Here is a 55,203-nt window from a genome sequence, read left to right as displayed (position 1 = left end):
TTGCGAGTAGATAGATCCTGGATCGGGTGCGTCGCCGGGGTTCCGAAATCGTCTTGCGGCTCCTTTCGGGACTGCCACTCACCGACCTCTCTGCTCGTCGGGTTCTGCCGCGAATCCGAATAGGCTCCCACATGTGGGCCGCTGTGAATGGTGACAGTCAAAACACGATCAAGCATCTTGACGTTTACAGCGTTGGCTACATGGTTTGGTTGTCGTCAAAAGATACAATCGCCTGCGAAAGACTTCGAGATCACGGAAATTTCATTGATTAGAATTTCGCCAATGTTTTCAGGATCATCAGATTTTCTCGGCATGTTGATCGGTTTCGTGTTCGACTGGCCACAAAAAATCCAGAACATTCAATGTTCTGGGCCCGTTGATGCAATCGAGTGGGAATAGTTCGCGGCGTTTCGAAGTCTTCTCGACCGGCACACCGGGTATCGGCCGCTGAGGGCTGACTAGATCCGTTTCAGGATCCCGTTGACCGCGCTTGTCGAGTTGACCCCGAAGAAATCCGTGTAGCGCGAGTCGATGACATAGGGCCGATGCCGCAAGGCCCGCGCCATGGCGGCCTGTTTGGGAATGGCGTCCTCGATCACGAGATAATCCCCGGGACGAAGGAGGTCGTCGAGCGCCCCGAGCGTTTCCTCCAGATCACCATGAAAATCCTCGATGACCAGCAGAGGGACCCCGACGAGTTTTCGGTCTCGGCGCCGCTCCTGAAGCCATTCGATGCAATCCCCGCGGTAGGTGATTATTCCGGGCTGCGTCCGATCGTCCGTGTTCAGATCGATCGCGTGAACAGTGGCGTCCACATTCAGGGCCATGCACATATCCCGGAACCATGCCGCTGACCCTCCGGCGCCGGCCCCGAGTTCCACAATGTTTTGCGGCCGGACCTCGGCCAGCATCAAAGGGTAGAGCGCGATCTCATAGACGGTTTTGAAACAGGCTTGCCCTCGCCACTCATAGGGCGCGCTCGTGCCCTGGCTATAGAGCATGCCCCGGTAGTCGACCTCCGTGTAGAACCCGAAAGCCTGCAACTGCGATTGCCGCTCCTCCCAGCTCAGGAACCGGGGTTCGGAGCCGATCAGCCTTGCGCAATAGAGCTTCAGCATGTCCGCTTCGCCGCGGTTCGACGTCCCCCGGCTCAGGACGCCGAGCATGTGGTTGTCCAGATAGGTGGGAATCCCCCCTCGCTCGCCCAACACGTCGCAAATCCGCGATCTGGCGACGGATTCGTCGGGAAATCCCACGTGCGCCAGCGCGGCCCGGACCTCACGGAACTTGTCCTCGGGCGTTTCCATGCCGTTGCGTTAAACGGCAGCCGGTCAGAGCGCAGCCTGTGAGGTATACCGGTACACCAACATCGCATCACGACCCCTGGCGATCTCTGCGTCACGGGAGGCCTTCGACAGCGCTCTCCAGGCTCCCGTCAGTCGCAGCCCGGCGCGACGGTCTCGAACCGCTCATCCCACCAGCCCTGCCAGAGACTCTGCAGATCGGCGAAAGCGGTTTCGCTGAGGCCGTAGGTTGTCAGGGTGATCATGGTCGTGCCGCGCGGGCGCTTCTCGCTCGGCGGCTGGTCCAGGACGACCAGCAGGCCGTCGCCCCAGGCGTCCACGGTGACTCCGGTCTGATGGCGCGCAGTGAACCAGATTTGACCGGAAGCCGTCGTATGCGGCCCCAGCGGTCCGGACCATGGCTCGCCCGCCGCCGGAGCGGCGTCGAGGCCGAGCAGCGAACGGGCCAGCCGGTCCTCGCGGGGCAGGCCAGAGAAGAACAGGGTGCGGCGCGCCTCGCCCTCGTGCCGGGCGAAGGCGAAGGCCAACTGCCAGGTGAAGGAAATCCAGCCCTCGATCATGCCGTCGAAGACGTCGGACCACTCTCCGGCGGGCGCGGAGCGAACAACGCGGACGACGCTGGTCGCATCACCGGTCGCCTCGACCTCGTAGCGGTCGTTGACGCCGACGAATGTGACCACCCGCTTCTCATCATCGGCGCTGGCGTGGGTGATGAAGATGAAGTCGATCTCATCCTTCAGGCTGTCGGCGTCCCAGCCGAACCAGTTTTTGATCTTCTGCGGGTCGCGCAAGGCGGCCCAGACCGCGTCGGCGGGAGCGGGAACGGTGACCTCGACGAGGACGTGGTCTTCCATGGGCTGGGCGGCTTCGGTCATGGGTCAGTTCCTGACGGGAGTGGTTTTGGCGACGGCGGGATGGGCGACGGCAGTGAGTCGATAGCGCCGGCCGGTCGGCGCGGCGTATTTGCGGGCGAGGGCAGCCACGGCGGCGCTGACCTCTTCGGTGAAGGCGTCGAAGTCAGCAGGCGCGGCGAAGGTCACGTCGGCCTCGACGGTCAGGGTCAGCAGGCGCGAGCCTTCGGCGGCCGCGTCCTGACGCATGCGGGCGACATCGCGGACCATGGTCGACGCGGTCTTGATCAGGTGATCGGCGGCGTGGCGGTCCTGGGCCTCGACCGCGTCCGGGTCCGGCGGGGCCTGCATCAGGCCGGGATCGAAGACATAGTTCCGCGCCGCGACAAACAGGCGTTCGGTGAAGCCGCGCTTGCGGCGTTCTCCCGCCAGCTGGACAAGCCCGGCGGCCTCGAGCGCATTGAGATGATAGCCGATGTTCTGACGCGGCAGTCCCAGCTGTTCGGCCAGTCCGGCGGCCGAGGCCGGCTCGGTGAGGGCCATCAGGATGCGGCGACGAATGGGCGCCAGCGCCAGCAGCGCGGTGTCCAAATCGTCGAGCAGGGCGGAAGGTCGGGCCGTCATGACCTCAACCTGCATTAGACAAAATAGTTTGTCAAATGACCGTCAGACGGAGGTGCGGACATCCCTTGAGGCGCGCTCCAGCACAGTGGCGGGGGATTCGCCTGCCGTTACCTCGGCCACGCCGACCTCGAACTCGACCACGAAGGGCGACCGATCAGGACCGGCGTCGAAGGCGGTGCAACCGATGACGGCGGCGATCCGGTCGGCGGCGATCCGCCCGGCCGGTCCCTGCGTCGCCGGCAGGGCCAGGGCGAAGACGTCGGGCGACAGGCGGGCGGCGGTGTCCTCTGTGCGGATCAGGCGCGAGACCATGGCCCCGATCTGGGGCAGGGCGCGGTCCAGCCAGCCGCCCTTGCGGGCCTCGACCACGGACTCGGTCTCAGAGACGCGCAGCACCGCGACCGACAGCGGGCGGCGCCGCAGACGGGCCCCCTCGGCTACGCGGGCCAGATGGCTGGCGAACAGTTCGGGGGTGAACAGGCCGGTTGTGGGATCGGTCAGGCCCGAGCCGCGCGCGCTCTCCAGCGCCTTGCGGATGGCGACATGGCGGCGATGGGCGCGGGCGAGGGCGGTGATCCGCTCAGCCGTCTCGTCTTCGGGCGTGTCGGCGGCGGCGACGTCGGCGAAGCCGCGGTTGTAGAGTTCCGACAGATTGATCTCGCCGGAGCCGCGCAGATAGAGCACCGCCGGGATGTGATAGAGCCGGGTGTTCCGCTTCATGCCCGAGGCGATGGACAGGGCCGGCGTATGGTCCTCGGCCCCCCACAGGACGGCGGCGTCAAACGGCCGCTCATGCAGATAGTCGAAAGCGGTATAGGGCGTCGGCGCCGCCACCACGTCACAGCCGCGCGCCGTCAGGGCGTTGGACAGGGCGAGAAAATGCCGGTCGGGCTTGCCTGCGGCCAGCACGCGCAACGGGCTCGAGTCGACATCGGCGATCGGCAGCGGCTGGCCTCGCGCGGCGAAGGTGGCCTCGCGCAACGACACCTCTTCCTCGGCGATGGCGGACCGGACCAGGTTTTCGAGCCGCAGGGCTGCCTGGGCTGCGTGAGGCGGTCCGGACATGACGATATCGGCCAGTCCCGGGTCCCAGTCCGCAGCTTCCGCGCCAATCGCCAGAATTGGGAGGCGGCGAGGGGAGACGGTCTGTCGCAGGGCGCCGATGCCCTCGACGGCGTCCGGGAGGCGGGCATCGAGAATCACTGTTTCCAGCGGCCAGTCGATCAGCACCTGAATGGCGCCGGCGAGCGAACGGGCGGTCACGGTGCGCCAGCCAAGGGCGTCCAGGCCCTGACACAGCGGGCCGATCAGGTCATCGTCGGGGGCGACGACCAGTATGCGCGGATCGGAACCCAAGGTCGAAATCTCCAGCCGTCCCCAGCCCCGGGGGCGGTCTCATGGCCGCGGACCATAGCGAGGGCGGGCGCCCCTAAGCAACGGGTTGATCGTCGCTTTCGACGGCGGGTTTCCCGCAGACCGAATTACGGTAGTAGTGCGAGCTTGGAGGGTTTGGGGACCGGATTGCAGGCAAAATCGGACATTCAAACAGCGGCGCGCTGGGCCACGCCCATGCTGTGGGGTCGCCTGTCGGTCAAGGCGTTCTCGCGCAGCTGGGGCCGCGACGTGATGCTCTACACCGGCGGCGTGTCGTTCTTCGCCCTGCTGGCCGTCTTCCCGGCCATCGCCATCCTGATCGGTTTCTACAAGGCGGTGCTGTCCATTGGCCAGGTCAGCGAACAGGCGGCGGCCCTCGCAGACGTCATGCCGACCGCGGCGCGCGCCATCTTCCGCCTCGAGATCGAGCGGCTGGCCAATGCCTCGGCGCGGACCGTCTCGGCCCAGAGCTTCTTCGCCGTGGTCATCGGCGGCTACGCCGCGCACCGGGGGTTCAAGGCCCTGCTGGCCGGACTGAACCTGATCCATGACGAGAAGGAGCCGCATGGCTTCTTCAAATTCAATCTGCTGGCCTTCTTCGTCGCTCTGGCGGCCTTCCTGCTGTTCACGGTCGTGTCCGGGGCGGTGGTGACCTCGCGACTGCTTGAGCACGCCGGTCCGGGCGAAACCGCGGCGACAGGCGGTGGCCTGCCGCTGGAGGGGCTATGGCCGGCGCTCGGGCTCGCGATCGGCCTGACCATGCTGTACCGCTACGCCATGTCCCACCGCACGCCGGTGGCCTGGGCGCCGGCGATCGCGGGCGGGGTGGTGGCGACGGTGATGTCGACCATCTCGTCGTGGCTTTGCGCCATCTACGTCGAACAGATCGCGCCGCTGGGGGCGACCTATGGCTCCGTCGGCGCGGTGGTGGTGCTGCTGATCTGGCTGTCGTGGAACGTCAACGCCATCTTCTACGGCGGCGCCTTCGCTACCGAGATGGAGATTGCCGCCCGGTCGATGGGCGCGCCCGAAATCGAGCCTGACGAGCCCCTGCCGGAATCGGTGGTCAGCCTTTCGGAGCGGCGGGCGTCGCGACCACGATAGTCAGGACGCCATCCGCCTCGTCGATCGAGACGGTTTCCCCGCCCAGTCCGGCCATCAGATGCGGAACGTCGATCCGCGCCATGGGGTCGGTCGCCAGCAGGGTCAGCCGCGCGCCGGGCGCGGCCTCGCGCATCGCCTTCTGAAGTTTCAGGCTGGGGGTCGGGCAGCGGTGGCCGCGCGCGTCAATGATCATGCGCTGATCCGGTCCAGCAGCAGGCCGAGGGCCACGCGGACGCTGGCCAGCCGGACCTCTTCGCGTCCGATATCGCCGAAGCGGTGTTCGGAATGGATGGCCCCGCCCGGTCCAACCGCTCCGAAATGCACCAGCCCCACAGGCTTGTCCGCTGAGCCGCCTCCCGGTCCGGCGACGCCCGTCACCGAGACGCAGACCCGGGCCGGAGAGCGGGTCAATGCGCCGTCCGCCATCGCGCTGGCGACTTGCTCCGAGACGGCGCCCTCGGCTTTGATCAGCTCTGCAGGCACCCCCAGAAGCTCGGTCTTGGCGGCGTTGCTGTAGGTGACGAAACCGCGCTCGACGACGGCCGACGAACCCGCGATCGCCGTCAGGGCCCCCGCGACCAGTCCGCCGGTGCAGCTCTCGGCCGTGGCGATGGTCAGGCCTCGAGCGACGGCCGTCTCGATCACGTGACGGGCCAGGGTCTGGATGTCGTCGGGAAACATGCGTTCGAGGCCTTCCGAAAGGGCGGCGAGTCGGTTCAGGGTGGCGGAACGCGCCCGGGGACGGCGCCAGCATACGGGGCGGGCATGAGCGACACCACCGGGGACTCGAGCGTCGAAACGGGCATCGCCCCGGACCGCTTGACACCGATCCTGTTCGCCGTGGCGATCTTCACATCGGCCGCCCTGGTCTTCGTGGTCCAGCCGATGGTGACCAAACTGGTCCTGCCCATGCTGGGCGGATCGCCCGCGGTGTGGAACACCGCCATGGTCTTCTTCCAGACGGCCCTGCTGGCCGGCTACGGCTATGCCCACCTGTTGCAGAAGGTCGGGTCGATCAAGACCCAGGTTGGGATCCATCTCGCCCTGCTGCTGGTCGCGGCCCTGTTCCTGCCCTTGAGCGTCAACGGCCTGCTGGGCGATCCCGACCCGTCGGCGCCGATCATGTGGCTGCTGGCAACCCTGACCCTGTCGGTGGGCGCGCCGTTCGCCGTGCTGTCGGCGACGGCGCCGTTGCTGCAGGCCTGGTACGCCCGGGTTCGCGCCGGTCATGCGGACGGCCAGAACCCCTATGTTCTGTACGCCGCCTCCAACCTCGGCAGTTTTCTGGCCCTGCTGTCCTATCCGATCCTGATCGAGCCGCTGGCGACCCTGTCCGGACAGCGCGGCTGGTTCGGCTGGAGCGGCGGCTATGCCGTGTTCGTGCTGATGGTGGTGGCTCTGGCCCTCACCGTATGGCGTCGGCGGCTGGACCAGACATCCGAGCCCGCGCAGCTCCAGACCAGCGCGCCGATGTCATGGCGTGAGAGAGGCATACTGGTGCTGTTGGCTGCGGCGCCGTCCAGCCTGATGCTGGGCGTGACGTCTCACCTTTCGACGGACGTCGCCTCGGCGCCGTTCCTGTGGGTGCTGCCGCTGGCGCTCTATCTGCTGACCTTCGTCATCGCCTTCCAGAACCGGCCATGGATCCCGCTGAATGTCACCCTGATCATCCAGGGGGCGACCGGCGCGATCGTGGTGCTGATCGTGGCCTTCCGCTCGGCCAACTGGTCGATGGCGTTTGGCCTGCATCTGATCGCCTTCTTCTTCGCCGCACTGATGTGCCACCAGCTGCTCGCGTCACGGCGACCGCAGCCGGACCGGCTGACGGAATTCTATCTGCTGATGTCGCTGGGCGGCGTCGTCGGCGGCGCCTTCACGGCCCTGCTGGCGCCGGTGATCTTCAACATGGTGTGGGAGTATCCGCTGGTGCTGGTGCTCGTCGGTCTGGCCCGACCGTGGGGCAAGCGCGGGCTGACCGGTACGCACACCGGAACCCTGATCGCCGCCGCGGCTGTTGCGGCGTCGCCGGTGCTGTTGTCGATCTGGTTGAACGCCAACGACGGCGCGCGCGGCTGGTTCTACGCCAATTTCCCGCTCGGCATGGACCAGCTGGCCATGGTCATGCTGATGCCCGCGGCCATCTGCGCCTTCCTGCTGCGGGACCGGGCGCTGTTGTTCACGGCCATCCTGCTGATGATCACCCTGTCGTCCCAGTGGATCGCGCGCGGCTATGACTGGAGCTACTCCGAGCGCAGCTTCTTCGGTGTGATGCGGGTGGCGAATTCGCCCGATCCCCGGCTCGGCGGCGATGTCCATGTGATGATGCACGGCACCACCCTGCACGGAGCCCAGGCCCGCAACGATCGCTTCGACTGCGTGCCGACCCTCTACTATGCGGCGACCACCCCGATCGGCCAAGCGGCGACCATGGTCGGGCGGCGCGGTCCGGCGAGGATCGGCGTGGTCGGTCAGGGCACCGGCGCCATGGCCACCTACAAGCGCACCGAAGACTCGATGACCTTCTTCGAGATCGACCCCATGGTCGACCGGCTGTCCCGCGATCCGCAGTGGTTCAGCTACATCTCCGATTGCGCTTCGGGCCCGATCAACACGGTCCTGGGAGATGCGCGACTGACCCTGGCGAAGGAGACCCCGGGTTCCTACGACCTGCTGATCATCGACGCCTTCTCGTCCGATGCCGTGCCGACCCATCTGCTGACGGTTGAGGCGATCGACGGCTATCTGGCGCTGCTGAAGCCGAACGGCGTGGTCCTGCTGCACCTGTCGAACCGAAACCTCGATATCACCCTGCCGGCCGTCGCCGCGGCCCAGGCGCTCGGTCGGCCGAGCCTTCACCAGCTCTACTATGAGCGGGACGACACGCCACAGATGGCCGAGGCCTCGACCGAGGCCCTGATCCTGTCGCCGACGCCGGAGGGCCTCAGGGACTTCATGGCCGACGACCGCTGGAATACGCCGGCCCGGACCGCGGTGCGACCGTGGACCGACGACTACGTCAATCTGTTCGGGTCGCTCCAGCGCAGCATGTTCGACACGCCCGAGCTTCAGGCGCTCAGGAGCCAGTAAGCTCGATCGTCGCGATGGCCTGGGCAGCCAGCCCTTCGCCGCGGCCGGTGAAACCCATGGCCTCGGTCGTGGTCGCCTTGACGCTGACCGCGTCCAGCGGAAGCGACAGCAGGTCGGCCAGCCGCTCGCGCATGGCCTGACGGTGCGGCTTCACCTTGGGCCGTTCGCAGATCAGGGTGACGTCGACATTGACCAGCCGCCCGCCGCGCGCGGTCAGGCGCTCGACGGCGTGGATCAGGAAGCGGTCGGACGCGGCGCCCTTCCACTGCGGATCGGTGGGCGGGAAATGGTCGCCGATATCGCCGTCGCCCATGGCCCCCAGGATGGCGTCGGTCAGGGCGTGCAGACCGGCGTCGGCGTCCGAATGGCCGATCAGCGTCTGGTCGTGCGGAATCTCGACACCACACAGCCAGACCGAGGTTCCCGGTCCCCAGCGATGGGCGTCAAAGCCCTGACCGACGCGCGTCTGGCGGGGGATGAGCGCTTCGGCCATGGCGAAATCCTCAGGGTAGGTCAGTTTCATCAGGCGGGCGTCGCCGGCCACCATGGCGACGACGCCTCCGGCGGCACGGACGACTTCGACGTCGTCCGTCGGAGGTGACCTGTCCGGCCAGGCGGCGTAGGCGCGGCGGATGGCGTCCAGTCGGAAGCCCTGGGGTGTCTGGGCCCGCCAGAGGTCGGCCCGATCAACGGACGCGCCCATGATCCCGTCCGCGCCCCGACGCAGACTGTCGGCCACCGGAAGGACGGGGAGGGCGGCTTCATGGTCGTCGAGCGACCTGAGCACCCGGTGGATGGTCGCGGCATCGAGGAAGGGCCGCGCCGCGTCATGGATCAGAACCCGGGCGTCGGCTCCCGCGGCCAGAGCGCCAAGACCGGCCTGGACCGAGGCCGCGCGCGTGTCGCCGCCCTCGACTGTGAACCAGCCTTCCAGCCCCGCCAGCGCCTCCCCGGCCAGGGCTTCGGCGCCGGGGGCGACGACCACCGCCAGCTCAGACGCCCCGGCGGCCAGAAGGGCCTCTGCGGACCAGCGCAGCACCGGCCGGCCACCCAGTTTGCGCCACTGCTTGGCTTCGCCTGCCCGGGAACCCGTTCCGGCGGCGACGATGATGGCGGAGAAACTCATGGCGCCGCTTCTACTCACCCGACGCGGCGCTGACGAGGGCTCCATGCGTTGAGTCCATCCTGTTTGACAACGGACTGCGGCGAGGACAGCCTGTTCATGGGAGGACTTGGCATGACTCATTCGATCCTGCAGCCCGTCATCGCCCTGGTGCTCTGGTCGATGGTGATGTGGGCCTGGCTCTACGCCACGCGCCTGCCCGCCATGATCCGGGCACGGACGAAGCTGGACCCGACCCAGCCGCGCGACGTCATGCTCGGCGGCCTGCCGCCGCGGGTGCGATGGAAGGCCGACAACTACAACCACCTGATGGAGCAGCCGACGCTGTTCTACGCCACGGCCCTGACGCTGGCCCTGATCGGACAGGGCGAAGGCCTGAACCTCTGGCTGGCCTGGGCCTATGTGGCGTTGCGGGTGATCCACAGCCTGATTCAGGTGCTGATCAATGTGATCGTCGTCCGGTTCGCCGTCTTCATGATCGCGAGCGGCGTTCTGGTCTTTCTGGCCGCGCGGGCCGCGATGGCCGTCTTCCAGGCCTGAGTCCGGGTTGGACCCGGGGCGGGAAACCCCCTATCTGCCCGCCCATGCACAGCGGCCTGCAAATCGGCGACGTCTGGGTGCCCGGCCGGGTGCTGACCGCCCCCATGACCGGCATCACCGACCTGCCGTTCCGGCGGCTCGCCTCGCGGCTGGGCGCGGCCTATGTCGCGACCGAGATGGTTGCGGCTGCCGAACTGGCGCGGGCGCGTCCCGACGTCGTGCGCCGGGCAGCGGTGGGCGAGGGCCTGCCGTTGACCGTCATCCAGCTGGTCGGTCGGGATCCCGCCGCCATGGCCGAGGGCGCGCGCATGGCGGAACAGGCCGGCGCCGACATCGTGGATCTGAATTTCGGCTGTCCGGCCAAGGAGGTCACCGGTTCCGCCTGCGGCTCGGCCCTGATGCGGACGCCCGACCTGGCCTGCCGGCTGATGCAGGCGGCGGTCGAGGCCACCTCGCGGCCCGTGACAGTCAAGATGCGGCTGGGCTGGGACGACGCTCATCGCAATGCGCCCCTGCTGGCGAAGCGGGCCGAGGAGATCGGCGTCCGGGCCGTCACGGTGCATGGACGGACCCGGCAGCAGTTCTACACCGGCGTGGCCGACTGGACCGCGGTCGGCGAGGTCAAGGCGGCGGTCGGCATTCCGGTCATCGTCAACGGCGACATCCTGACCGCCGACGATGCGCGCGAGGCCCTGAGGCAGTCGGGCGCCGATGCCCTGATGCTTGGCCGCGGCGTCTACGGCCGACCCTGGCTGGCGGCGCATATGGAGCGGGCGCTGGCTGACGGGACGGTGCTACTGGAGCCCGACCGGGACGAGCGGCTGGGCATCGTCATCGAACACCTGCGCGCTTCCGTCGCTTTCTACGGCTTGCCGCTGGGGCTGAAGATGTTCCGCAAACATCTGGGCTGGTACGTCGAACAGGCGCCCTGGCCCGATGATCCACTGGAGCGCAGGGCGGCCAAGGCGCGGCTGTGCCGGCTGGACACCCCTGAAGCCGTCGAACAGGCCCTGACCGCGCTCTGGCTGGAAGTGACGCATTCCGGCAACCCGGGTGTTGATATTCCGCCACAGGTGGTCAAGACTGCTGTGGCATGACGGATACGCCCGCCGCCGAGACTGAGCCCGCTCCGCCCGCCGATCGACGCGGCGCGGTGCGCTGGTTCTCCGGTTGGTCCGAGGAACGTCGCCGCAATAGCTTCCTTATCGTCTACGCCGTCGCCTTCCTGGTCACCGCCGCCGCCATCTGGCTGGTGGCGGTTGCGCCGGGGGCCAGCGGCGAGGGCGCGCGGGCAGCGGCCAGCCAGGCCGTTCTGGCCATCCTCGCTGTCAATCTGCTGCTGATCGGCGGACTGGCCGCCGTGGTTGGCCGCCGGGCCCTGATGCTGTTCCGACGGCGCACCGACGCCGGCGCCCGGCTGCACCTCCGGTTTGTGACCCTGTTCTCGATGGTGGCCCTGATCCCGGCGGTGCTGATCGCGCTTGTCTTCGGGGTGCTGGTCAATCGCGGCGTGGATCAGTGGTTCAGCGACAATGTGGAGTCGGCTGTCAAGAACAGCGCCCTGATCGGCGACGCCTATCTGGATGACGTCTCGAACGAGATGGACGGCGACCTTGCCGTGATCGCGGAGCAGTTGGGCTCGGTTCGGCCCCTGTTTGCGAACCGGATCCAGTTTTCGGATGCCCTTACCCAGATTGCCGAACTTTTCGGCTATCCCGCCATCTACATTCTCGGACCGGACGGCGCGGTGCTGGCCAGTGGCGAAATGCCCGACGCTCCGCCCTATCTGGCGCCGCCGCGTGCGGTTCTGGAGGCTGCGGCCGAGGGTGGGGAGCCGCCCCAGCACGTGTCGGAGAACCCTGATGCCGTGCGGTCGCTGATGGCCCTGCCGGTCTATGGTGAGGCCTACCTCTATCTGGTGCGTCCGCTCAAGCCGGGCCTCATCGCCCAGATGCGGAACGGCGAGGAATCCATCGTGGCTTTCCGCGAGGCCAAGCAGAGCCGCTCCCGTATCCAGGCCGCCTTCGCCCTTGGCTATTTCGAGACCGCGCTTCTGGTGCTCGTCGGGGCTATCTGGCTGGGCATGGGGGCGGCGAGCGCTATCTCCGCGCCCATTGGACGTCTCGTCGAAGCGGCCGACAAGGTCGCGGGGGGCGACCTGACCGCGCGTGTCGATGACGCGGACGGACCGGGCGAAATCAAGACTCTCTCCGCCGCCTTCAATCGGATGACCGGCGACCTGGAGGCGCAGCAGGCCGCGCTCAGGGCCGCCAGCGAGGAGGCCACGGGTCGCAGCCGGTTCATCGAGACCGTGCTGTCGGGCGTCTCGGCCGGCGTCATCGGCCTCGACCGGCGCCGCCGCGTCTCAGCGATCAACGACAGCGCGGTCGAGCTTCTGGCCATTCGCGACCCGGCCATCATCGGCCGGCCCCTGGGCGAGGTTTCGCCCGAACTCAGCGAACTGGCCGCCCGCGCCGAGGCCCATATCGAGGAAGAGATCGACGTCAGCCTCGAGGGCGAAACCCGCCGCCTGCGCGTGCGCATCGAGGGCGGCGTCGGCGGCGAGATGGTCCTGACCTTCGACGACATCACCCGGCTGGTCACGGCCCAGCGCAACGCCGCCTGGCGCGACGTCGCGCGGCGCATCGCCCACGAGATCAAGAACCCCCTGACCCCCATCCAGCTTTCGGCCGAACGACTGCGGCGGCGCTATCGCAGCCAGGTCGGGGACGACGTCGAGGTGTTCGACCGCTGCACCGAGACCATCATCCGGCAGGTCGGCGACATCGGCCGGATGGTGGATGAGTTCTCGTCCTTCGCCCGGATGCCTGCTCCGCGGTTCACCGCCTGTGATCCGGCCGAGCTGCTGCGCGAGGCAGTGTTCGCCCAGCGGGTGGCGGCGGCCGCGGTCGGTGTCGAGCTGATCGACCCTCTGCCCAGTGTGGTGCTGCACGCCGACCGGCCAATGGTCGGCCAGGCCCTGACCAACATCCTCAAGAACGCCGGCGAGGCCGTGGCCGCGCGGCGCGCCATCGCCCCGCGCGACGGCGACGGCGACCGGCCGGGAATTTCGGCGCGGCTGCTGGTCGAGGACGAGTCCGTGGTCTTCATCATCGAGGACGACGGCATGGGCCTGCCCGCCAAGGACCGTGACCGGCTGACCGAGCCCTATGTGACCACGCGCGAGAAGGGCACGGGCCTCGGCCTGGCCATCGTCAAACGCATCTGCGAGGAGCACGGCGGCGAGCTGAAGCTGGCCGACGCAGAGACCCTGGCCGGCGCTCGCGTCTGCCTGATCTTCCCCCTGAAATCCCAACCGAAACCGACCGGCGCCGCCGGGACGAAGGATGCGAAAGCCTCCCGGTCCCGCACGGCTCCGGCCGCCGAATAGCGAGGCGATATGCGATCCACGGGAGCCGATATTCTGGTCGTCGACGATGAGGCCGACATCCGCGAGCTGGTCTCCGGCCTGCTCGAGGACGAGGGCCACGCCGTGCGCGTGGCGGCCAACTCCGACGAGGCCCTGGCCGCGATCCGCGCCCGGCGGCCGTCGTTGGCCCTGCTCGACATCTGGATGCAGGGCGGTGGGCTTGACGGCCTGGAACTGCTGGACGTGATCAAGGAACTGGATCCCGACCTGCCGGTGGTGATGATCTCGGGCCACGGCAATATCGAAACGGCGGTGACGGCGCTCCAGCGCGGGGCATACGACTTCATTGAAAAGCCGTTCAAGTCCGACCGGTTGGTCGTTGTTGTTCAGCGAGCACTCGAAGCGTCGTCGCTGAAGCGCGAGAACAAGCGGCTTCGGGCCCAGGTCGCGGCGCCCAGCGGCTTCATCGGCCGTTCCGCCGCCGCCCAGGCCCTGCGCAGCACGGTCGCCAAGGTGGCGCCGGCCAATAGCCGCGTCCTGATCTCAGGCCCGCCCGGCTCGGGCAAGGAGCTGGTGGCGCGTCAAATCCACGAGGCCAGCGCCCGGTCGAAGGGCGAATTCGTCGCCATCGCCGCAGCCGGCATGACGCCCGAGCGTCTGGACATCGAACTGTTCGGTGAGGAGGGCCACGACGGTCGCCCGCGCAAGATCGGCGTCTTCGAACGCGCCCATAACGGCACCCTCTATCTCGACGATGTCGGCGACATGCCGCGCGAGAGCCAGAGCCGGGTGCTGCGGGTGCTGGTTGAGCAGCGCTTCCGCCGCGTGGGCGGCGAGCAGGACGTCCAGGTCGACATCCGCGTGGTCACCTCGACCTCGCGAGACCTGAAGGTCGAGATCGCCGAGGGCCGCTTCCGCGAGGACCTGTTCCATCGGCTCAACGTCGTGCCGATCCGCGTGCCGGCCCTGTCGGAGCGGCGCGAGGACATCCAGGAGCTGATCGACTATTTCATCGACACCCTGTCCGCCTCGCAGGGCTTGCCGAAGCGACGGCTCGGCGACGATGCTATCGCCGTGCTTCAGGTCCATCCCTGGCCGGGCAATGTCCGTCAGCTGCGCAACAACGTTGAGCGGCTGCTGATCCTGGCCACGGGCGATCCGTCCGAGCCGATCAGCGCCGACATGCTGCCGCAGGAGGCGACCAACGCCAATTCCACCGGCACCCTTGGCGGCGAGCGCATCATCGCCCTGCCGCTGCGTGAAGCCCGGGAGGTGTTCGAACGGGAGTATCTGGCGGCGCAGATCATGCGTTTCGGCGGCAATATCTCGCGAACCGCGGCCTTCATCGGCATGGAGCGGTCGGCCCTGCACCGCAAGCTCAAGTCGCTGGGCGTTTCGCCGTCTCGTGGCGGCGAGGATGAGATCGAAGAGGCGGTCGAGGCATGAGCCGCGTCGCCTATGTAAACGGCCAGTACCAGCCTCACGGTCAGGCCGTGATCCATGTCGAGGATCGGGGCTTCCAGTTCGCCGACGGCGTCTATGAAGTCTGGTCCGTATTCGACGGCCGGCTGGCCGATTTCGACGGCCACATGACCCGGCTGCATCGCAGTCTGAACGAGCTGCGCATCGACATCCCCATGACGCGCGAGGCCCTGGGCCGGGTGCTGAACGAGACGGTGCGGCGCAACCGGGTGCGCGAGGGGCTGGTCTATATCCAGGTGACCCGCGGCACGGCCCGTCGCGACCATCCGTTCCCGCCCGAAGGCACGCCGCCCAGCGTCGTGATCACGGCCCGTTCGCTGCCGCGGTCGAAAGGCAATGCGGCGGCGAAGAAGGGCGTCGCGGTCGTCACCCATCCGGACATCCGTTGGGGGCGCTGCGACATCAAGACGGTCGGTCTGCTGGCCAATGTCCTCGCCAAACAGGCGGCCAAGGAGCGCGGCGCCGCCGAGGCCTGGCTGGTCGACGAGATGGGTCTGGTCACCGAGGGCTCTTCCACCAACGCCTGGATCGTGGACGAGAACGGCAAGCTGAGGACGCGGGACACCCAGGCCAATATCCTGCAGGGCATCACCCGCGCCGCCGTCATAGCGCTCATCGCCGATGAGGGACTTGAGCTGGAAGAGCGGGCCTTCAGCGTAGACGAGGCCAAGCGTGCGAAGGAGGCCTTCTACACCTCGGCAAGCGGCTTCGTGATGCCGGCGACCTCCATCGACGGGGTGAAGATCGGCAACGGCAAGCCCGGCCCGATCGCGACCCGGTTGCGCGCCCTGTACCTTGATCAGGCGAACCGCGACGCCATCTAGGCGTTGCGGCCCTGTGCGGGCGGTGGCTAAGGTGAGGGGCCGGACATCCGATCCAGCCCCGCGCCGCTCCCTCGGCCGGAGAACAAGCAAGAACAGGCTGAACCTGCCATGTCGCAAGACAAGTCCAAGAACCTTCAGGACACCTTCCTCAACAGCGTCCGCAAGACCAAGACGCCGCTGACCATCTTCCTGGTCAACGGGGTCAAGCTGCAGGGCATCGTGACCTGGTTCGACAACTTCTGTGTGTTGCTGCGCCGCGATGGCCAGTCGCAGCTGGTCTACAAACACGCCATCTCGACCATCATGCCGTCCGCGCCGGTGCAGCTTTATGAGCCAGACGCCGACGAGGACTGAGCGGTCCGACCCTTCGGCCGTCCCCCTCGGGCTTGACCCGAGGGCCAGACGTGGTGCGGCTTTGCGTCAGGGATGGCCCAACGGCCGTCGACTTCCTATCTGTCGATCAGCACCACAACATCCGATCCTCGGGTCAAGCCCGAGGATGACGGCGTAAAGAAAGCCCGAGACCTGACCACCAAGCATATTGACCACGCCGTCCCCCTGATCCGGGCCGTCGTCATCCATCCCGAACGGTCCGACGCGGGCGCCAGCGAGAGCTCGCGCCAGTCGCTCGAGCGGCTGGAAGAGGCTGTCGGCCTCGCCCGCGCGCTCGACCTCGACGTCCGCGGCGAGGAGATCGTGCGCATCCGCAAGGTCACGCCCGCGACCCTGTTCGGCTCGGGCAAGGTCGAGGAGCTGGCCGCCCTGGTGCGCGCCGCCGAGGCCGAGGCCGTGGTTATCGATGACGCCCTGTCGCCGGTGCAGCAGCGCAATCTGGAAAAGGCCTGGGACTGCAAGGTCATCGACCGCACCGGCCTGATCCTGGAAATCTTCGGCCGTCGCGCGCGGACCAAGGAAGGCCGGCTGCAGGTCGAGCTGGCGCGGCTCGACTATGAGAAGTCGCGGCTGGTGCGCACCTGGACCCACCTCGAGCGGCAACGCGGCGGCACCGGCTCGACCGGCGGCCCCGGCGAGACCCAGATCGAACTCGACCGACGCCTGATCGCCGACCGCATCGTCAAGCTGAAGGTCGAACTGGACGAGGTGCGCCGCACCCGCGGCCTGCATCGCAAGCAACGCCAGAAGGTCCCGTTTCCGACCATCGCCCTGGTCGGCTACACCAACGCCGGCAAGTCGACCCTGTTCAACCGGCTGACCGGTTCGGACGTGGTGGCCAAGGATCTGCTGTTCGCTACCCTCGACACCACCCAGCGCACCATCCGTCTGCCGCAGGGCCGGCCGGCCATTGTCGCCGACACCGTCGGCTTCATCTCCGACCTGCCGCACGAACTGGTCGAGAGCTTCCGCGCCACGCTGGAGGAGGTGGGCGAGGCCGACCTGATCCTGCACGTCCGCGACATCGCGTCACCCGACAGCGAGGCACAGTCGAAGGATGTCGAGGCGGTGCTGAAACAGATCGAGACGCCCGAGGGAAAGACGCGCCGGGTGCTGGAGGTCTGGAACAAGATCGACCTGCTGGACGAAGACGCCCGCGAGGCCGTGCTGGGCCAGGCCGAACGCCTGTCCCGCGACGGCAAGGCGGTCGCTGTCTCGGCCTGGACCGGGGAGGGGATCGAACCCCTGCGCGAGACCATCGCCGGCCTGATCGACGACGACCCCGAGACCGAACTGGTGCTGGCCCCGTCGCAGGGCGAGGCGCTGGCTTGGCTGTACGAGAACGGACGGGTCACCGGACGCGAGACGGACGACGAGGGCCGGACGCATGTGACGGTGCGCCTGCACCCGGCGGCGCTGGGGCGGTTCGAGCGGCAGTTTTCCGCGGCCGGATAAGAGCCGGCGCGTTTGCCCGTCCCCATGTGCTAGGTTCGTGCGTTCACGAATGGTCGCGTGTTTTCGCGAGACCGGGTTGAGCGTGGACCAACAGAAATGTCTGAGACGAAAGCCGGGACATCCCATTGGGAGGTCGGCGACCTGCGGCGGGGGCTCGAGGCCGCCGGGGTCGCCCTGTGGTCGTGGAATGTCGACGACGACAGCTTCTCCATGGACGAGGCTGCGTTCGGGCTTTGGGGCATCCCCGTTCTGCCGTGCGTCACCTTCGAGGACCTCTCCTGCCATATTCACCCGGCGGACCGCGACCGGGTGCGGGCCGCCTTCGCTGCCACTCGCGCAGTGGTGGGCCCCTATGAGATCGACTTCCGCATTCTTGTCGACGGCGACGTTCGCTGGATTTCCGCCCGGGGCCAGGGCGACGACCTCGGTATGGTCAGCCGCAAGATGTTCGGCATCTTCATTGACGTCACTGGCCGCAAACAGGCCGAGGAAGGCCACGAATTGCTCGCCGGCGAGATGAGCCACCGGGTCAAGAACCTGCTGGCCGTCGCCTCGGGCCTGACCGCCATCACCTCGCGCTCGGTCGAGACCACGACAGACATGGCGCGCGAGCTGACCCAGCGTCTGACGGCCCTCGGCCGCGCCCACGATCTGGTCCGCCCCCTGCCGGGCGAGGAAGGCAAGGCCGCCCTGCTCGGCGACCTGCTGTCGGTCCTGCTCGCGCCCTATGATGATCTCGGCGCGTTCAGCGGCCGCATCCGGGTATCGGTGCCGCGTATGGGTGTAGGCGAGCAGGCGGCGAATGCCCTCGCCCTGATCGTCCATGAACTGGCGACCAATTCGCTCAAGTACGGCGCGCTCTCTGCCGAAAGCGGAACGCTCGACGTCTCCTGTTCGGCGCATGAATCCGAGCTCGTGATTGCCTGGACCGAACAGGGTGGGCCGCCGGTGAAACCGCCCGAGGGGCCAGGCGGCTATGGCAGCCGGATGGTGGAGCGCGCCATGGCCCGTCAGCTGGACGGCGACATCGAAAAGGACTGGGCGGAGCAGGGTCTGGTGGTGCGGCTGCGGATGAACCGGGACAAGGTGGCGCAATAGGGGGCGTCAGGCGCGCTCCGCCGTTTTCGCCGCATTCCACAGCCCGTCCATTTCGGCCAGATCGGACTGCTCCGGCCCCCGTCCGTCCCTCGCTAATTCCGCCTCGATAAACCCGAACCGCCGCACGAATTTGGCATTCGCGCCTCGCAGGGCGTCTTCCGGCTCGACACCCAGTTTCCGCGCCAGATTGGCGACCACGAACAGCAGGTCGCCGACCTCGTCGCGCGCCTTGTCGAGGTCGCCGGCGGCGATCTCGACGCGCAGTTCGGCGACCTCCTCGTCCAGCTTGTCGAACACCTCGTCGGTCGAGGGCCAGTCGAAGCCGACGCGGGCGGCGCGTTTGGTCAGCTTGGCGGCGCGGGCGAGGGCGGGCAAACCGACGGGGACGTCGTCGAGCACGCCGTGCAGGGCCTTCGCGGCACGTTCGGCGGCCTTGATGTCCTCCCAGCGGGCTTTCTGGGCGGTTCCGTCCGGCCGCGCCGCCTCGTCGCCGAAGACGTGCGGATGGCGGCGCTCCAGCTTGTCGGCGATGGCGTTCGCCACGTCGTCGAAGGCGAACAGCCCCTGTTCCTCGGCCATGCGGGCGTGGAAGACGGTCTGGAACAGCAGGTCGCCGAGTTCGGACTTCAGCTCGTCCATGTCGCCGCGCTCGATAGCGTCGGCGACCTCATAGGCCTCCTCCAGCGTATAGGGGGCGATGGTGGCGAAGGTCTGCTCCACGTCCCACGGACAGCCGCTGACCGGGTCGCGCAGCCGGGCCATGATGCCGATCAGGCGGTCGATGGGGCGTTGTGGGGCGTTGCTCATGATTGCCCTTGAGGCGTCGTTCCGCGCGCTTCCAGCTCGGCGCGGATTTCGGCGTGGCGCGCCTGGTCCAGCGGATATCGGTGCAGGGCCACGGCCGCGAGCAGCAGGCACAGGGCCGGCAGGCCGGCGAACATGATCTGCAGCCACATCAGCGCCGGGCCGGAGTTTTCAACGCCCAGCCCCGGATCGAACCCGGCCATCTGCAGGCCGGCGAAGGTCAGGACCGAGACGGCGTAGCCGAGCTTGCTGGTGGCGGTCAGGATCGAGAACAGCAGGCCGGTTCGGTCGGCGCCGTCATCCAGCCGCACCTGATCGCTGACGTCGGCCATCATGGCTCGCAAGAGCAGGTCGCCGGATGCAAAGGCGAGCCCGACCAGCGCCACCATCGCCCCGGCCATCAGCAGGTCGGCGTACGGCGCCGGCTTGCCGGTCATGGCCTCCAGCCCGGCCTGCGCCGGCCCGACCAGCGCAGGGGCCAGGAAGGCGGCGAACATCAGGGTTACGGCGAAATAGACGCAGGCCCAGATCAGCGCCCGGTGCTTGCCCAGCCGCACCGCCAACCAGCTCCACGCCGGGGCCCCGAACAGGCCGAAGACGAAATAGACCAGCAGGAGGATCGAGGTCTCGGCGCGCTCGAACCCGCGCGCAGCCTCGAAGAAGTAGAAGAACAGGGCCCCGACCACGCCGCGCGCGACGCCCAGCGCCAGATCGGCGCCCAGCAGGCGCTGGATCACCGGTCGCTTGAACAGGGCCAGATAGCCGAACCGGGTCTCGGCGGCGGTCGCGGGTCCGGGCGGCGGTTCCGGCGTGAAGGCGAAGGTCACGGCCAGCGAGAGGGGCAGGGCGATGATGATGAACCACCCCTGCCACTGCACCGCCCGGGCGTAGTCGCCCCAGCCCATGTTCTGCACCAGGACGGGCACCATCAGCACCGCCAGCACGCCGATGATGTTGGCGGTCTGCCACCAGCCGTAGATGCGCGAACGCTGGTTGTAGTCGGAGGACAGGGCCGAGGCCCAGCTGATCTGGGACAGCAGGCTGACCGAGAAGCCGAGCGACAGCACCACCAGCCAGACGGTCAGATACGCGGCTCCGGCGCCCGGTTGGGCCATGAACAGCATGCCGACCGCCAGCATCAGCACTGGCGCCGCCAGTCCCATCCACAGACGGTAGCGGCCGAAACGGCTGTTGGTCCGGTCGATGACCATGCCCAGCGCCGGGTCGATGACAATGTCGGCCATGCGGATGACCAGGAAGATCAGCCCGACCACGGCCAGGTCGACGCCGACGTGGCTGGCGTAGAATTCCGGCAGGGTCACATAGACCGGCAGGCCGAGCGCGGCATAGGGCAGGCAGGCGGCCGAAAAGGCGGCCAGCACGCCGTTGCTGCGGCGCGGGGCGGGCGTCGCGGTCGGAGCTTGGGTGGCGTCGGTCATGGGTGCGTCCGGCGGTCCGGCCCTGAGTCGGCCGTCTCCAACCATGCCGCCTTTGCGCGCGCCGCGCGAGCCGTCGCAGGGCTGGTTCAGGCACGGCGTGAAGGGCCTTGCGGTGGACACAGAGACAGGCTCAGCTTCCACCATGTGGTTGCGCCTGCTCCTGCTGCTGATCAGCGCCTTCGCGACCTTGCTGGTCGCGGGGCCGGCGCGGGCGCAGGCCGAGTTCTGCGATCGCCAGATCGAGGACTGGGGCGGGCCAGCCCTGGCCAATGGCATCTCGCTGCAATCGCTGGAATGGGCGCCGTTCGGTTCGGCCGAATGGGGCTGGGAGACCTATGTCCCGCTGATCCAGCAGGAGCTTGGTACGTCCTGTGCCGCCAACTCGCCGGTGTTCGCCCGCCGGCTGGCCGACTTTCAGACCGCCCATCAGTTGCCGTCCACCGGTATCTTCGATCCGGCCACCTTCCAGACCTTCCGCGGCGTATGGCAGGAGCGGCGGCCCTTCATCATGGCCCGGGTCCGCGAGGAGCCCTGTCCGGACCCGCCGCCGCTGTACCAGCTGGGCTATCTGGTTGAGTCCGAGGAACACGCCGACCGCCTGACCCGCCTGCTGCGCCGCGACGTGCTGGAGGCCTATCGCCGGATGGTCGCCGCCGCCCGTGCCGAGGTTCCCGAGATCGCCGCCGACCCGGAACTTCTGCAGATATTCTCCGGCTTCCGTGACCCGGAAGCCGATGCCGCCCGGTGCGCGGCCTCCGGCAACTGCGACGGCGTGCGGCGCGCTGTCTGTTCGCCCCACCGGACCGGAACGGCCATCGATCTCTACGTCGGCCAGGTCGTCGGCCTCGGCGTCGACAACACCTCGGCGTCCAGCCGCCTGCACATGAGCCGGGGCGCGACCTATCGCTGGCTGGTCCGGAACGCCGGCCGGTTCGGCTTCGTCCCCTACGCCTTCGAGCCCTGGCATTGGGAGTGGGTCCCCCCGCCCGGCGGCTATGCCGGGCCGCCGCCGCCGACGTGATCCGGTCGCTGACCGAAGGAGAGCGCGCGCTGGCCGCCGAGGCCTTCGGCGACGCCCTGGCTCTCGACCCCGTTCGCTTCCTGCCCGCGTCGTGGCCGTTCAACCGGGCCTTCGTGCCGGGCCGCTGGTTCGGGCGCGACTGGATCGTCTGGCCGAAGCAGACATTGCCGCCGGACATCGCCCTCGCGCCGCTCCGGCTTCAGACTCTTCTGATCCATGAGCTGACCCACGTCTGGCAGGCGCAGCAGGGGGTCAATCTGCTGACCGGCAAGATCCGCGCGGGCGACAGGCCCTCGTCCTATGAATACCCCGTCGGCATGGACTGCCACTGGGGCGGGCTGAACATCGAACAGCAGGCCATGGTGGTCGAACACCGCTTCCGCCTGACGCGGGGACTGCCGGCGCCGGCGGACCCCGCCTTCTATGATCGTGTCTGCCCGATCGGGCCACGGATCGGCGCCTGAGCGTCCCGACCTGCCGCTGCTCTACGTCGCCGCCCGGCGAGGGCCGGGCGACGCCATGAGCGTCTTCAACGACGTCATCGAGGGCGGCTCAATCTCGATGACGGGTGTCCGGATCGGCTACGATTTTTGCTTCAGGACGTGGTCCACGGCCCAGGCGCCGGGACCCGCGAAGGCCAGATACAGGAAGACCCAGCAGTACAGTGCGGCAAGCTCGCCCTGATTGACCATCGGGAAGACCCCGCCGGAGAGGGCGTGGAACTGGAAATAGGCGACAGCCATCATGCCCGACATGACGAAGGCCACGGGCCGGGTGAACAGTCCCAGCACGATCATCGCGCCGCCGACCAGTTCCAGAACCCCGCCGACGCCCATCTGGCTGAAGAGCTCGAACGGTCCACGCGCCGGGGCCGGGAAACCGAAGATCTTCTGCGTCCCGTGCTGCATGAACATCAGGCCGGAGACGATGCGCAGGCCCGCCAGCGCCTTGTCCGCGTGGGGGTCGAGTTTGGAAAACAGGCTCATGGTCAGTTCCTTCCGTCACCGGCCCGGCTCGGACCGCTCGTCATATTGAAACTGTTACTGTTGCAGTCAAGAGTCCGCCGTCAGGCGGCCTTTTCCAGTTCGGCCATCTGCTGGATGCGGACATAGTCGGTCTTGCCGGTGCCCAGCACGGGCACCTCGGCGACGCGCATGATCTTCTTGGGCACCGCCAGCTCGGGCGCGCCGTGGCTGCGGGCCCATTCCGCCAGACGGGCCACGTCCGCGTCCCGGCGATCGGTGACCAGCACCAGCTTCTCGCCCTTGCGGGCGTCGGGGATTGAGACGACGGCGTGCCGCGCGTCAGGCCAGACCGCGCTGGCCAGACCCTCGACAGCGGTCAGGGACACCATCTCGCCGCCGATCTTGGCGAACCGCTTGATCCGCCCCAGGATCGAGACATAGCCGTCCTTGTCGATATCGACGATGTCGCCCGTGTCATGCCAGCCCCCGGGCAGCGGATCGACGCTCTCGGGGTCGTCGGCCGACAGATAGCCGCGCATGACATTGGGCCCGCGCAGGAACAGCCGTCCGCCGTCCGGAATCCCGTCGACCGGGTCGATGCGCCATTCCATGCCGGGCATCATCTGGCCGACCGTGCCTGGGCGGTTGTGGTCGGGGTGGTTCACCGCCACCACGGGCGCCGCCTCGGTCGCGCCATAGCCCTCCAGCAGCTTCAGGCCGTGGAAGCGGGTGTTGAACAGGTGATGGGTCTCCGGCCGCACCCGCTCGGCGCCGGCGACGACGAACTGCAGGGTGGCGAAATCGTCGGGCGCGGCGACGCGGGCGTACTGGTTCAGGAAGGTGTCGGTCGCGAACAGGATCGAGGCCTTCACGTCCGGCAGCAATTCGACGATCTGCTTGGCGTGCAGCGGCGACGGATACTGGAACGCCTTCATCCCGTGCAGGATCGGCAGCAGGACCCCGCCCGTCAGGCCGAAGCAGTGGAAGGTCGGCAGCGGGTTGAACATCACCCATTCGGGCTTCAGGTCGATGTGCTGGGCCACCTGACGGCAGTTGGCGACGAGGTTCCACTGGCTGAGCACCACGCCCTTGGGCGCGCCGAAACTGCCGGAGGTGAACAGGACCACGCCCGGCGAGGCCGGGTCGGTCTTCACCCGGAACTGTTTGGGCATCATCCCGGCCATCAGACCGTAGAGCTTGTCGGGCAGGCCGATGGTCTTGCGGACGTCGTCCAGCCAGACGATTTCGGCGACCTTGGCCAGGTCCTCCAGCAGATCCTCGAGCTTGGCCTGATTCACGAACCGCTTGGCGCACAGCACCTTCTTCACCCCGGCGGCCTTGATCGCCGCCTTGATGTTGTTCTGGCCCGAGGTGAAGTTGAGCATCACCGGGACGCGGCCGTGGGCGTGAAGGCCGTAGTAAGTCACCACGACGCCCGCGCTGGACGGCAGCAGGATGCCGACCCGTTCCGCCGGCTCCGTCATTGCCGCGATCTTGCGCCCCAGTACAAAGGCGGCGCGGATCAGGCCGGTGTAGGTGAGCGGCTTGCGATCGAGGTCCTCGAGGATTTCCTTGTCGCCGAACTTGTCGCGCGCGGCGATCAGCCCGTCGAAAATCGTCTGTTCGCCGTCCTTGGTATCGAGGGCTACGCGCAAGTCCATCCTCCGTGCGGATGCGGTTGTCCCGCGCCCTTTTCTCTCCGGTTATCAGACTAGGGCGGACGCCCGACGTTGAAAAGGTGCGTTACGTTGCGTGAACCGGACGGCGCTGTTCGTCCGGCTGATCGAATCTGACCCCGGCCGCCCGACCTCTGGAATTCGGCCCCTGTTCTCTCTACGCCTGTACCCCGGAGAGGGCAGGGGAATCGCGTGACGGAGGAGAAGCCGCCGCCGAAGGTCGGGAAGACGCCGCCGCCGATGGTGACGGAACTTCCGGCTGCCTATGCGGCCGGGCCGGCGCCCGGCCTGCCGCCCTGGTTCCTGAAATCCATTGCCTGGACCGGCGCCCTGGGGGTGTTGACGGCCAACCTGTCAGTCCTGCTGCCGCACATCGCCGCCCTGCGGACCGCCCTGCAGGAAACGTTCGGCCTCATCGCCTTCGAGAGCTTCAGCACCTTCGCCGGAGCCCTGATGGTTCTCGGTCTCGGCGCCGGTTATTTCTGCGGCTGCGCCCTGCTGTATTTTCTCTGGCTGCGGAAACGGCCGCGGTTCAAGCTGCCGTTCCTGATCGGCGCCGGCGTGCTCGCGCCCTTCGTTCTGTTCATCAGTCTCAGCCTGCGCCCCGCCAGCGACCTGGGCCCCATGCAGTCCGAACGGCTCGCTGAACTGCTCGCCATGGTCGATCAGAACTACGTCAGTGCCGGAGCCAACTACGGCGGCTACTGGTTCGCCACGGACAATGCCTCCATGGGGCCGCAGGGCTGGACCACGGCCCAGGTGCTGTCCGGCGTGCTGCAGGCCCCGTCCAGCGCCGAAGGCCGGCCCCAGACCGTCGAGCGGGTCCGGCGGAGCCTCGCCTATATCGAATCCATCCGGCAGCCGAACGGCTGGGGTTACCAGGACGGGGCGAAGACCACGGTCACAGAGATCATCGGCTGGGTTGCGACGGCCGAGGCCCTGGCCCTGCATCCGGACCCGCACCAGCCGGTCTGGACGCCGGCCGAGGAGGGCCCGGCCCGCGATCGGCTGTTCAAGGATCTGGCCGAACTGGCCGGCCGGCAGCATGCGGACGGCGGCTGGGGCCCCCTGTCGCCGACCGCCGAGCGGGAACACCAGCGCACCTATTCCACCGTCGTCAGCATGATGGCCTTCCTCGCCGCGCGGGACGCCGACCTGGTTCGGGGCGACGCCCGCTGGACCTATGACAACGACATCCGTCGCGGCGCCCGCTGGCTCATGCTGAACGCCACCGAGGGCCAGGAGGGCGCCAAGGGCTGGTGGCCCAACCCCTATGTGCGGCGGACGGACGGCGACTGCCTCGGCCTGACGTCCCAGGTCATGTACGTCCTGGCGCACGTCGACCGGTCGCTGGGTCTGCGGCCCTATGACGCCGCCTTCGCCGAGCTTCGCACCGGCTATCTGGGACGACTGCGCGAGGGCGACGGCCAGTTCGCCTCCATCCAGAAGCGACCGCTGGATATGAATTGCCAGCTTCAGGACAGCGAATCCTACCTGTTCGGCCAGCCCGACTTCACCCTCGAGCGGTCGACCTTCCTCTGGTACCCGTGGACCGTGACGGCGGTCAGCGAACTGTCGCGCTCGACCAAGCTCTCGGCCGACGAGCGCCGCCGGCTCGATGTTCTCGACGACATCCTGACCCGTCGCCTGCCCGAGATGACCCAGAAGGACCTCGAGAACACCGTCCTCTATCCGACGGCCGAGACCCTGTTCGGCCTCGGCGTGCGGATGCGCAACGACGCGGTGTTGAATCCCTGAGCCGCGCCTCGCCACCTTGCCTTTGACGGCCGAAAGACCGACATAGCCGCTCTGGCAAGGAGCCCTGTTCCCCGGCGATGGTCACGCTGATCAACACCCTGACAAAGACGCCGGCCGAGTTGCGTCACCCCGAGAAGCAGAACCGCCCCGAGACGGCGGTGCTGAAGAAGCCCGACTGGCTGCGCGTCAAGGCGCCCGGATCGGGCCAGTACAACGCCACCAAAGCCATCGTGAAGGACAAGGGCCTCGTCACCGTCTGCGAGGAGGCGGCCTGCCCGAACATCGGTGAGTGCTGGAGCCAGAAGCACGCCACCCTGATGATCATGGGCGACACCTGCACGCGGGCCTGCGCCTTCTGCAACGTCAAGACCGGCCTGCCCCAGCCGCTGGACCCTGAAGAACCGGCCAAGGTCGGACTGGCCGTGGCCCAGCTGGGCCTGAACCACGTGGTCATCACCAGCGTGGACCGGGACGACGTCTCCGACGGCGGCGCCGCCCATTTCGCCGAGGTGGTGCGCCAGATCCGCCTGCACGCGCCGAACACCACCATCGAGATCCTGACGCCCGACTTCCTGCGCAAGGACGGGGCGGCCGAGGTCATGATCGACGCGACGCCGGACGTCTTCAACCACAACCTCGAGACCGTGCCGCGGCTGTATCTGAAGATCCGGCCCGGAGCCCGCTACTTCCACAGCCTGCGCCTGCTGCAGATGGTCAAGGAGCGCGACCCCAACCAGTTCACCAAGTCCGGCATCATGGTCGGCCTGGGCGAGACCCGCGAAGAGGTCATGCAGGTGATGGACGACATGCGTTCCGCCGGCGTCGATTTCATCACCATCGGCCAGTACCTTCAGCCGACCCGCAAGCACGCCGCCATCGACCGTTTCGTCACGCCGGACGAGTTCAAGGCCTATGAGGCCATCGCCCGGGCCAAGGGCTTCCTGATGGTCTCGTCCTCGCCCCTGACCCGCAGCTCGCACCACGCCGGCGACGATTTCGCGCGTCTGAGGGCAGCGCGTTTGGCGCAGTCCGGACGCTGAGCCGCGCTTGGCCGTCCACCGCGTCACCAAAATCCTGCCGTACACGCCGGACCAACTCGCCGAGCTGGTCGCTGATGTCCGCGCCTACCCCGAGTTCGTGCCGTGGGTGACCGCCATGCGGACCTGGAGCCCGCGCGAGGAGGCCCCCGGCGTCAGCCTGGTCGACGCCGAGGCGGCCGTCGGCTTCTCCTTCCTCAGGGAGCGGTTCTCGACCTGGGTCCGGCATGACCGGAACCGCGACATGGTCGAGGTCGGCCTGATCCGCGGCCCCTTCCGGCATCTGAAGAACCGCTGGGAATTCTTCCCCGATCCGGCCGGGACGCGGGTCGAGTTCATGATCGACTTCGCCTTCAGGTCCCGGCTGCTGGACGGCATGCTGCACGCCAATTTCGACCGCGCGGTCAGCAAGCTGATGAGCTGTTTCGAGGCCCGGGCGGCGGCGCTATACGGCCCGAAAACATGAGCTTCGACTTCGACGCGACGGTGGTCGGCGCCGGCGCGGTCGGTCTCGCCTGCGGCCGGGCGCTGGCGAAGCGGGGCCTGTCGGTCCTGGTCCTGGAGAAGGAACCGCACATCGGTCAGGGCGTGTCCTCGCGCAATTCCGAGGTCATCCACGGCGGCCTCTACTATCCGACCGGCTCGCTGAAGGCCCAGTTCTGCGTCGAGGGGCGGCGGGCGCTCTACGCCTTCCTCGACAGCCACAAGGTCGACCACCGCAAATGCGGCAAGCTGGTCGTGGCCACGGACGAGGCCGAGGTGGAGCGGATCGAGGGCATCTTCCAGCAGGCGACGGCCAACGGCGTCGAGGGGCTCGAACATCTGACCGGCGCCCAGGCCCGTGCGCTGGAGCCCGGTCTGAACGCCCACGCCGCCATCCTGTCGCCCGAGAGCGGCGTCTTTGACAGCCACGGCTATATGCTGGCTCTCGAGGGCGAGATCGGCGAGGCGGGCGGCTCTGTGGTCGTCTCCACCCCGTTCGAACGGGCCGAGCCGCTGCCCGGCGGGGGTTTCAGGATTACCGCGGGCGGGGAGGGCGGGGCGACCCTGACCACCCGGCTGCTGGTCACGGCGCCCGGGCTTGGGGCCCAGGTCGTGGCGGCGCGCATCGACGGCTATCCCGCCGACCGCATCCCGGCCGGCCATTTCGGCAAGGGCGTCTATTTCCGGCTGACCGGCAAGGCGCCGTTCGAGCGGCTGATCTATCCGCCGCCCATCCCCGGCGCGCTGGGCACCCACTACCGCAAGGACCTCGGCGGTCAGGCCGTGTTCGGCCCCGACCTCGTCTATGTCGAAACCGAGGACTATGCGGTCGACGCCGCCAAGGCCGCGGAATTCGAGGGCTACATCCGCCGTTTCTGGCCCGGCCTGCCCGAGGGCGCCCTGACCCCCGACTACGCCGGCATCCGGCCCAAGCTGCACGGCCCGGGTGAGCCGCAGCCGGATTTCCAGCTGCACGGAAGCGACGTCCACGGCCTCGACGGTCTGGTCGCCCTGTTCGGCATCGAAAGCCCCGGCCTTACCAGCTCCCTTGCGATCGGCGAGGCGGTCAGCGAAATGCTGGCCCATGAATGAGATCACGATCCGCGACGCCGGGACGGCCGACATTCCGGCCCTGCACGGGCTGATCGAGAGCGCCTATCGCGGCGAGGCCTCGCGCGCGGGCTGGACCACGGAGGCGGACCTGCTGGATGGCCAGCGCACGGACCCCGACGACCTCGCGGACATCCTCGCCGATCCGAAACAGGACCTGCTGACCGCATGGCGCGGCGATGATCTGGTCGGCTGCGTCCTGATCGCCGACCGGGGCGAGGGGACCGGCTATTTCGGCATGCTGTCCATCAGCCCGACTCTGCAGGGCGGCGGCCTCGGCCGTCGGCTGGTCGATGCCGCCCATCGGGCGATGGCCGAGCGCTACGGCGCGACGCGGGTGCGCATCTCGGTCTTTCCGCAGCGCGAGACCCTGATCGCCTGGTATCAGCGTCTCGGCTATCGGCTGACGGGCGACACCCTGCCGTTCCCCTATGGCAATCCGCGCTTCGGCCTGCCGAAGCGGGACGACCTGTATTTCGTCGTCATGGAACGCGAGCTGGACTGAGACCGTGGAGATCCTCACCCCTCGCCTGATCCTGCGCTCGGCCCGGCCGGACGATCTGGAGGCCATGCACGCCGTCCTGTCGGACCCACGCGCCACCCGATGGTGGTCGACGCCGCCGCACGAGACCCTGGAGCAGACCCGTCTCTGGATGGACGCCATGATCGCCAACGGTCCCGACCATCCGGACTTCGTGATCGAGCTGGACGGCCGGGTCATCGGCAAGGCCGGCTTCTACGTCATGCCCGAGATTGGCTACATCCTGCACCCGGACACCTGGGGCCGTGGGTTTGGGGCGGAGGCGGCGGCGGCGGCCATTGACCATGTCTTCGCCGCCCATGATATCGAAGCGCTCACGGCCGATGTCGATCCGGAAAACGCCGCCTCGATTCGCTTGCTGGAGCGGCTGGGCTTTGTGTTGACCGGCTCGGGCAACAACACCTGGAACGTCGGCGGCGAGTGGAAGGACAGCCTGTTCTACGCCCTGTCGCGGGCGGATCGGGCGTCGAAGGTCGCGGGACAAGCTCCCGCTTGAACTCCGGGCCGGGTTGAGGCATAAGCCCGCCCTCGCAGGCGGCTCTTTCGGGCCGCCGCTGTTGTTTTCGCGCCTCCGCCGGCGCCACCCTTGAGAAGATTGAGACGGACATGGCCGTTCCGAAGCGCAAAGTATCGCCCTCGCGTCGCAACATGCGCCGCTCGCACGACTCGCTGGGCTCCAACCCGCACGTCGAGGACAAGGACACGGGCGAGCTGCGCCGCTCGCACCACATCGACCTGAAGACCGGCACCTATCGCGGCCGCCAGGTCCTGACGCCCAAGGAAGACTAGGTCTTTCCAGGCCCGTTCGATGATTGAATGACGGCGCGCGGTTCACCGCGCGCCGTTTTCGTGCGTTGTAGCTCCCACCGAATGGAGCTGCGTCATGATCCGCCGTCTGTTGCTGACAACCGCCGTCCTCGCGCTCGCTGCCTGCGGCGCGCCTGACCCCGAGCCGGCCCCGGCCCCCGAGCCCGCGCCGCCGGTCGAGGCTCCGCCCGCCGCCGACGTCCTGACAGCCCAGGGCTTCGGACCGCTGCGCATCGGCATGACCCGGGCGGAGGTTGAGGCTGCCCTCGGGCCTGATTCCAATCCCGGCGCGGTCGGCGGCCCGGAGCCGGAAGCCTGCGACACCTTCCATCCCGCCCGCGCCCCGGAAGGCCTGACCGTGATGGTCGAGCAGGGCGTCCTGACCAGCATCTGGCTGCAGCGCGGATCCACGCTCAAGACCGATCGCGGCTTCGGCGTCGGCGACACGGCCACGGCGATCAAGGCCGCCTACGGGCCGCTGGCCTATGTCTCGCCGCACAAATACGCCGCCGCCCCGGCTGAATACATCACCACCTGGAACGTCGGCGGCGCCGCCGGCTATGTCCAGAACCCCGCGGCCCGGGGCATCGCCTACCACATCGGTACGGACGGGACGGCGGAGCACGTGGCCGCGGGCGGACCGAGTATCCAGTATGTTGAGGGTTGTCTCTGAGGCGGAGCCGCCTTTGACCGATCGGGTCGACGGCTTCCCATAACAGTGTTTCCCAAAGTGACAGGGCGTGCTTTCATTGTCTTCCGCTGAAGAGGAAGCGACCAATGACCCGTTCCATTGTGGTGAGCTCAGTCCTGATGTTCGCGCTTGCAGCCTGTCAGGCGCCGAGCGACGCCGCGGCGCCCGCTGACGGAGGCGGTGAGCCGGCAGCGGCGGCGCTCGCTCCCGGCGACACCCTTACTGCTGAGGGCATCGGACCGCTGCGTGTCGGCGTGTATGCGGCGTCCGTCTGGGGAGGTCCGCGTACGCCGGCGTCGGTTGAAGCCACCTGCGAGGTGGTCGAGTTCGCCAACGGCCCCCCGGGTGTGAAGGCCATGGTCAACAGCGGAATGGTGGCGCAGGTCATTCTGGAAGCGCCCTCGGCCGCAAAAACCGACCGCGGCTTCGGCCCCGGAGACGACGGCGCCGCCGTCAAGGCGGCCTATGGCGCTTCCGCGATCGTCGCTCCGGCCATGTCCGCCCCGCCCCCGGCCGAGGACATCACCGTCTGGACCGACGGCGAAGTCAACGACGGTTTCCGCAATGATCTGGCCCTTCGGGGCTTGAGATACAGCATCGGGGCCGACGGAAAGGTTCTCCGCGTCAGGGCCGGTGGGCCGGCGATACAGCTCGAGAACTGCGGCTAGGGCGAAATCGGGCGCATTGGCCGCGCCCAACACGGCGCAGATTTCGCTGCGGAATGGTCGAGGCCAGTCGGTGTTGGCGATTCGGCAGGGGCTGCGCTAAACCGCGCCGACCTCTCCAAGCCATCGGACCACGCCATGACTGACATCGCCGACATCGTCGCCCGCCAGATCCTCGACAGCCGGGGAAATCCGACGATCGAGGTCGATGTGATCCTCGATGACGGCAGCTTCGGCCGCGCGGCCGTGCCTTCGGGCGCCTCGACCGGCGCGCATGAGGCGGTCGAACTGCGCGACGGCGACAAGGATCTGTGGGGCGGCAAGGGCGTCGGCAAGGCCGTGGACAACGTCAACGGCGAGATCTTCGATGCCCTCAGTGGCATGGACGCCGAGGACCAGCGCCGCATCGACGAGGCCCTGATCGCCCTCGACGGCACCGAGAACAAGGGCCGGCTGGGCGCCAACGCCATACTCGGCGTATCCCTGGCCTGCGCCAAGGCCAGCGCCATCTCCTCCGGCCTGCCGCTGCACCGCTATCTGGGCGGCGTCTCGGCCCGCATCCTGCCGACGCCGATGATGAACATCATCAACGGCGGGGCCCATGCCGACAATCCGATCGACATCCAGGAGTTCATGATCCTGCCGACCGGCGCCGACAGCTTCTCGGAGGCCCTGCGCATGGGTTCGGAAATCTTCCATGCCCTGCGCAAGCAGCTGAAGGACGCCGGTCACAACACCAACGTCGGCGACGAGGGCGGTTTCGCCCCCAACCTGGCCTCGGCCGAGGAGGCGCTGAGCTTCATCACCCGCGCCGGACAGGCGGCCGGCTATCTGGCCGGGGAGGATTTCCACCTCGGCCTCGACGTTGCGGCCACGGAATTCTTCAAGGACGGCAAGTACGTCATGGCCGGGGAGGGCAAGACGCTCGAGGCCGAGGCCATGGTCAACTACCTCGCCGACCTGTGCGAACGCTTCCCGATCGTCTCGATAGAGGACGGCTGCGCCGAGGATGATTTCGATGGATGGCGTCTTCTCACCGAGCGTCTGGGCGACCGGTGCCAGATCGTCGGCGACGATCTGTTCGTGACCAACCCGGCCCGTCTCGCCGCCGGCATCGGCGAGGGGCTGGCCAACTCCATTCTGGTGAAAGTGAACCAGATCGGCACGTTGTCGGAAACTCTTGATGCCGTGGATATGGCTCACCGCGCCGGCTACACTGCTGTGATGAGCCACCGGTCGGGCGAGACCGAGGATTCGACCATCGCCGACCTCGCCGTCGCCACCAACTGCGGACAGATCAAGACCGGCTCGCTGGCCCGCTCGGACCGCACGGCCAAGTACAACCAGCTCCTCCGTATCGAGGAGATGCTGGGCGATCAGGGGGCCTATTTCGGCGACGGCATGTTGCTGAACCGGTAGCGCAGAAAAAAGTCGGCGCCCGGCGCCAAGGGTTACGGTCAAGCTACGGTTCGTTAGGCATTTTCGGTCAGGATTCATTGATTGTGAGTCCACGCTCAGAAGGAGCGTCCCCAGTGCCCGAACGCATGAAGCCGTATTTCCCTTCCGCCATCCTCCTGTTGCTGGTCGTCTACCTGGGCGTCCAGGCCCTGACGGGCCAGCGTGGCCTGCTGAGCGGCCACGAGCGGGACTCCCTGATGGTCCGGCGAGAGGCGCAACTGGCCGGTATTCTGGAGCAGCGGCGTGACCTTGAGGTCCGGGTCCGCTATCTGCGCACCGACAGCCTTTCACGGGATCTGCTGGAAGAGCGCGCCCGCGCCGTCCTCGGCTTCGCCGACCCGCGCGACTATGTCATCCGGGTCTCCACGCCGGTCGCCCCCAGCGCCTCTACGCCGGCGGCGTGAACTTTCGTTACATCGGCTGAGCCGGCTTTGCCTTTCGGGAACGAAGGCTGCTAAACCCCCTTTCCGTAACGACAAGAGGCTCTGAAACCGGAGCCCAGCCGGGAGATGACGGATGGCGAAAGCCCCCGCCGCAAAAACTGCGTCGAAGAAGATTCCCAATACGCCCGGAGCGTCCAAAGAGGACCTGCTGCGCTTCTATCGCGAGATGGTTTTGATCCGCCGATTCGAGGAGCGCGCCGGCCAGCTTTACGGCATGGGCCTGATCGGCGGCTTCTGCCACCTGTACATCGGCCAGGAGGCCGTGGCCGTGGGCGTTCAGGAGAGCGTCAAACAGGGTCACGACAAGATCATCACCGGCTACCGCGACCACGGCCATATGCTGTGCGCGGGCATGGACCCGAAAGAGGTCATGGCCGAACTGACCGGCCGTATTGGCGGTTCGTCCAAGGGCAAGGGCGGGTCGATGCATATGTTCGACACGGCCACCGGCTTCTACGGCGGCCACGGCATCGTGGGGGCCCAGGTCGCCCTCGGCACGGGCCTGGCCTTTGCGGGACGCTATCGCGGCGACGACAGCGTGGCCTTCATCTATTTCGGCGACGGCGCGGCCAACCAGGGCCAGGTTTATGAGAGCTTCAACATGGCCCAGCTGTGGAAGCTGCCGGCCATCTACATCATCGAGAACAACCAATACGCCATGGGCACGAGCATCGAACGCTCCTCGTCCACGACGCAACTGAGCGAGCGGGGCTCCAGCTTCGGCATTCCGGGCGAACAGGTCGACGGCATGGACGTGCTGGCGGTGCGCGAGGCGACGGCCCGCGCCGTCAAGCGCGCCCGTGAAGGCGGCGGGCCCTACATCCTCGAGATGAAGACCTATCGCTACCGCGGCCACTCGATGTCGGATCCGGCCAAATACCGGGCCAAGGAAGAGGTCGATGAGGTCAAGAAGACCCGCGACCCGATCGACCATGTGAAGATGCTGCTCGACCAGGCCGGCGCGACCGAGGACGACCTCAAGGCCATCGATGCCGAGATCAAGACCATCGTCGCCGAGGCCGTCCAGTTCGCCCAGGAAAGCCCGGAGCCGGACCCGTCCGAGCTCTATACCGACGTCTATGTGGAGGCCTCAGCGTGACCGACATTCTCATGCCGGCGCTGTCGCCCACTATGGAAGAGGGCACGCTGACCAAATGGCACATCAAGGCGGGTGACAAGGTCTCCGCCGGCGAAGTCATAGCCGAGATCGAAACGGACAAGGCGACCATGGAGGTCGAGGCCGTCGATGAGGGCGAGGTGCTGGAAATTCTCGTGGCCGAAGGTTCCGAGAACGTGAAGGTCAACACGCCGATCGCCCGTCTGGCCGGCGAGGCCGGCGCCGCCGCCCCCGCGCCGAAGGCTGACGCTCCCGAGGCCGTCGCCGAACCGGAAGCGGCCGCTCCGCCTGCCGCGGCGGCGGCCCCGAAGGCTGAACTGCGCGATCCCGAAATCCCCGCCGACGCCAAACTGGTCAAGACGACCATCCGCGACGCCCTGCGCGACGCCATGGCCGAAGAGATGCGCCGCGACGAGAAGGTCTTCCTGATCGGCGAGGAAGTCGCCCAGTACCAGGGCGCCTACAAGGTCAGCCGCGAACTACTGCAGGAGTTCGGCGACAAGCGCGTCGTCGACACCCCGATCACCGAGCACGGCTTCGCCGGCCTGGGCGTCGGCGCCGCCATGGCGGGTCTGAAGCCGATCGTCGAGTTCATGACCTTCAACTTCGCCATGCAGGCCATCGACCACATCATCAACTCGGCGGCCAAGACGCTTTACATGTCGGGCGGCCAGATCCGCGCCAGCATCGTCTTCCGCGGTCCCAACGGCGCCGCGAGCCGCGTCGGCGCCCAGCACAGCCAGGACTATTCGGCCTGGTACGCCAACGTGCCCGGCCTCAAGGTCATTGCGCCCTATGACGCCGCCGACGCCAAGGGCCTGATGAAGGCCGCCATCCGCGACCCCAACCCCGTCGTCTTCCTCGAGCATGAGATGATGTACGGGCTGGAGTTTGATGTGCCCGAAGGCGACTACGTCCTGCCCATCGGCAAGGCCAAGGTCCGCCGCGAGGGCACGGACGTCACCATCACCGCCCACAGCCGCATGGTCGGCTTTGCGCTTCAGGCCGCCGAACAGCTGGCCGGGGAGGGCATCTCCTGCGAGGTCGTCGACCTGCGCACCCTGCGGCCGTTGGACCACGAGACCATCGTTGAGAGCGTCAAGAAGACCAGCCGTCTGGTCTCGGCGGAGGAAGGCTGGGGTCCGATGGGCGTCGGCGCCGAGGTCGTGGCCCGGGTGATCGAACACGCCTTCGACTACCTCGACGCGCCGCCGATGCGGGTGCACCAGGAAGACGTGCCGCTGCCCTACGCCGCCAATCTCGAAGTCCTGTCGCTTCCGGGCGTGGACAAGATCGTCAAGGCCGTTCGGGCGGTGATGGCATGAGCGAGGCCTCCGAGTTCCAGTTGAAGACCCCCGCCAGCGTCGCCGCCGACGCCGAGGCGGTCGAGATCCTGCGCATCTGGTGGTCGAAGGGCGAGCCGGTCATGGCCATCAAGCCGGCCTTCAACGACCCGCGCCAGTTCGGTCAGGTGCTGGCCATGGCCGCCAAACACATGGCCCACGGCTACAACGTCCGGCACGGCCATGACGAGAAGCAGGCCTATAACAAGATTCTCGCCGGCATCTCCGACGTGCTGAACGGTCCGGGCGTGGCGACCGTGGTCGAGGAACCGACGGGGAGCGCGCAATGACCGACATCCTGATGCCCGCCCTGTCGCCCACGATGGAAGAGGGCGTGCTGGCCAAATGGCACGTCAAGGTCGGCGACACGGTCAAGGCCGGCGACGTCATCGCCGAGATCGAGACCGACAAGGCGACCATGGAGGTGGAGGCCGTCGACGAGGGCGAGGTCACCGACATCCTCGTGGCGGAAGGCACAGAGGGCGTGAAGGTCAATACACCGATCGCGCGGCTTAAGGACGAGGGAGGGGCGACCGCTCCGTCTCCGAAGGCCGCCGCCACGCCGGCGGAGGCTCCCAGGCCCGCCACCGCGCCTGCCGCGGCCCCGAAAGCGGCGCCCGTTCCGGCGAAGGCCGACGGTAGCCGCGTCTTCGCTTCACCCCTGGCGCGCCGTCTCGCGGCCCAAGGCAATATCGACCTGTCCGCGGTCAAGGGCACCGGCCCGCATGGCCGGATCGTCAAACGCGACCTCGAGGGCGCTCCGACTGGCGCGGCGAAACCCGCCGCCGCTTCGGCCCCGGCCGCGACCGGCGAACCCCGCAAGGTCCAGTCCCTGGCCCAGATGGGCATCCCCGACGGCAGCTACGATCTCGTTCCGCTGGACGGCATGCGCAAGGCCATCGCCCGGCGTCTGACCGACAGCTTCCGCGACGTGCCGCATTTCCCGCTGACCATCGACTGCCGCATCGACGGCCTGCTGGCCGCCCGGGTGAAGGTCAACGCCCTGCTCGAAAAGGACGGGGTCAAGGTCTCGGTCAATGACTTCGTCATCAAGGCCAGCGCCATGGCATTGAAGGCCGTGCCCGAGGCCAACGCCAGCTATTCGCCAGAGGGCATCGCCTTGCACCATCACGCCGATGTGGCGATGGCGGTGGCGATCGATGGCGGCCTGATCACCCCGATCATCCGCAAGGCAGAGACCAAGACCCTGTCGCAGATCGCGACGGAGTCCAAGGATCTCGCCAAACGCGCCCGCGACCGCAAGCTGAAGCCCGAGGAGTTCCAAGGCGGCACCTTCTCGGTCTCCAACCTGGGCATGTTCGGCATCCAGTCGTTCGCTTCGATCATCAACGAGCCCCAGGGCGCGATCATGAGCGTCGGCGCCGGGGAGCAGCGCCCCGTCGTGGTCAATGGCCAGCTGGCGGTCGCCACCGTGATGACCGTCACCCTGACCTGCGATCATCGCGTGGTCGACGGCGCCATCGGCGCGAAATTCCTGCAGGTCTTCAAGGCGATGATCGAAGATCCTGTGACGATGCTGGCTTAAGGACGAACCCGTGGCTGAATTCGACCTCATCGTCATCGGTTCGGGCCCCGGCGGCTATGTCGCGGCCATCCGCGCCAGCCAGCTCGGCCAGAAGGTCGCGATCGTCGAGCGCGAGAACCTGGGCGGCATCTGCCTCAACTGGGGCTGTATCCCGACCAAGGCCCTGCTGAAGTCCGGCGAAAAGTACGAGAGCCTGTCGCACCTGAAGGACTACGGCCTGTCGGCGGACAAGGTCGGCTTCGACTTCGCCGCCATCATCGCCCGCTCGCGCGCCGTGGCGAAACAGCTGAACTCGGGCGTCGGCTACCTGATGAAGAAGAACAAGATCGAGGTCATCGAGGGCTCGGCCAGGCTGGAGAAGGGCGCCGCGGCGCCGAAGGTCGTCATTGCTCTGAAGGCCGGCGGTTCGCGCACGGTTGAGGCCAAGGCGGTCATGCTGGCCGTCGGCGCCCGCGCCAAGGCCATTCCGCAGATCGGTCTCGAGGCCGACGGCGACCGGATCTGGGCCTATCGCGAGGCGATGGCGCCGAAGGCCATGCCCGCCTCCATCATCGTCATCGGCTCGGGCGCCATTGGCATCGAGTTCGGCAGCTTCTACCGCGCCCTCGGCGCGGAGGTGACCGTGGTCGAGGCCGTCGACCGCATCATGCCGGTCGAGGACGAGGAGGTCTCCAGGGCGGCCCGGAAGTCGTTCGAGAAGCGCGGCATGAAGTTCCGCGTCGGCTGCAAGGTCACCAAGGTGTCCAAGGGCGGCAAGGGCGTGCAGGTCGCCATCGAGGCTGGCGGCAAGGCCGAGACGCTGGAGGCCGAGGTCTGCATCTCGGCGGTCGGCATCACCGCCAATACCGACGGCATCGGTCTGGAGGCGCTGGGCGTCAATATGGACCGCGGCCACATCACCATCGACGGCCACTGCCAGACGAACGTCAAAGGCCTCTACGCCATCGGCGACTGCGCTGGCGCGCCCTGGCTGGCGCACAAGGCCAGCCACGAAGGCATCCACGCCGCCGAACATATCGCCGGCTTCAGGACGCCGAACGTCCACTCGCCGATCGCCGGCTGCACCTATGCCCAGCCGCAGGTTGCCTCGGTCGGGATCACGGAACAGGGCGCGCGCGAGGCGAAACTGGATGTGAAAATCGGCCGCTTCCCCTTCAAGGTGAACGGCAAGGCCATCGCCTCGGGCGACACCGACGGTTTCGTCAAGACGATCTTCGACGCGAAGACGGGTGCCCTGATCGGCGCCCACATGATCGGCGCCGAGGTCACCGAGATGATCCAGGGCTATGTCACCGCCATCGCCATGGAGGCGACGGAAGAGGACATCCACGGCATCGTCTACCCCCACCCAACCATGTCCGAGGCCATGCACGAGTCGGCGCTGGACGCCTACGGGCGGGTGATCCACATCTGACGGGCCTCAGCCCGCCAGTACGTCCGCGCCCATCCGCTCCAGCAGCGCTCCGCCCTGAAGCACGGCGGTCATGCGGCCCGCTGCGCCGGCCAGCACATTGGCGGCATAGATTTCGTACAGGGTGATCTTGCCTTCCAGCCAGGCCGGGTCCCCCTGACCGCCGTCAAGCTGGTCGCGGGCGTACAGGGCGCCGAGGGCCAGCATCCAGCCACCCGTGACGTCGCCGACCAGTTTCAGATAGGCATCGGCGGCCGCCAGCACATCGGCGGCTCCGTCGGCGGCTCCCTTGCGTTCCATCAGCCAGTCTGAGGCCGTCTCGACGGCCGCCACCCCCTCGGCGAAGGCCTCAACCGGCTTGCCGGAATACAGCCGCGGCAGGATGGCCAGGGTCGCCTTCATGTCGGAGATCAGGTCGCGCGCCGACTGGCCGCCGTCCTGCGACAGCTTGCGGCCGACCAGATCCATGGCCTGGATGCCGTTGGTGCCCTCATAGATCGGGGCGATGCGGGCGTCGCGATAGTACTGGGCGGCGCCGGTCTCCTCGATGAAGCCCATGCCGCCGTGGATCTGCACGCCCAGCGAGGCGACGTCGCAGCCGACATCGGTGGACCATGCCTTGGCGATGGGGGTGAACAGGTCCTCGCGGCCCTTCCAGCGGCGGCGATCCTCTTCCGTGGCGGCGTGCTTCGCCAGATCAGCGGCCACGCCGGTCGACAGGCAGATGGCGCGGGCGGCGGCGATCTTGGCCTTCATCACCGCCAGCATGCGGCGCACATCGGGATGGTCGACGATCGGGGCGTTGGCCTCGCCGGTCCAGGCCGAGCGACCCTGCCGCCGGTCGCGGGCGTAGGCGAGGGCGTGCTGCCAGGCCCGCTCGGCGATGCCGACGCCCTCGACCCCGACGGCGAGGCGGGCGGCGTTCATCATCACGAACATATGGGCGAGGCCCTGGTTGGGCTGGCCAACCAGTTCGGCGGTCGCGCCCTCATAGGACATGACACAGGTCGGGGAGGCGTGGATGCCCAGCTTGTGCTCGACCCCTACGGCGCGGAAGCCGTTGCGGGCGCCGAGCGAGCCGTCCTCGTTCAGCAGGAATTTGGAGGCGAGGAACAGGCTGATCCCCTTGGGCCCCGCGGGCGCATCGGGCAGTCGGGCCAGCACCATGTGGACGATGTTGTCCGTGGCGTCGTGGTCGCCCCAGGTGATGAAGATCTTCTGGCCGTGCAGGGCGTAGGTCCCGTCGCCGTTCGGGGTCGCCGTTGCGGTCAGGGCGCCGAGATCCGACCCCGCGCCCGGCTCGGTCAGCACCATGGCCCCGGTCCACTCGCCGCTGACCAGTCTGGAAAGATAGATCTCCTTCTGCGACGGCGTGCCGTGGGCCTCCAGCGCCTCGATCGCCGCCAGCGACAGCATGGGGCACAGGCCGAAGGCCATATTGGCCGCGTGCACCGTCTCATAGGCTGCCAGCTCAAGCGCCTTGGGCAGGTTCTGGCCGCCGGCGTGGGCGGGGGCGGACAGGCCGGTCCAGCCGCCCTCGGCGAACTGCCGATAGGCGTCGGCGAAGCCCGGCGCTGAGGTGACCTCGCCATCGGCCCAGGTCGAACCCTTCTGGTCGCCGATCCGGTTCAGCGGGGCCAGCACGCCCTCCGAAAACTGGGCCGCCGCCTCGAGCACGGCGCCCATAAGGTCGGCGTCATAGTCGGGGAAGGCGCCGGTGGCCGCGACACGGTCGATGCCCGCCACGGCCTGCAGGGTGAAGGCGAGATCACGGACGGGGGCGCGGTAGGTCATAGGGAGCGGGCCTTGCTGGCGGATTGATCCGCGTTCATGCCGCCTTGCCCCGACGGTATGCAAGCGCGGCCCTTGGCGTCCGGCCCGCGCTGGTCCAGTCTGGATGCCTCGGACGGGTGAGGGACCATGGCTGAACCACGCAACCGTTATTCGTCCGTCTCGCTGTACCTGCACTGGTTGATCGCCGCCCTGGTGGTTGTGCAGGTGGCGCTGATCATGGTCCGCGACGAGACCGAGGGGGAATTCGCCCGAACCCTGCTGAATATTCACAAGTCCGTCGGCCTCGGCATTCTTGTCCTCACCCTGGCGCGTATCGGCTGGCGCGTCGCCAATCCGGCCATTCCCCTGCCGGAACCCATGCCGCGCTGGCAGAAGCTGCTGGCGCGGGGGACCCATGTGTTGTTCTACGTCGTCCTGATCGGCATGCCGCTGGGTGGCTGGGCCGCTTCGTCCGCGGCCGGTCGCGACATCATCTGGTTTGGTCTTTTCGAGTGGCCGGCGCTGCCGATCGGCGGCGGGCGCGAACTGGCGGGACAGCTGATGGACATCCACGAACTGGGGGCCAAGGCGCTCTATGTCCTGATCGCCCTGCATATCGGCGGCGCGCTGAAGCATCATTTCGTCGATCGCGACAACGTCCTGCACCGGATGATCCCGTGGATACCTCGCCGGCCATGAAGCGTCCGGCGGTCCTCGCCCTTGCGGCCCTGGCGCTGCTGACCCTGACGGGCGCGAGAGAGATCGCCTGGACCGTCGATCGGAACGCTTCCCGGATCGAAATGACCGTTCAGGCCTTTGGCGGGTCGCACCGCGGCCGCTTTTCGGACTGGGGCGGCGACATTCTCTTCGACCCCGCCGATCCCGACCGGACCCGGGCCATGATCGTCGTCCGGTCGGCCTCACTGACCATGTCGCCGGCCGCGATCTCGGAGCGCGCCACCGGCCCGGCCTTCCTCGACGCCGCTCGACATCCGGTGATCCGGTTCGATCTGAGGTCGCTCGAACCGGCCGGAGGGGACCGCTATACCGCCCATGCGGTGGTGACGATGAAGGGGGTGACCCGGCCGCTCGCCTTCCCCGTGGACTTGCACGTGACCGGCGACCGGGCGCATCTGACGGGCGCGTTCGTCCTGAATCGCGCGGATTTCGGCATAGGGACATCGGGGCCTTGGAACAGGCTGGTCGGACGGCAGGTGACAGTGCGGGTGGCGCTCCAGGCGCGCCGCGCCTGACTGTGTCCGACGCCGAGGCCGCCCGCGCTCTCGCCGACGGTGGCCTCGTCATCCTTCCGACCGAGACCGTCTATGGCCTCGCCGCCGACGCCGGCAACGCGGTCGCCGTGGCCGCCATCTTCGAGGCCAAGGGCCGGCCGCGCTTCAATCCCCTGATCGCCCATGTCGCAGACGCCGTGCAGGCCGAGACCATCGCCGTGTTCGACGGACGCGCCCGCGCCCTCGCCGAGGCCTTCTGGCCCGGTCCGCTGACGATCGTGGCCCCGGTCCGGGATCGCGACCGTGTCTGCGACCTGGCCCGCGCGGGACTGGACAGCGTCGCCGTCCGCGTGCCCGGCCACGCCCGCGCCCGCGCCGTCATAGCCGCCTTCGGCCGCCCCGTCGTCGCCCCCTCCGCCAACCGTTCAGGCCGCCCCAGCCCCACCACCTTCGCCGACGCAGTGGAAGAGACGGGCGCCTTCGCCGCGGCGGCCATCGACGGCGGCGATTGCGCCGTGGGGGTGGAGAGCACGGTGGTGTCCGTGCTGGACGGCCGCGTCGCCCTGCTGCGCCCAGGCTCGGTCACCCGCGAGGAAATCGAAGCCGTTGTCGGCCCGCTGGACCGGGGCGGGGAGGGGCATCGTTCGCCGGGCCGGATGGCGTTGCACTATGCGCCGGACGCACCGGTGCGGATCGAGGCTAGAGAGGCGCGCCCCGGCGAAATCCTCCTCGGCTTCGGCCCCGGCGTCGGCGCCCTCCGCTGGAGCCTGAGCCCCTCCGGCGACCTGCGCGAGGCGGCGGCCAATCTGTTCCGGCGACTGAGAGAAGCGGACCGCGAGAAGCCGGCGGGGATCGCGGTGTCGCCCGTCCCGACGCAGGGGCTCGGCGAGGCGATCAATGACCGGCTGAGGCGGGCGGCGGGGTTTGTGGGGTAGGCGCTACTGCGCCGTCCACCCGCCGTCGATCGAGAAGCTGGCGCCATTGGCCGACGCCCCCAGGTCGCTGACCAGATACAGCATCATCCCGGTCAGCTCATCGGTCGTGACGAACCGCTTCGTCGGCTGCGAACCGAGGATGACGTCCTTCAACACCGCCTCTTTCGACATCCCGCGCGTGCGGGCCTGGTCGGCGATCTGCTTCTCGACGATGGGCGTCTCGACGAAGCCGGGGCAGAGGGCGTTGCAGGTGATGCCGTCCTGGGCGACTTCCAGCGCCACGGTCTTGGTGAAGCCGATCACGCCGTGTTTGGCCGCGACATAGGCGGACTTGAACGGGCTGGCGACGAGGCCGTGGGCCGAGGCGACGTTGATGATCCGGCCGCGGCCCTGGGCCTTCATGATCGGGATGGCGGCGCGGGTGGCATAGAAGGTCGAGGACAGGTTGATGGCGATGATCTGTTCCCATTTGTCGGACGGGAATTTCTCGACCGCCTCGACGTGCTGGACGCCGGCGTTGTTGATCAGGATGTCGACCCGGCCCAGCTGGTGTTTGCCATAGGCCACCATGTCCGCGACCTCGTCGCCGCGCAGCATGTTGGCGGCGTGATAGCGCACCTGCACGCCGCAGCTGGCCTCAAGCTCCGATCGGGTGCGTTCGATCTCGGACGGGTCGCCCAGGCCGTTCAGCACCACATCGCCGCCGCGCGAGGCAATGGCGCGGGCGAAGGCCAGGCCGATGCCCGAGGTCGAGCCCGAGATCACCGCCACCTGACCCTTCAGGTCGCCTATGTCGCGGAAGGGCTCTCTTGCTGTCTCTGAGCCGTCGCCGCGTTTGGGCCATTGGAACATAGGGGTCTCGTCCGTTCGTCCGTCTTGTGTCGCCAGCCTAGCCGTTCGCGGTTGCGAAGGCGACAGTCGGGATTAATTTCCCGATCTGATGAATATCCACTCTGTCTCGCTCGAGGCCGCCTTGTCAAAGCGATAGCCGTCGCGGTCGAAGGCCTTGAGGTCTTCAGCCTTCTCGATCCGCTCATCGATGGCGAACCGGGTCATGCCGCCGCGCGCCTTCTTGGCGAAGAAGGAGATGATCCGGCTCTCGCCGTCCTTCGATTCCCGGAACTGCGGCGTGACCACAGGCAGGTTCAGCGCCCGGGCGTCGACGGCGCCGAAATATTCCTGGCTGGCCAGGTTCACCAGCACCCGCTGGTCCTGACCTTCGGCATCGGCGTTCAGTTGTCTGGCGATCCGGTCGCCCCAGAAGTCGTACAGGCTGGACCCGCGCCGGGTTTTCAGCCGCGTCCCCATCTCAAGGCGATAGGGCTGGATGCGGTCCAGCGGCCGCAGCAGGCCGTACAGGCCCGACAGGATCCGCACATGCTCCTGGGCGAAGGCCAGCCCGGCGGCATCGAGCTCCCGCGCCTTCAGCCCCTCATAGACGTCGCCGGCGAAGGCGAAGGCCGCCTGCACCCCTTCGGTCGAGTCCGGATCGAAGGCCTGGAACCGCTCGCGGTTCAGCCGCGCCAGATCGTCGGAAAGGCTCATCAGCCGGCGGAGTTCGGCCACCGTGCGGCCCCGCGCCGTTCGCGCCAGGGACGCGGTGTCCTCAAGGAAGCGCCGCTCTGTGGCGGGCAGGGCGGGATCAGGTTCGGTGAAATCCAGCCGTTTGGCCGGGGACAGGACAATCAACAAGACAGAGCTCCGGCGGGGTTGCGTCGGAATAGGCCGCTTCGGCGACAATTTGAACCTTGCGAGGGGTCGCGGTCAGCCGGCCTGTGAATAAAGCGCCGCCAGCACCGCCGGAATCCGGTCCGGCAGATCCTCCGCGGTCAGCCCGGGCCCGAAACCCCGCGCGACCTCCGCATGCATCCAGACGGCGGCACGCGCCGCGTCGAAGCTGTCCATACGCTGGGCCATCAGCCCGGCGATCATCCCCGCCAGCACATCGCCGCTGCCCGCCGTTGCCAGCCAGGGCGTACCATTGTCGTTTACGCCCAGCCGCCCGTCCGGTGCTGCGATTACCGTCGCCGCGCCCTTCAGAACCACAACCGCGCCCGCCCGCTTCGCCGCCTCCGCGGCCGCCGCCTCGCGGCCCAAGTCCAGCAGACCGGGAAACAGCCGTCGGAACTCGCCCTCGTGCGGCGTCAGGACGTCGTCGCGGTCCAGCACCTCGAACAGGTCGGTGGGCCAACCCTCGAACACCGTCAGCCCGTCGGCGTCCACCACCATCGCCACCCCGGTTTCGGCCAGGGCGCGGACATTGGCCCGGGTGGCGTCATTGATCCCGGCCGCCGGGCCGATCACGACGGCGTCCAGGTTCGCGGCCGCCTCCGAAAGGGCCTCCTCAGAGCCGAACGGGGTCAGCATTATCGCCTCGATCGCCGGCGCGATCACGGCCGCCGCATCCGGCGGGCACAGGATGCGCACCACGCCGGCGCCGATCCTCAGGCCCGCTCTCGCCGCCAGCCGCGCCGCGCCCGTCTGGTTCGCCTTGCCGGACACCACGCCCAGCCGTCCGCGCGCGTGTTTGTGCGCATCCACCCCCGGCCAGGGCAGGGCCGCGCGCCAGTCGGGCAGGGCGGGCCGGGTCATGCCGGCCTGTGTCCGTTCACGGATGGCGACTCCGGACGAAAAACGCTTGCCTTATTGTGCAATGCAATGTCCCTTTGCTGTCCAAGTGTGCGGCACGATATGGCCCGCCTGGGATCGCCGATGAAAAAGATTGAAGCCGTCATCAAGCCCTTCAAGCTGGATGAAGTAAAAGAAGCGCTGCAGGACGCGGGCGTGCAGGGCATGACTGTCCTGGAAGCCAAGGGATATGGTCGCCAGAAGGGTCATTCCGAACTCTACCGCGGAGCCGAATACGTCATCGACTTCCTTCCCAAGATCAAGATCGAGGTGGTGGTTCCCGACGACATGGTCAATTCGGTCGTCGACGCCATCCAGGCCGCCGCGCGCACCGGCAAGATCGGCGACGGCAAGATCTTTATCTCCGACGTCCTTGACGTCATCCGCATCCGCACCGGCGAATCCGGCGCCCAGGCCGTCTAGCCAACCCATCCATCGGCCGTTCCGCAAGGCGCGGCCGTTTTTCTTCCTCCCCCGCCAGACAGGATCCACAAGACATGAGCGCCGGCAAGATTCTTAAGGATATCAAGGAGAAGGACGTCAAATACGTCGATCTCCGTTTCACCGACACCAAGGGGCGGATGCAGCACGTCACCTTCGACATCGACCTGGTCGATGAAGAGTTCCTCGAAGAGGGGACCATGTTCGACGGCTCCTCGATCGCCGGCTGGAAGGCGATCAATGAGTCCGACATGCTTCTGAAGCCGGACCTGAACGGCTACTGGATCGACCCCTTCTACCAGCAGACCACGATGTTCCTGTTCTGCGACGTGCTGAACCCCGACACCGGCGAGCCCTACAACCGCGACAGCCGCTCGATGGCCAAGAAGGCCCTGGCCTATGTGCAGTCCTCGGGCGTGGGCGACACCGTCTTCTTCGGCCCGGAAGCCGAGTTCTTCATCTTCGACGACGTGCGCTGGAGCACCGCTCCGCACGATACCGGCTACACCTATGACTCGATCGAGTTGCCGGCCAACACGGGCGCCGAATACTCCGAAGGCAATATGGGCCACCGCCCCACTCACAAGGGCGGCTATTTCCCGGTCAACCCGACCGACAGCGCCCAGGACCTGCGCGGCGAAATGCTGGGTGTGATGCGCGATCTGGGCATGCAGCCCGAGAAGCATCACCATGAGGTCGCCCCGGCCCAGCACGAACTGGGCCTGAAGTTCAGCGACCTGCTGACCATGGCCGACCGTCTGCAGCTCTACAAATACGTCATCCACAATGTCGCCGCCGCCTACGGCAAGTCGGCCACCTTCATGGCCAAGCCGACCTTCGGCGACAACGGTTCGGGCATGCATGTTCACCAGTCGATCTGGCGTGACGGCAAGCCGCTGTTCGCGGGTGACAAATACGCCGGCCTGTCGGACCTCTGCCTCTGGTACATCGGCGGCATCATCAAACACGCCAAGGCCATCAACGCCTTCGCCAACTCGACGACCAACTCCTACAAGCGCCTGGTCCCCGGCTATGAAGCCCCGGTCAAGCTGGCCTATTCGGCCCGCAACCGCTCGGCCTCGATCCGGATTCCGTGGGTCAATTCGCCCAAGGCCAAGCGTATCGAAGCCCGCTTCCCCGATCCGATGGGCAACCCCTACCTGACCTTCGTCGCCCTGCTGATGGCCGGCCTCGACGGCATCGAGAACCGCATCGATCCGGGCGCGCCGGCCGACAAGAACCTCTACGATCTGCCGCCGGAAGAGCGCGGCTCGATCCCCGAGGTCTGCGGCTCGCTGAAAGAAGCGCTCGACAGCCTCGACAAGGACCGCGCCTTCCTCAAGAAGGGCGGCGTCATGGATGACGACTTCATCGACAGCTACATCGAGCTGAAGATGGAAGAGGTGATGCGCCTGCAACTGCACCCGCACCCCGTCGAATTCGACATGTACTACAGCTGCTGATCGGCGGCTGACCCAATGAGAATGGCCCCGGACGGTTCGCCGTCCGGGGCCTTTTTCTTGCCGCCGGGGGTGGTGGCTCCCTTGTCCCGATCGTGGGCCGGCCGCTAGGCTGGCGCAATGACACCCGAGGAGATCGACGTCATCGTGCGGGTCGCCGGCGCGACCCTGCTGCTGACGGCGGCCGCGTTGCTGGTCGTTCGGAGGCAACGGCGAAGAGGCCTGTTCTTTCTCCCTCTCGCCGTCTGCCTGTGCGGTTTTCTCGCTGGCAATACGCCGGATGCAGCCCTTCGTCTGAGTGGTCTGGTGGGTGAGGTCTCGCGGCTGCTGAGCGGTTTCGCGGCCGTCTTCCTCTGGTGGTTCTGCCTGTCCGTCTTCGACCGAACGTTCCGGCCGCGTGGTCCGGTCCTCGCCACCGGCGTCGCCTGGATCGCTATCGCGGCCGTGGACCGGGGCATGTTCGGAGAGGCGCTCGCCGGCGCCGGACTGTCCTGGCTGCTGATCGCCCTCGGCTTCGGCATGGTCGCCCATCTGGCGTGGCGGCTGATCCACGACCGCCCGGGCGACCTGATAGACGAACGCCGCAAGGCCCGTGTCCTCGTCGTCCTTTTGCTGGGCGGGCAGCTTTTCGCCGACCTCATCATCGACGTCGTCATGGGTTTCGACTGGCAGCCCCATGGGTTCAGCATTCTGCAGAATGCCACCCTGCTGGCCTTCACCGGCTGGCTCCTGCATCTGCAGTTCGGTCTGCTGACGCGACCGCTGCCCTACGCCGTCGGGTCGGGGATCGACCGCGGGCCGGCGCCGCCCGCCCCCTCGCCGGAGGCGGACCGTTTGAGGGAGCGGCTGCGAGTGCTGGTCGAGGTCGACCAGGTCCACCTTGATCCCGACCTCACCTTTGACCGCTTCGTTTCCCTGATGGGCGCGCCGGACCGCACGGTGCGCCGACTGATCAACCAGCAGCTCGGCCATGACCATTCCCGGACCTTCCTGAACAGCCATCGGATGATCGAGGCGCGCCGCCGGCTGACCGATCCCGCACGCCGCCACGACAAGCTGATCACCGTCGCCATGGACAGCGGCTTCTCGTCGCTGGCGTCATTCAACCGTGTCTTCCAGGATCTCGAGTCCTGCCCGCCCAGCGTTTTCCGGCAGAGGGCTCTGGCGCCGACCAACGAGCCGACGGAAGCCCGCCCGATTCTGAGGAACGATTAGCCGACTCCTGAGAAGCGCGCCCCCCGGGCGCCCTCTAGTCAGCCGCCTTCGATAGCGAAGGAGATCGACGCATGGACAGCATGGTGGCCACATTGGGCGGGGGGACGATCCTGCTCCTGGCGGGCGGAGCGTTTGGCTTGTTGAGTCGGCGCGGGTTCTCGTTGCGCTGGCTGCTGGTCGCCGTGGCGCTCGCCGTCGTCAATGACGCCATGCTGACCAACGGCTACGGCCTCATTCCGGATCTGCTCCCGCAAAGCGCGTGGAACTGGCAGGGCAAGATCCTGGCGCTGGCCGCAACCCTGATTATCGCCTCCTTGCCGGCCTTCGGCTGGCGGCGATCCGGGCTGACTCTCGTCCAGGCCGCTGGCAGTCTGAAATCAGCGATACCCGTCGTGCTGGTCTATATGGCCTTCTTCGCGGGGCTCGCCGTGGCGTTTCCGTCTTCGCCCGCGACGGCGGAAACGATAGCCTTCCAGCTGACCATGCCGGGGCTGGAGGAGGAAGCCTTCTATCGCGGGACCCTGCTCTTCGCCCTCGACCGCGCCTTCCTCGGCCGGTGGAGATTCCTGGGTGTGGACTGGGGATGGGGCGCGCTGTTGTCCTGCGTCATGTTCGGACTGGCCCACGCCTTCGGCTTCTCGGAGGGTCAGTTCTCGTTCGATCCGTTGACGATGGCCCTGACCGCCGTCCCATCCTTTATCGGCGTGTGGCTGGTCTTGCGGACCCGAAGCGTCCTGCTCCCGGCTGTCCTGCACAATTTCGGGAACGCGATCACCCTGATGTTCTAGACGAACGCCGGACGGCAAGCCGTCCGGCGTTTCTCTACGGACTGCGTTCTAGCGGTTGGTCGTCTCGACCTCGATGCCGTCACGGCCGGCGCGGACGGTGGTGCTGTCATCGCGGCGGTCGCTTTCGATGACGACGGGCGGCGACGGGACGGCGACTTCACGCTCGATGACCACGGGGGCGGCCGGAACCTCACGCTCGATGATGGTCGTGGTGTCGGTGTCGCGGTCGGCGTCGGAAGTGTCGGCGGCCGGCGTGCAGGCTGTGGTGGCGAAGGCGATGGCGCCGAAAGCGGCGACGGTGGTGAGCGTGTGGCGGATGGTCATGGGCGGACTCCTGAATGGGAACCAGGTGCAAACGGCCACGCTCGGCCCTTGTTCCGCCTAGTGCAGGCTGACCGCCACCGGGTTCCAGAGGTCCGCAGCCTTGATCTCGACCGGGAAGGTGATGCGCACGCTACCGCCCGCGGCGCCCCGGGTGATCAGCAAGCGGCCGCCCAGCTGTTCGGTGATCGCCTCGAACAGCGGCATGTCTGCAGGCGCAGGCCCTTCACCGTCGGTCACGACGAGGTTCAGGGATCGCTCCTGACCGTCTTCGTCCAGGGTGACGGCGAGGGCCACGGCGCCGCGCTGGGCCTTCAGCGTGTTCAGATACTCGAGCAGGACCAGTCCCAGCGAGGTGGCCTGCTCAAGCGGCACGTCCCTGGCGCCGACGGCGATGCTGACGCGGGCGGACGGCACGCCGCCCCGGGCCGCGGCGGCCTCGACCAGTTTGCGGGCGAAGGCCTCGAACGGGATGTAGCGGTCGCCGCCGCCGGTGAACTCCCGGTGCGTTCGCGAGATCACCAGGGTGCGCGAGGCGGCGTTGGTGAGCACCCGGGAAACGAACGGATCGGCTTCCTCACGGGCCCGGAGCTGCAGGATGGCCGAGATGAGCTGCAGATGGTCGGTGGTGCGCTGGGCGTGGTCACGGAACAGTTCGGCCTGACCCATGGCCAGGGCTTCGACCTGGGCATGTCTGGTGGTCAGGGTGTTCAGCCGGGCCCGGATGGTGCTTAGCACATGGATCAGCAGCAGGGACGAGACGAGGAAGAAGCCCAGCGAAACCATGGCCCGGCCATCGGTCGGGAAGGAGAAGGGCGCGGGCCCCATGAAATTATAGACGATCACCGTGGACAGCCCGGCGGCCATCAGGCCCGGCCTCGCGCCGAGCCAGTAGGCGGACAGGATCACCCCCGGATAGAAGCAGGTGTAGCCATAGCCGCTGGCCAGATACGGCGAGAGCAGCAGCCGCACCCAGAGCGAGATCAGCACCAGACACAGGGCGGCCCAGTAACGCGCGCCGGGAACCCGCTTGAGCCGGGCCAGCAGGGCGGCGGCCCGGGCGGCCGGCGGCTTCAGGAAATGGGTGGACGCGTCCATGCGATCTTCCTAGCACAACCGTCCGGAAGCGTCGCCCGGATCAGGCCACGCCCTCGGCCGCATCGGCCTTCTTCCGCCGCAGCTCGATCAGTCGCACGCACCAGATCGAGACCTCGTAGAGCAGCACCAGCGGAATGCCGAGCATGATCTGGCTGAGTGGGTCCGGCGGCGTGACGAAGGCGGCCACAACCGCGATGGCCACGATGGCGTATTTCCGGCTGGCCGCGAGCGCACTCGACGAAACGATTCCGGCCATCCCGAGAAGCGTCATGACCACGGGCAACTGGAAGCAGAGCCCGAACGCCAGCAGCAGGGCCATCACGAGATTCAGATAGTCCGATACCCGCGGCAGGAGCTCTGCCGAGATGCCGCCGCCGCTGATCTGCTGCCCGAGGGAGAACAGCATGACGAAGGGCAGCATGACATAATAGACCAGCGCCGCGCCCAGCAGGAACAGCAGAGGGGCCGCGATCAGGAAGGGCAGGAAGGCCCCCTTTTCGTTGCGGTAGAGACCCGGCGCGACGAAGCGGTACAGCTGCCAGGCCATTACGGGGAAGGTGATGACCACCGCTCCGAAGGCCGCCAGTTTCATCTTGGTGATGAGGAATTCCAGAGGCGCGGTGAAGATCAGGTTCACGGTTTCGCCGTCGCCCCGCGGCACCGGCACCAGGCCGGCCGTCCCGAGAATGAGGTCGAAGGGGGAAACGCTGCCGTCCGGGCCTGCCGCTTCGCGGAACTGGGCGGCGACCGCGAACGGCTGGACGAGGAAGACATAAATCGGGTCGGCGACGATGAAACAGCCGATGAAACCGAGCACGAAGGCGATGACGCAGACCACCAGCCGGCTGCGAAGCTCGATAAGGTGATCCATCAGGGGCGCGCGCGACGCCTCGATCTCGTCCTCGTCGCGGTCCGGCGTGTTCACAGGTCAGCCGCCTTCCTGCCGGTGGAGGGTTTGCGGGTCGATGCAACGCGCTTCGTGGTCTTTGTCGACGAGCCCGCCGACGCCGGGCCTTTCGCCGGCCTGGAAGGGACCGAAGCCTCGGCCTTGGTTTCTTCCCCGGCCTTGGCGCGTGGCTTGCGTGGCGTCTTCGGTGTGCTTTTCGCCGCCGGCGCGTCCACGGGTGCCGGAAGGGATGTCATTGCCGGCGGATTGTCCGGCCATTCGTCATGCCCCGGCACGGCTGAGACGGAACTCTCCAGTGGCCGGTTCAGATCCTTGCTGATGTCCTTGAACGTCGCTTCGGCCTCGGCACCGAGCGGCACGAGGCCCTGACCCGTACGCAGGGCCTCGACCTCCTTGCGCAACTCGTCGAGCTCGGCTTGCCGCGCCATCTCGTCGAAGCTGGAGCGGAATTCTCCAGCCATGGCCCGCGCCTTGCCCACGGCCCTGCCGACCTTGCGCAGGAGCAAGGGCAGGTCTTTCGGTCCGACGACGATGAGCGCCAGCAGGCCGATCACAAGGATTTCCAGCCCGCCGATTCCGGGGCCAAGTCCACCCATCCGTCAGTGTCTCCGACGCGAAACGGGGCTTAAGACTTCAGGTCTTCTTTTTCGGCCTCGGTGCGGGGCAGGGTGCCCGCCCGTTCATCCCGGGGCTTGTCGGCGTCGCTGTCCTTCAGGCCGTCACGGAAGGCGCGGATGCCCTTGGCGGCATCGCCCATCAGGCCGGACAGCTTCCCGCGCCCGCCGAACAGCAGAAGGGCGAGGGCGGCGATGATAAGGATCTGCCAGATACCGGGTTGCATGGCGCTTCATCTCAGTCAGCGGCGCGGGCGACATTGCCCGGCCAAAATCTTGGTCCTGCATATAGGCGCTTCAGTGGCGTGACGCCAAGCGAACCTGATAGGAGGCGCGCATGAGTCACGTGATCATCCACACCGACGGCGCCTGCAAGGGCAATCCCGGCCCCGGCGGCTGGGGCGCCATCCTGCAGACCGGAGGGGGTCACGAGAAGGAGCTTTGGGGCGGCGAGCCGCTGACCACCAACAACCGCATGGAGCTGATGGGCGCGATCAGCGCGCTGGAGGCCCTGACCCGGCCGTGCCGCGTCGATCTGCACACCGACAGCCGCTACGTGATGGACGGCATCACCAAATGGATCGGCCCGTGGAAAGCGCGCGGCTGGAAGACGGCGGACAAGAAGCCGGTCAAGAACGAGGACCTGTGGAAACGCCTCGACGCCGCCCGCACCCGTCACGAGGTGAAATGGCACTGGGTCAAGGGCCACGCCGGCGACCCCGGCAACGAGCGCGCCGACGCCCTCGCAAACCGGGGGGTCGCGGCCGCCTCGGGGTAACCAAGCGCGCACACGATTCACGGGTAGCCATTACATTCATCCGCTTTTGCCCCCACCGCACCCTCCGGCATGCCTTCGAAGAAGACCCACATCGTGATCGCTGCAATCGGCCTGGCTGTCGTTGGCGGCGGCGCCTGGTACTGGCAGAACAAGGTGGCCGCGCCGGGTGCGACCGGCGTCGCAGGGGGGGCGAGCATGGGCACGGGGTCCGGCGCCCCGGCGCCGGGTGCCGCGCCTGGTCGCCAGGCTGGCGGGCCCGGTGGCGGTGGTGGTGCGGCAGGGCCCGGCGGACCGGGCGGTCCGGCGCCGGTGGAGGTGGGCAAGGTCGAGGCGCTGACCCTCACCGACGACGCGCAGGCCGTGGGCTCGCTGCGGTCTCGCCAGGGCGTGATGCTGCGCCCCGAGGTGGCCGGCCGCATCGCGCAGATCAACTTCGCCGATGGCCAGCGCGTCAAGCGCGGCCAGTTGCTGGTGCAGCTCGACGACACGCTGCAGCGCGCCCAGGTGCAGCAGGCCGAGGCGCAGGCGGCGATCGCCCGCACCAACCTGCAGCGCAGCCGTGAACTGGTGGCGCAGGGATTCGTCTCGCAGAGCGCCGTCGACCAGAACGAGGCCGCGCTGCTGGTGGCCGAGGCGCAGGTGGCCCTGGCGCGCGCCCAGCTGGCGCGCATGAAGATCCTGGCCCCCTTCGACGCCACCGCCGGCATCAAGACGGTCAGCGTCGGCGACTACCTGAAGGACGGCGCCGACATCGTCAACCTCGAGGACATGTCGTCGATGTCGGTCGACTTCCGGCTGCCCGAGCGCTACCTGGCGCGTGTGAAGGTGGCCCAGCCGGTCGATGTGCCGGTCGACGCCGTGCCCGGGCGCAGTTTCAAGGGCCGGGTCGAGGCGGTGGACTCGCAGGTCGACGCCAACGGGCGTTCGCTGCTGGTGCGTGCCCGGGTCGACAACGCCGACGCCGTGCTGCGCCCCGGCATGTTTGCGCGGCCGCGCATCGTCTTTGCCGTGCGCGAAGGTGCGCTCGTCGTGCCCGAAGAGGCGCTGGTGCCGCAGGGCAACCGGCAATTCGTCTTCAAGATCGAGCCCAACGGGCAGGGCGGGCAGCAGGCGCGCCGCATCGAGGCCAAGCTGGGCCTGCGGCTGCTTGGCAAGGTCGAGCTGCTGGACGGCGTGCAGGCCGGTGACCTCGTCGTCACCGCCGGCCATGGCCGGCTGCGCGGCGAGACGACGCCGGTGCGTGCGATCGACCTCTCGCGTCCCGGTGCCGGCCCGCGCGGACCCGGGGCGCCAGGTCGCGGCGCCAGTGCACCCGGCGGCGCCGGCTCCGGCCCCGGCACGGGCCGACCGATGCCTTCCGCCTGAAGCCGAGACCGACGTCGAGGAGCCCGCCCCATGCGCCTGTCCGAAACCTCGATCCGCCGCCCCGTGCTGGCGACGGTGATGTCGCTGCTGCTGATCCTGGTCGGTCTGGTGTCGTTCAAGCAGCTCTCGATCCGCGAGTACCCGCGCATCGACGAGCCGCTGGTCACCGTCAACACGCGGCTGCTCGGCGCCTCCAGCGAGGTCATCGAATCGCAGGTCACCAAGCCGCTCGAGGACTCGATCGCCGGCATCGACGGCGTCGACATCATGACCTCGATCTCGCGCACCGAGCAGAGCCAGATCACGGTGCGCTTCCGCCTGACCAAGGACCCGGATACCGCCGCCGCCGAGGTGCGCGACCGCGTCGCGCGCGTGCGCGGTCGCCTGCCCGACGCCGTCGATGAACCGGTGATCGCCAAGGTCGAGGCCGATGCCACGCCCACCATCTGGCTGGCCTACACCAGCGAGACGCTGTCGCCGCTGGAGCTCACCGACCTCATCAACCGTGTCGTCAAGCCGCGCCTGCAGACCGTGCCCGGCGTGGCCGACGTGCAGATCGGCGGCGACCGCAAGTTCTCGATGCGCGTCTGGCTCGACCCCGACAAGCTGGCCGCCTACCGCCTGACGGTGCAGGACGTCGAGGACGCGCTGCGCAAGCAGAACCTCGAGGTGCCGGCTGGCCGCATCGAGAGCCGGCAGCGCGA

58 protein-coding genes are annotated in these 55,203 nt (G+C 67.8%); 38 read left to right on the top strand and 20 right to left on the bottom strand.

The window, feature by feature from the left end; genetic code table 11:
- Positions 1–458: 458 nt before the first annotated feature.
- The 4 genes from B3E43_RS11685 to B3E43_RS11670 form a co-directional block, all read right to left on the bottom strand.
- Positions 459–1,307, bottom strand: a complete 849-nt coding sequence (locus B3E43_RS11685) for a CmcI family methyltransferase (RefSeq protein WP_292029655.1) — start codon at positions 1,305–1,307, stop codon at positions 459–461.
- Positions 1,308–1,435: 128 nt separating this feature from the next.
- Positions 1,436–2,179 (bottom strand): SRPBCC family protein, encoded by a 744-nt coding sequence (locus B3E43_RS11680; RefSeq protein WP_292029654.1) that lies wholly within the window; start codon positions 2,177–2,179, stop codon positions 1,436–1,438.
- Between the two features lie 3 nt (positions 2,180–2,182).
- Complete coding sequence (locus B3E43_RS11675) at positions 2,183–2,779, bottom strand: ArsR/SmtB family transcription factor (RefSeq protein WP_292029652.1); 597 nt, start codon at positions 2,777–2,779, stop codon at positions 2,183–2,185.
- A 42-nt stretch (positions 2,780–2,821) separates the two neighbouring features.
- Positions 2,822–4,135 carry a diguanylate cyclase domain-containing protein gene (locus B3E43_RS11670; protein WP_292029650.1) on the bottom strand — a complete coding sequence of 438 codons (1,314 nt, stop codon included), beginning with the start codon at positions 4,133–4,135 and terminating at the stop codon, positions 2,822–2,824.
- Positions 4,136–4,348: 213 nt separating this feature from the next.
- On the opposite strand from B3E43_RS11670, the gene B3E43_RS11665 reads away from it, so the two are divergent.
- A complete protein-coding gene (locus B3E43_RS11665) occupies positions 4,349–5,257 on the top strand; it encodes a YihY/virulence factor BrkB family protein (RefSeq protein ID WP_292029648.1) in 909 nt (302 codons plus the stop codon).
- Here the strand turns inward: B3E43_RS11665 and B3E43_RS11660 are convergent.
- Both B3E43_RS11660 and B3E43_RS11655 read right to left on the bottom strand, forming a co-directional pair.
- Positions 5,220–5,450: a sulfurtransferase TusA family protein gene (locus B3E43_RS11660; RefSeq protein ID WP_292029646.1), complete on the bottom strand. Its 231-nt coding sequence runs from the start codon at positions 5,448–5,450 to the stop codon at positions 5,220–5,222. The two genes, B3E43_RS11665 and B3E43_RS11660, sit on opposite strands and share 38 nt — an antisense overlap.
- Entirely contained in the window at positions 5,447–5,938 is a 492-nt protein-coding gene (locus B3E43_RS11655) for a CinA family protein (RefSeq protein ID WP_292029644.1), read from the bottom strand. Before B3E43_RS11655 ends, B3E43_RS11660 begins: the two co-directional genes overlap by 4 nt.
- An 84-nt stretch (positions 5,939–6,022) precedes the next feature.
- On the opposite strand from B3E43_RS11655, the gene B3E43_RS11650 reads away from it, so the two are divergent.
- Complete coding sequence (locus B3E43_RS11650; protein ID WP_292029642.1) at positions 6,023–8,344, top strand: spermidine synthase; 2,322 nt, start codon at positions 6,023–6,025, stop codon at positions 8,342–8,344.
- Here B3E43_RS11650 and B3E43_RS11645 read toward each other — a convergent pair.
- Positions 8,331–9,470: a bifunctional 2-C-methyl-D-erythritol 4-phosphate cytidylyltransferase/2-C-methyl-D-erythritol 2,4-cyclodiphosphate synthase gene (locus B3E43_RS11645; RefSeq protein WP_292029640.1), complete on the bottom strand. Its 1,140-nt coding sequence runs from the start codon at positions 9,468–9,470 to the stop codon at positions 8,331–8,333. The two genes, B3E43_RS11650 and B3E43_RS11645, sit on opposite strands and share 14 nt — an antisense overlap.
- A 111-nt stretch (positions 9,471–9,581) precedes the next feature.
- Between B3E43_RS11645 and B3E43_RS11640 the strand changes: the two genes are divergently transcribed.
- The 8 genes from B3E43_RS11640 to B3E43_RS11605 all read left to right on the top strand — a co-directional run bounded on the left by B3E43_RS11640 (position 9,582) and on the right by B3E43_RS11605 (position 18,629).
- Entirely contained in the window at positions 9,582–10,007 is a 426-nt protein-coding gene (locus B3E43_RS11640) for an MAPEG family protein (protein ID WP_292029637.1), read from the top strand.
- A gap of 44 nt (positions 10,008–10,051) precedes the next feature.
- Entirely contained in the window at positions 10,052–11,104 is a 1,053-nt protein-coding gene (dusB, locus tag B3E43_RS11635) for a tRNA dihydrouridine synthase DusB (protein WP_292029634.1), read from the top strand.
- A complete protein-coding gene (locus tag B3E43_RS11630; protein WP_292029632.1) occupies positions 11,101–13,398 on the top strand; it encodes a sensor histidine kinase NtrY-like in 2,298 nt (765 codons plus the stop codon). Before dusB ends, B3E43_RS11630 begins: the two co-directional genes overlap by 4 nt.
- 9 nt (positions 13,399–13,407) lie before the next feature.
- A complete protein-coding gene (locus B3E43_RS11625) occupies positions 13,408–14,823 on the top strand; it encodes a sigma-54-dependent transcriptional regulator (RefSeq protein ID WP_292029629.1) in 1,416 nt (471 codons plus the stop codon).
- Entirely contained in the window at positions 14,820–15,683 is an 864-nt protein-coding gene (locus tag B3E43_RS11620) for a D-amino-acid transaminase (protein ID WP_292029626.1), read from the top strand. The genes B3E43_RS11625 and B3E43_RS11620 overlap by 4 nt, the downstream gene beginning before the upstream one ends.
- 108 nt (positions 15,684–15,791) lie before the next feature.
- Positions 15,792–16,037 (top strand): RNA chaperone Hfq, encoded by a 246-nt coding sequence (hfq, locus tag B3E43_RS11615; RefSeq protein ID WP_168048505.1) that lies wholly within the window; start codon positions 15,792–15,794, stop codon positions 16,035–16,037.
- A gap of 171 nt (positions 16,038–16,208) precedes the next feature.
- Positions 16,209–17,531: a GTPase HflX gene (hflX, locus tag B3E43_RS11610; protein ID WP_292029947.1), complete on the top strand. Its 1,323-nt coding sequence runs from the start codon at positions 16,209–16,211 to the stop codon at positions 17,529–17,531.
- Between the two features lie 96 nt (positions 17,532–17,627).
- Positions 17,628–18,629 carry a sensor histidine kinase gene (locus B3E43_RS11605; RefSeq protein ID WP_292029622.1) on the top strand — a complete coding sequence of 334 codons (1,002 nt, stop codon included), beginning with the start codon at positions 17,628–17,630 and terminating at the stop codon, positions 18,627–18,629.
- Positions 18,630–18,635: 6 nt separating this feature from the next.
- Here B3E43_RS11605 and mazG read toward each other — a convergent pair whose 3' ends face one another.
- Both mazG and B3E43_RS11595 read right to left on the bottom strand, forming a co-directional pair.
- The gene (mazG, locus tag B3E43_RS11600; RefSeq protein WP_292029620.1) at positions 18,636–19,436 is read right to left on the bottom strand and encodes a nucleoside triphosphate pyrophosphohydrolase; all 801 of its coding nucleotides are present in this window, start codon (positions 19,434–19,436) and stop codon (positions 18,636–18,638) included.
- Positions 19,433–20,872: an MFS transporter gene (locus B3E43_RS11595; protein ID WP_292029618.1), complete on the bottom strand. Its 1,440-nt coding sequence runs from the start codon at positions 20,870–20,872 to the stop codon at positions 19,433–19,435. The genes mazG and B3E43_RS11595 overlap by 4 nt, the downstream gene beginning before the upstream one ends.
- A gap of 142 nt (positions 20,873–21,014) precedes the next feature.
- On the opposite strand from B3E43_RS11595, the gene B3E43_RS11590 reads away from it, so the two are divergent.
- On the top strand, positions 21,015–21,893 hold the full coding sequence (locus tag B3E43_RS11590) for a M15 family metallopeptidase (RefSeq protein WP_292029616.1): 879 nt from the start codon (positions 21,015–21,017) through the stop codon (positions 21,891–21,893).
- Positions 21,845–22,357, top strand: coding sequence for a hypothetical protein (locus B3E43_RS11585; RefSeq protein ID WP_292029614.1), 513 nt, complete (start codon positions 21,845–21,847; stop codon positions 22,355–22,357). The genes B3E43_RS11590 and B3E43_RS11585 overlap by 49 nt, the downstream gene beginning before the upstream one ends.
- Positions 22,358–22,474: 117 nt before the next feature.
- Here B3E43_RS11585 and B3E43_RS11580 read toward each other — a convergent pair whose 3' ends face one another.
- Both B3E43_RS11580 and B3E43_RS11575 read right to left on the bottom strand, forming a co-directional pair.
- Positions 22,475–22,879, bottom strand: a complete 405-nt coding sequence (locus B3E43_RS11580) for a DoxX family protein (protein WP_292029613.1) — start codon at positions 22,877–22,879, stop codon at positions 22,475–22,477.
- Positions 22,880–22,959: 80 nt separating this feature from the next.
- The gene (locus B3E43_RS11575; RefSeq protein ID WP_292029611.1) at positions 22,960–24,519 is read right to left on the bottom strand and encodes an AMP-binding protein; all 1,560 of its coding nucleotides are present in this window, start codon (positions 24,517–24,519) and stop codon (positions 22,960–22,962) included.
- A gap of 207 nt (positions 24,520–24,726) precedes the next feature.
- Here B3E43_RS11575 and B3E43_RS11570 point away from each other — a divergent pair, with 207 nt between their 5' ends.
- From B3E43_RS11570 to lpdA, 16 genes are all read left to right on the top strand, one after another.
- Positions 24,727–26,292, top strand: coding sequence for a hypothetical protein (locus tag B3E43_RS11570; RefSeq protein ID WP_292029609.1), 1,566 nt, complete (start codon positions 24,727–24,729; stop codon positions 26,290–26,292).
- 77 nt (positions 26,293–26,369) lie between these two features.
- Positions 26,370–27,332 (top strand): lipoyl synthase, encoded by a 963-nt coding sequence (lipA, locus tag B3E43_RS11565; protein ID WP_292029608.1) that lies wholly within the window; start codon positions 26,370–26,372, stop codon positions 27,330–27,332.
- Between the two features lie 7 nt (positions 27,333–27,339).
- A complete protein-coding gene (locus B3E43_RS11560) occupies positions 27,340–27,795 on the top strand; it encodes a type II toxin-antitoxin system RatA family toxin (protein WP_292029606.1) in 456 nt (151 codons plus the stop codon).
- The gene (locus B3E43_RS11555) at positions 27,792–28,904 is read left to right on the top strand and encodes an NAD(P)/FAD-dependent oxidoreductase (protein WP_292029605.1); all 1,113 of its coding nucleotides are present in this window, start codon (positions 27,792–27,794) and stop codon (positions 28,902–28,904) included. The genes B3E43_RS11560 and B3E43_RS11555 overlap by 4 nt, the downstream gene beginning before the upstream one ends.
- A complete protein-coding gene (locus B3E43_RS11550; protein WP_292029604.1) occupies positions 28,897–29,427 on the top strand; it encodes a GNAT family N-acetyltransferase in 531 nt (176 codons plus the stop codon). Before B3E43_RS11555 ends, B3E43_RS11550 begins: the two co-directional genes overlap by 8 nt.
- 4 nt (positions 29,428–29,431) lie before the next feature.
- Entirely contained in the window at positions 29,432–29,959 is a 528-nt protein-coding gene (locus tag B3E43_RS11545; protein WP_292029600.1) for a GNAT family N-acetyltransferase, read from the top strand.
- A gap of 110 nt (positions 29,960–30,069) precedes the next feature.
- Positions 30,070–30,252, top strand: a complete 183-nt coding sequence (gene rpmF, locus B3E43_RS11540) for a 50S ribosomal protein L32 (RefSeq protein WP_284220375.1) — start codon at positions 30,070–30,072, stop codon at positions 30,250–30,252.
- Positions 30,253–30,346: 94 nt separating this feature from the next.
- Entirely contained in the window at positions 30,347–30,943 is a 597-nt protein-coding gene (locus B3E43_RS11535) for a hypothetical protein (RefSeq protein ID WP_292029595.1), read from the top strand.
- A gap of 104 nt (positions 30,944–31,047) precedes the next feature.
- A complete protein-coding gene (locus B3E43_RS11530) occupies positions 31,048–31,629 on the top strand; it encodes a hypothetical protein (RefSeq protein WP_292029594.1) in 582 nt (193 codons plus the stop codon).
- 135 nt (positions 31,630–31,764) lie between these two features.
- Entirely contained in the window at positions 31,765–33,045 is a 1,281-nt protein-coding gene (gene eno, locus B3E43_RS11525) for a phosphopyruvate hydratase (RefSeq protein ID WP_292029591.1), read from the top strand.
- Positions 33,046–33,170: 125 nt separating this feature from the next.
- Positions 33,171–33,488, top strand: a complete 318-nt coding sequence (locus tag B3E43_RS11520) for an FtsB family cell division protein (protein ID WP_414631358.1) — start codon at positions 33,171–33,173, stop codon at positions 33,486–33,488.
- A 112-nt stretch (positions 33,489–33,600) separates the two neighbouring features.
- Positions 33,601–34,626, top strand: coding sequence for a pyruvate dehydrogenase (acetyl-transferring) E1 component subunit alpha (pdhA, locus tag B3E43_RS11515; protein ID WP_292029588.1), 1,026 nt, complete (start codon positions 33,601–33,603; stop codon positions 34,624–34,626).
- Positions 34,623–35,969, top strand: a complete 1,347-nt coding sequence (locus B3E43_RS11510; RefSeq protein WP_292029586.1) for a pyruvate dehydrogenase complex E1 component subunit beta — start codon at positions 34,623–34,625, stop codon at positions 35,967–35,969. The genes pdhA and B3E43_RS11510 overlap by 4 nt, the downstream gene beginning before the upstream one ends.
- Positions 35,966–36,277 (top strand): DUF5076 domain-containing protein, encoded by a 312-nt coding sequence (locus B3E43_RS11505; RefSeq protein WP_292029585.1) that lies wholly within the window; start codon positions 35,966–35,968, stop codon positions 36,275–36,277. Before B3E43_RS11510 ends, B3E43_RS11505 begins: the two co-directional genes overlap by 4 nt.
- The gene (locus B3E43_RS11500; RefSeq protein ID WP_292029584.1) at positions 36,274–37,533 is read left to right on the top strand and encodes a pyruvate dehydrogenase complex dihydrolipoamide acetyltransferase; all 1,260 of its coding nucleotides are present in this window, start codon (positions 36,274–36,276) and stop codon (positions 37,531–37,533) included. Before B3E43_RS11505 ends, B3E43_RS11500 begins: the two co-directional genes overlap by 4 nt.
- Positions 37,534–37,543: 10 nt before the next feature.
- Positions 37,544–38,947: a dihydrolipoyl dehydrogenase gene (gene lpdA / locus B3E43_RS11495; protein WP_292029582.1), complete on the top strand. Its 1,404-nt coding sequence runs from the start codon at positions 37,544–37,546 to the stop codon at positions 38,945–38,947.
- 6 nt (positions 38,948–38,953) lie between these two features.
- Here the strand turns inward: lpdA and B3E43_RS11490 are convergent, their stop codons facing one another.
- Positions 38,954–40,738: an acyl-CoA dehydrogenase gene (locus tag B3E43_RS11490; RefSeq protein ID WP_292029581.1), complete on the bottom strand. Its 1,785-nt coding sequence runs from the start codon at positions 40,736–40,738 to the stop codon at positions 38,954–38,956.
- A 126-nt stretch (positions 40,739–40,864) separates the two neighbouring features.
- On the opposite strand from B3E43_RS11490, the gene B3E43_RS11485 reads away from it, so the two are divergent.
- The 3 genes from B3E43_RS11485 to B3E43_RS11475 are packed head-to-tail and all read left to right on the top strand — an operon-like array spanning position 40,865 to position 42,884.
- The gene (locus B3E43_RS11485) at positions 40,865–41,416 is read left to right on the top strand and encodes a cytochrome b (protein WP_292029580.1); all 552 of its coding nucleotides are present in this window, start codon (positions 40,865–40,867) and stop codon (positions 41,414–41,416) included.
- A complete protein-coding gene (locus tag B3E43_RS11480; protein ID WP_292029576.1) occupies positions 41,395–41,970 on the top strand; it encodes a YceI family protein in 576 nt (191 codons plus the stop codon). The genes B3E43_RS11485 and B3E43_RS11480 overlap by 22 nt, the downstream gene beginning before the upstream one ends.
- On the top strand, positions 41,967–42,884 hold the full coding sequence (locus tag B3E43_RS11475; protein WP_414631357.1) for an L-threonylcarbamoyladenylate synthase: 918 nt from the start codon (positions 41,967–41,969) through the stop codon (positions 42,882–42,884). Before B3E43_RS11480 ends, B3E43_RS11475 begins: the two co-directional genes overlap by 4 nt.
- A gap of 3 nt (positions 42,885–42,887) precedes the next feature.
- On the opposite strand, the gene B3E43_RS11470 is transcribed toward B3E43_RS11475, so the two are convergent.
- The 3 genes from B3E43_RS11470 to B3E43_RS11460 all read right to left on the bottom strand — a co-directional run bounded on the left by B3E43_RS11470 (position 42,888) and on the right by B3E43_RS11460 (position 45,476).
- Positions 42,888–43,736, bottom strand: a complete 849-nt coding sequence (locus B3E43_RS11470; RefSeq protein WP_292029573.1) for a 3-hydroxybutyrate dehydrogenase — start codon at positions 43,734–43,736, stop codon at positions 42,888–42,890.
- A gap of 72 nt (positions 43,737–43,808) precedes the next feature.
- Positions 43,809–44,576: a peroxide stress protein YaaA gene (gene yaaA, locus B3E43_RS11465; protein ID WP_292029572.1), complete on the bottom strand. Its 768-nt coding sequence runs from the start codon at positions 44,574–44,576 to the stop codon at positions 43,809–43,811.
- A 72-nt stretch (positions 44,577–44,648) separates the two neighbouring features.
- A complete protein-coding gene (locus tag B3E43_RS11460; protein ID WP_292029571.1) occupies positions 44,649–45,476 on the bottom strand; it encodes an NAD(P)H-hydrate dehydratase in 828 nt (275 codons plus the stop codon).
- Between the two features lie 120 nt (positions 45,477–45,596).
- Here B3E43_RS11460 and B3E43_RS11455 point away from each other — a divergent pair, with 120 nt between their 5' ends.
- The 4 genes from B3E43_RS11455 to B3E43_RS11440 all read left to right on the top strand — a co-directional run bounded on the left by B3E43_RS11455 (position 45,597) and on the right by B3E43_RS11440 (position 49,416).
- Positions 45,597–45,935 carry a P-II family nitrogen regulator gene (locus tag B3E43_RS11455; RefSeq protein WP_292029569.1) on the top strand — a complete coding sequence of 113 codons (339 nt, stop codon included), beginning with the start codon at positions 45,597–45,599 and terminating at the stop codon, positions 45,933–45,935.
- A gap of 74 nt (positions 45,936–46,009) precedes the next feature.
- Positions 46,010–47,416, top strand: coding sequence for a type I glutamate--ammonia ligase (gene glnA / locus B3E43_RS11450; RefSeq protein WP_292029568.1), 1,407 nt, complete (start codon positions 46,010–46,012; stop codon positions 47,414–47,416).
- 117 nt (positions 47,417–47,533) lie between these two features.
- Positions 47,534–48,628, top strand: a complete 1,095-nt coding sequence (locus tag B3E43_RS11445; RefSeq protein WP_292029565.1) for an AraC family transcriptional regulator — start codon at positions 47,534–47,536, stop codon at positions 48,626–48,628.
- A 71-nt stretch (positions 48,629–48,699) separates the two neighbouring features.
- On the top strand, positions 48,700–49,416 hold the full coding sequence (locus B3E43_RS11440; protein ID WP_292029564.1) for a CPBP family intramembrane glutamic endopeptidase, BDIM_20840 family: 717 nt from the start codon (positions 48,700–48,702) through the stop codon (positions 49,414–49,416).
- 48 nt (positions 49,417–49,464) lie between these two features.
- Here B3E43_RS11440 and B3E43_RS11435 read toward each other — a convergent pair whose 3' ends face one another.
- The 5 genes from B3E43_RS11435 to B3E43_RS11415 form a co-directional block, all read right to left on the bottom strand.
- On the bottom strand, positions 49,465–49,740 hold the full coding sequence (locus B3E43_RS11435) for a hypothetical protein (RefSeq protein WP_292029563.1): 276 nt from the start codon (positions 49,738–49,740) through the stop codon (positions 49,465–49,467).
- A gap of 57 nt (positions 49,741–49,797) precedes the next feature.
- Entirely contained in the window at positions 49,798–50,835 is a 1,038-nt protein-coding gene (locus B3E43_RS11430) for a DUF4118 domain-containing protein (RefSeq protein ID WP_292029561.1), read from the bottom strand.
- A 40-nt stretch (positions 50,836–50,875) separates the two neighbouring features.
- Complete coding sequence (tatC, locus tag B3E43_RS11425; RefSeq protein WP_292029559.1) at positions 50,876–51,760, bottom strand: twin-arginine translocase subunit TatC; 885 nt, start codon at positions 51,758–51,760, stop codon at positions 50,876–50,878.
- Complete coding sequence (tatB, locus tag B3E43_RS11420) at positions 51,757–52,296, bottom strand: Sec-independent protein translocase protein TatB (protein ID WP_414631355.1); 540 nt, start codon at positions 52,294–52,296, stop codon at positions 51,757–51,759. The genes tatC and tatB overlap by 4 nt, the downstream gene beginning before the upstream one ends.
- A gap of 71 nt (positions 52,297–52,367) precedes the next feature.
- Complete coding sequence (locus tag B3E43_RS11415; RefSeq protein WP_292029555.1) at positions 52,368–52,583, bottom strand: twin-arginine translocase TatA/TatE family subunit; 216 nt, start codon at positions 52,581–52,583, stop codon at positions 52,368–52,370.
- 110 nt (positions 52,584–52,693) lie between these two features.
- Here B3E43_RS11415 and rnhA point away from each other — a divergent pair, with 110 nt between their 5' ends.
- The 3 genes from rnhA to B3E43_RS11400 form a co-directional block, all read left to right on the top strand.
- The gene (gene rnhA, locus B3E43_RS11410; RefSeq protein ID WP_292029553.1) at positions 52,694–53,134 is read left to right on the top strand and encodes a ribonuclease HI; all 441 of its coding nucleotides are present in this window, start codon (positions 52,694–52,696) and stop codon (positions 53,132–53,134) included.
- A gap of 93 nt (positions 53,135–53,227) precedes the next feature.
- The gene (locus B3E43_RS11405; RefSeq protein WP_292029551.1) at positions 53,228–54,499 is read left to right on the top strand and encodes an efflux RND transporter periplasmic adaptor subunit; all 1,272 of its coding nucleotides are present in this window, start codon (positions 53,228–53,230) and stop codon (positions 54,497–54,499) included.
- Positions 54,500–54,529: 30 nt separating this feature from the next.
- Positions 54,530–55,203, top strand: a 674-nt coding sequence (locus B3E43_RS11400) for an efflux RND transporter permease subunit (RefSeq protein ID WP_292029548.1), incomplete at its 3' end; no start/stop codon positions are given.

It is taken from the genome of Brevundimonas sp. UBA2416 (genome assembly GCF_002343105.1).
GTDB lineage: Bacteria > Pseudomonadota > Alphaproteobacteria > Caulobacterales > Caulobacteraceae > Brevundimonas.
This window is presented reverse-complemented; position numbering and strand designations above follow the sequence as displayed.

Bases quoted from the DNA above. Each gene is read 5' to 3' on its own strand.
- lipA (WP_292029608.1), top strand. From the start codon at position 26,370: ATGGTCACGCTGATCAACACCCTGACAAAGACGCCGGCCGAGTTGCGT.
- B3E43_RS11550 (WP_292029604.1), top strand. From the start codon at position 28,897: ATGAATGAGATCACGATCCGCGACGCCGGGACGGCCGACATTCCGGCC.
- B3E43_RS11645 (WP_292029640.1), bottom strand. From the start codon at position 9,470: ATGAGTTTCTCCGCCATCATCGTCGCCGCCGGAACGGGTTCCCGGGCA.
- B3E43_RS11675 (WP_292029652.1), bottom strand. From the start codon at position 2,779: ATGACGGCCCGACCTTCCGCCCTGCTCGACGATTTGGACACCGCGCTG.
- B3E43_RS11440 (WP_292029564.1), top strand. From the start codon at position 48,700: ATGGACAGCATGGTGGCCACATTGGGCGGGGGGACGATCCTGCTCCTG.
- B3E43_RS11650 (WP_292029642.1), top strand. From the start codon at position 6,023: ATGAGCGACACCACCGGGGACTCGAGCGTCGAAACGGGCATCGCCCCG.
- glnA (WP_292029568.1), top strand. From the start codon at position 46,010: ATGAGCGCCGGCAAGATTCTTAAGGATATCAAGGAGAAGGACGTCAAA.
- B3E43_RS11445 (WP_292029565.1), top strand. From the start codon at position 47,534: ATGACACCCGAGGAGATCGACGTCATCGTGCGGGTCGCCGGCGCGACC.
- B3E43_RS11685 (WP_292029655.1), bottom strand. From the start codon at position 1,307: ATGGAAACGCCCGAGGACAAGTTCCGTGAGGTCCGGGCCGCGCTGGCG.
- dusB (WP_292029634.1), top strand. From the start codon at position 10,052: ATGCACAGCGGCCTGCAAATCGGCGACGTCTGGGTGCCCGGCCGGGTG.
- mazG (WP_292029620.1), bottom strand. From the start codon at position 19,436: ATGAGCAACGCCCCACAACGCCCCATCGACCGCCTGATCGGCATCATG.
- B3E43_RS11665 (WP_292029648.1), top strand. From the start codon at position 4,349: ATGCTGTGGGGTCGCCTGTCGGTCAAGGCGTTCTCGCGCAGCTGGGGC.
- B3E43_RS11590 (WP_292029616.1), top strand. From the start codon at position 21,015: ATGTGGTTGCGCCTGCTCCTGCTGCTGATCAGCGCCTTCGCGACCTTG.
- B3E43_RS11660 (WP_292029646.1), bottom strand. From the start codon at position 5,450: ATGATCATTGACGCGCGCGGCCACCGCTGCCCGACCCCCAGCCTGAAA.
- B3E43_RS11630 (WP_292029632.1), top strand. From the start codon at position 11,101: ATGACGGATACGCCCGCCGCCGAGACTGAGCCCGCTCCGCCCGCCGAT.
- B3E43_RS11555 (WP_292029605.1), top strand. From the start codon at position 27,792: ATGAGCTTCGACTTCGACGCGACGGTGGTCGGCGCCGGCGCGGTCGGT.
- B3E43_RS11505 (WP_292029585.1), top strand. From the start codon at position 35,966: ATGAGCGAGGCCTCCGAGTTCCAGTTGAAGACCCCCGCCAGCGTCGCC.
- B3E43_RS11415 (WP_292029555.1), bottom strand. From the start codon at position 52,583: ATGCAACCCGGTATCTGGCAGATCCTTATCATCGCCGCCCTCGCCCTT.
- hfq (WP_168048505.1), top strand. From the start codon at position 15,792: ATGTCGCAAGACAAGTCCAAGAACCTTCAGGACACCTTCCTCAACAGC.
- B3E43_RS11575 (WP_292029611.1), bottom strand. From the start codon at position 24,519: ATGGACTTGCGCGTAGCCCTCGATACCAAGGACGGCGAACAGACGATT.
- B3E43_RS11605 (WP_292029622.1), top strand. From the start codon at position 17,628: ATGTCTGAGACGAAAGCCGGGACATCCCATTGGGAGGTCGGCGACCTG.
- B3E43_RS11460 (WP_292029571.1), bottom strand. From the start codon at position 45,476: ATGACCCGGCCCGCCCTGCCCGACTGGCGCGCGGCCCTGCCCTGGCCG.
- pdhA (WP_292029588.1), top strand. From the start codon at position 33,601: ATGGCGAAAGCCCCCGCCGCAAAAACTGCGTCGAAGAAGATTCCCAAT.
- B3E43_RS11625 (WP_292029629.1), top strand. From the start codon at position 13,408: ATGCGATCCACGGGAGCCGATATTCTGGTCGTCGACGATGAGGCCGAC.
- B3E43_RS11430 (WP_292029561.1), bottom strand. From the start codon at position 50,835: ATGGACGCGTCCACCCATTTCCTGAAGCCGCCGGCCGCCCGGGCCGCC.
- B3E43_RS11520 (WP_414631358.1), top strand. From the start codon at position 33,171: ATGAAGCCGTATTTCCCTTCCGCCATCCTCCTGTTGCTGGTCGTCTAC.
- B3E43_RS11580 (WP_292029613.1), bottom strand. From the start codon at position 22,879: ATGAGCCTGTTTTCCAAACTCGACCCCCACGCGGACAAGGCGCTGGCG.
- rnhA (WP_292029553.1), top strand. From the start codon at position 52,694: ATGAGTCACGTGATCATCCACACCGACGGCGCCTGCAAGGGCAATCCC.
- B3E43_RS11455 (WP_292029569.1), top strand. From the start codon at position 45,597: ATGAAAAAGATTGAAGCCGTCATCAAGCCCTTCAAGCTGGATGAAGTA.
- eno (WP_292029591.1), top strand. From the start codon at position 31,765: ATGACTGACATCGCCGACATCGTCGCCCGCCAGATCCTCGACAGCCGG.
- B3E43_RS11435 (WP_292029563.1), bottom strand. From the start codon at position 49,740: ATGACCATCCGCCACACGCTCACCACCGTCGCCGCTTTCGGCGCCATC.
- rpmF (WP_284220375.1), top strand. From the start codon at position 30,070: ATGGCCGTTCCGAAGCGCAAAGTATCGCCCTCGCGTCGCAACATGCGC.
- B3E43_RS11620 (WP_292029626.1), top strand. From the start codon at position 14,820: ATGAGCCGCGTCGCCTATGTAAACGGCCAGTACCAGCCTCACGGTCAG.
- B3E43_RS11530 (WP_292029594.1), top strand. From the start codon at position 31,048: ATGACCCGTTCCATTGTGGTGAGCTCAGTCCTGATGTTCGCGCTTGCA.
- B3E43_RS11485 (WP_292029580.1), top strand. From the start codon at position 40,865: ATGGCTGAACCACGCAACCGTTATTCGTCCGTCTCGCTGTACCTGCAC.
- B3E43_RS11500 (WP_292029584.1), top strand. From the start codon at position 36,274: ATGACCGACATCCTGATGCCCGCCCTGTCGCCCACGATGGAAGAGGGC.
- B3E43_RS11655 (WP_292029644.1), bottom strand. From the start codon at position 5,938: ATGTTTCCCGACGACATCCAGACCCTGGCCCGTCACGTGATCGAGACG.
- B3E43_RS11535 (WP_292029595.1), top strand. From the start codon at position 30,347: ATGATCCGCCGTCTGTTGCTGACAACCGCCGTCCTCGCGCTCGCTGCC.
- B3E43_RS11640 (WP_292029637.1), top strand. From the start codon at position 9,582: ATGACTCATTCGATCCTGCAGCCCGTCATCGCCCTGGTGCTCTGGTCG.
- B3E43_RS11490 (WP_292029581.1), bottom strand. From the start codon at position 40,738: ATGACCTACCGCGCCCCCGTCCGTGATCTCGCCTTCACCCTGCAGGCC.
- B3E43_RS11470 (WP_292029573.1), bottom strand. From the start codon at position 43,736: ATGTTCCAATGGCCCAAACGCGGCGACGGCTCAGAGACAGCAAGAGAG.
- B3E43_RS11595 (WP_292029618.1), bottom strand. From the start codon at position 20,872: ATGACCGACGCCACCCAAGCTCCGACCGCGACGCCCGCCCCGCGCCGC.
- B3E43_RS11680 (WP_292029654.1), bottom strand. From the start codon at position 2,179: ATGACCGAAGCCGCCCAGCCCATGGAAGACCACGTCCTCGTCGAGGTC.